Raw genomic sequence first — 42666 nt, 5'->3', positions numbered from 1 at the left:
TTACTGTCACCCCCGGACCCATTAAATATCCCTGCCCGCGCTTTGTTGCACCTAATACCGCCGCAATATCCCGCCCCTGAGACGGTTTTTCACACAGAAACAGTTTCATCGCTTATTTTTGCTTTACCGTACTTTTTAATGCAGGAGAAAAAACAGAACGTTTTTCGCCCCGCATAACCGCCTCATCCGGCAGCCCCAAACGGGTAATAGCTTCCCTGCCGACAGGGGTTTGGGAAAGGATATCGTCACGAGTAACAGCAAAACTACGGTACGGTTGGACAGCACCGTAGATTTGGCGTACCCAGTGTCCCCCTTTTTTTAAAAACCCGTCACATTGTTGACGGGAAATCAGCGCATAATGGTGCGCCTGCAAGGCTTTCATCACCAGTTGATCGTAACCCACTAATAGCCAAACACAGCGGTAACCTAAAGGCGTGCGACTGTAGACACCAATATTGAGCGGGGCGACAGAGGCAATCTCAGATAAATGGATCTGAGCAGGTACTCCCGAGAGTGTAGCCGCCAGTTCCGCTAACGCCGCCTGCATCTGGCCATGAGCAGAAGCGAGCTTAGTTTCCAGTGCCAACATCGCCATATCGGCATACGGATTATCTATCAGGGAATCCTGGCTGATCCGACCGGCTAGTGAGAAAAATCGCGGCATGCTAATAATCACCGGTTTATTCTTTTTGCTGCTTTCATCCCGGCGGCCATTCCACAGGCTAATAGCGTAATGAGTATGCAACTCAATGGTAAGTGAGGAATGCAGTGCGCCTGAGCGAACAGCATGTGTCTCTTTAGTTTCAGTCATGGTACATTCTCTCTGTGACATAAGGATATCGCTGAGATAGTTGCGTTATCAGGCTGTGACCACAATTCAAAACTCTTTTTTGCTCACCCCAAAAACCTGATTAACATCCCATAACCATAATGATTAGACTCTAATCACTGTATGTATTTTGGCCCATGATTAGACTCTAATCACGACCTAGATAAGTAGCCATTTTTGTGCCCGTCGTTCTGTCAGGCAATCCGATAACATGGGAAAGTCTGCTCAGCACAGTGTTCAACAACACAAAAAAGTATCCCATTGAAATTCATTCATATTTATTGACAGAACCATAATTTGAAAAATCGCTATTCCTTCACTGCATGACTGTTGCGGCATATTCATAGTGATATGGTGGATATCGTATCCGCTTATTTATTCTTCATAAAATTCTGCCGGATTTCAGCAATGACTTTTTTCATTACGGCAGGATTGGCCTTTCTTTGCACCTCTGGCAAAACAGGTCTGTCTTTCTGACGGCTGGCAGGCACAGGCTTTTTCATGCCGGGGTTTTCCCCCTGATTTGCTGTGCCGGGGCTTCTCAACTCCCCCTGTCTGGCACGTTTCATCAGTGTCAGTAGGTAACCCACCGGATTTTTTAACGAGCCATTTTCCAATGGAACTCGCAGGCTATCCAACACCAAATGCCTCTGATCAGACGGAAGTGCCTGGAGTTGTTCCGTCAGCATTCTGATGTCGTCATCAGAGAGCTGATTTCGTAACGCTACAGGCAACAAATGCTCAACAATCGGGTTGTCACCATCCGATGGGGCTACGTACGTATTTTTATTCACACTGTGTGTGAAATGACGTACGTAACCGTTCGGTTGCCGAACTCTGTCGTAACTCGTTGATTTTAGACTGAGTTCGGTTTCCGAATTCGGGTTATCATCTCCTGTTCCTGTACTGAATTCGGATCCCGAACCCGGTCTGTTCCGACCTTTTTGATTAGGTTCGGTTTCCGAACCCGGTAAACATGCAGCCTGTAGCGCCGCCATTTGCTGCGGCGTTTGTACCTGACCTAACCGATTTTCCAGTAAAGCAATTCGGGAACGGCGATGCCGCATCATCGGATCATCTTTAACTTCCATCAATATTGACCAGGCAGTCTGACTAATCACCCGGTTTTTGTGGCGACACGCCTCCCCCACCGTGTCCAGCCAGTTGGGATCAAGCGCTTCAGCATCATGAAATGTCAGAGGCTCATCATGCTGGGCGTAGATGTTTCCTTTCACACGCCCTTTTTCATCCCTGACTCGTTTGCACAAACTTAGCCAGCCGGTTATTCGCAACATCAACAATACCCGGCTGACGGTTTCCCGGGAGGCTTTACCGCTGTGTGGAGAGGCCAGTTGCAATTGCAGTTCATCATAGGTAGGGAAGATCGCTCCCGCATTTTGTTGTGCATACAGCCGTATCATTATCCAGGCCATCTTATCGAGAGGAGATAATCGGGTATCCAGAATTAACTGACGGGGAATAGCATCATGCACGTTCCCCAGATACAACAGCCCACTGCGCAACTGTCTTTTTTCATCACCCTCAGCTTGCGCTGCCAGTCGTGCATTCATTTGCTCCAACGTAAAAGCAATGAGGCTATCAGAGGACAAAGGAGCCTTCCGTGTGTTATTTCCAGATTTCATTGTTGTACCGCTCATGTGTCATCATTTCCCAATCTCGTCCTCCGTTACGACTTAACAACCGCCAAAACATGCCAATGTCAATTTTTAGGCAACGATGAGAAACTTTACCTTTGCCTTTCGCTCTGATCCGAGTGTAATTTTTGCTACCCTGTCGATAACGTTTCAATTGTTCTACCGCTTTCTTTCTATAGACGAGTGGTACAGAACAGGGGGCCAGCAACCCCTGAGTGATCTCTGTCTTTTTCACCTGTCTTGCCGTCCCTGACCAACTTCAGGTTTTACTGTGTTCTTTTCGTCTTCAATCCAGCCACGTACAGCATTCCAGACTGCCGTCAGTGACACTGCCAGTTGTTCAGCGGCCTGCATCATCACATCCAGTCCATCCGCACTATCCAGATCAGTGACATTCGCTTTCCACAGTCGCCAGACCTCAGCACTGTCTTTATCTGTCAGCATCAGGCATCGACCCTGGCGAGCTTCAATCCCTAACATACGACGACGGGAGCTGACTTCAACCGAAGTCAGCCCAAAGTAGTGCTGCATCAATTCAATTGAGCCGCCCAATACCAGTGCACGGTCAAGACGTTGCAGGCGTTTTTGTTCACGTCGGGCTTGTTGCAGCATTAACGCAAAATTTTCATGATGGATACGAAGCGTAAGGACTGACACCGGGCTATTCATCAGATAATGCAAGTCTTCCACAGTCAAACTGTGTAACATCCGCATTTCTTCGTCCATCAAACCCAGTGCTTCACAGCGACGGAGATAACCCGATTTCAACTCCATGACCAGTTGGGTTAACAAGGCATTGGCTACCTGGGATATCTGGCTCATAAGGCACCTCTCTCAATGCAATACGATACGTCTGAACAAAATCGGAACACATAAGATCTGGACTTACCCACCACGATGGCCTCCGGTAATACGTCTGACCTGTTCCCAATGCTCAGCATTTTCCTGACATCCAACACACAACTGGACCCCCGGCAAAATCTGCCGACGTTGCTCATCAATCCGATCACCACATCCTTCACAATATTTCAGTGACACCCTACCGGTATGCATCTCACGCCGTACAACAGCGATCTGTTCTTCCAGCCACATCGTAGTAACAGCCTGAGCCCTCGTGTCATCAATATCATCAGACATTGCAATTCCCCTCTGCTGAGACGACTGACAACTCACGTTGCAGTTCACGTAACCGGCGCAACACCCGAATAAGACGCATAAATTTCACTACCGCGACATCAGGCAATACTGGAGTGTCCTTGTCAGACCCGACAAACCAGGCTCCCAACATGCCTATACCTGTATCTGCCAATTCACCGTTATGGTCACTCTCCCCCGTCAACGACAACAGCACCTGTACAAAACGTGATGCCGTATGGGAATAAGCTAATCGATAACCCACTTCACAGGCCGTATCTTTAGCTTCCTCAAGCTCATCCGCTCCTCCCATCTCTTCGGCTAACTCGAATGCCAAACGAAACGCCATATCTTGTAAATGCTCAATATCATCTCGTACCGGTGAGATAGACCAGATATCACTCACTGGCTCCAGACCAGTTTGTGCAAAACTCAATCCATCATATGGCGTAGGCTCTGTTAATAATGAAGTTTGTGGTGGTGTTGGAAGACAGTGATTCAATTCACTTAAAGTAGAGGGAACTATCTGCGATAAAGGTGCTGATACTAAAGGCTCAATATCTTCCTTATCCTGTATTGTCGATAACTCACTGGATAAAGTTGGCCGAGTTTCATACACATCAAGCTGAACTTCAACTTTGGGCGGTTTGGGCGGTTTGGGCGGACAAGCTTCATATTCCTCAGTCTTTTTATCTTCCTGACATTCGATAACATCCCCATGCGACTCAGGTTCCACTGCCGAAACGCAGGCAGCGCTTTTAGTCACAAGAGGTACCGACTTTTCAGGCACTTCAGCGGCTTGTCTATCTGCATCGCGCAAATGTTCAGCAATAGGAGGGGGCTCACCAAATAACTGACGACGGTTTCGCTCTTTCGGATCGAGCTCCAATAACCAACGATCATAATTAAGGGCAGGATGTGGCAAAGCTTTTATTAATTCCCCAATCAATTCATCCCGTAACATGTCAAAAGAATAGAGTTCAGGATTATCAAAGCGCTGACATACCTCACCAAAAACTGAATCGAAGTCCTTCCCACACGATGCCTCCGAAGAAAAACTATTCCAGGTTTTTTGAGCATCAACTCGTAAAGACAATATGTTTACTGCTTGCGGACGCCCCATACCCGATATCAACACATTGGGCATATGAGGATATAAATATTGCACCGTGTTATGCATCTGACTGATGCTGGTTTGTGATATTGGAAACCCTTCTTGTTTTAATAAATCTGTCAATTCTCGTTGTGAGACCGGTCTTCCCAAACATTTCTCATGCATAGAACTTGCGTTAAAAACACCAAGCGCTTTCTCTATAAACGTTAAATCCCCCCGAACATCATTTTCTGCCAGATGCCCAATGACACACTGCAACCGACCAGGCCAGGGTTTAAACAAACAAGGGATTCGGAAAAAACGTTCCTCACCCGTTTCTTTCCATAATTCACATAGGATTTGGTAACGGGTATTGCCTCCATCACTGAAAATGTAAACATTTCCACTATCTTCCGGATCTCGCGTCACTTTCGGTACAGAATCCAGTCCTCTGGCACGAACAGAAGCTTTAATATCGTCAAAACGGGGATTACGGCTGAGGCGAGGGTTATCCGGGTTTGGCTGTAACTCATCCAACGTTAATACCATTGGCATTTCTGCCATAGGCAAAACAACAGTACTGGTTAGTGATTGTGGTGTTTTGCCACGTTGAAGTATTGCATCGCTTAGAGAGGTTTTATGCTTACTCATATATTTCCCCTTCCAGCACCAAGATCATAATACCTCTCTGTAAGATCACTAAACCGGGTACAGGTGCCATCAAACTGGATCTTGACTGTTCCAATCGATCCTTGGCGATGTTTACCAATAATGATTTCAGCTACCCCAATATCCGATGTATTGGCGTCATACACTTCATCCCGGTAAACAAACAAGATCAGATCAGCATCTTGCTCTAGCGCCCCCGATTCCCGTAAGTCACCGTTATTAGGACGTTTATCTGTACGCTGCTCTAGTTGACGATTAAGTTGTGAAAGCGCAAGTACTGGGCAACCCAATTCTTTACCCAGTGCTTTCAATCTACGGGAAATTTCTGCAATTTCCTGGGTTCGGTTTTCCTGCTCCGGGCTTCGGATAAGTTGCAGATAATCCACCATAATCAATGAAGGTCGACCGTATTTGCGCACATTTCTGCGGGCACGGGCGCGTAATAAAGCCGGGGTCTGATAACTGCTGTCATCAATTATCAGCCGATTTTCCCATTGAATTAGCGTCTCCATTGCTCTGCCAACCCGTGCCCAATCTTCATCATCCATTAATCCACTACGCAGGCGTTCAAGCGGAACCCGTTCTAACATGGACACCATACGCATCAATAATTGATCCATCGGCATTTCCAGACTAAAAATCTGAGCAACAGCATCAGGGGCACTCTCCAGTGCGCTTAGACAGAAAGCCAGTGCCAGTGCGGTTTTCCCCATAGAAGGCCGACCGGCCAGCAGGATAAGGTCGCCCGGCTGAAGACCACAGGTTTTTGTATCCAGTTCACTAAAACCTGTCGGCGTACCCGTTATCCCATTACCGCCATTGGCCTGCTCTAATTTTTCAATCAGCAAACCCAGCCCTTCTTTCAAGCTAATATCTTGGCGCACAGCTTTCTGCTCAGACAGCGTATATAAACGCTGCTCAGCCATTTCGGTAATGTCAGTAAAATCAGCACGAGGATGGCCAGCCTGAGCACTCATCTCATTTCCCAGCATTATCAACTGACGCAAGCGACTTTTCGCCTGAACAATTTCCGCATAAGCAACAATATTTGCAGTACTCGGTGTGTTTTTGCCAAGTTCGGCTAAATAGGCAAATCCCCCAACCTGTTTTAGTTGCGCCTTTTGCTCTAAAATTTCAGACAACGTTAGTACGTCAACAGGCAAATTGGCCGCAAACATAGTTGCAATAGCGCTATAAATCCGTCGATGAGCGGGCAGGAAAAAATCATCAGCATGTATCAGTGGTACGATTTCATCCCATCGATCATTATCCAGCATCAGCCCACCAAGAACGGCTTGTTCAGCATCGCAAGAATACGGTTGTTCAATACCATCCGGTAAAGGAAAAGGGTTACGCATTCTTCGCCCCCTTATTCACAATCAGTGCATCAAACTGTTCATGCCACTCAGGGAACAACTCACAGGCCAGACAGTACATTGTTTGTGCGGCAGCGGGGCTTTTACGGGTGGTTTTGTATTCAAGACGGTGAACGGGTTGGGCACGTACGTGACCCAGCTTATAAATATCCAGCAGATCAATGCGGGTTTTCAGCAGTTGGTATACTCTTCGCCCACCGAGAGAGGACGTATCGTAACGTTTATGCTCGATAATATGGGCCAGTTCATTCAACGTATCGCGGTCAAGATTAGTGCCTTCAATACCATTCGCCAATATCTGAATTAAAGGTAATCGAATACCATAATTTTCAAACGGTTGCAGTCGCGTCAACATACGCAACGATCCCCGCAGGAATTCACGGACATCCGGTAGAATGGGCTTAATCACACCCAATACAAATTCAGTGGCCGTCAGCACAACCAACTCGGCCATCACACCGGTAGCGCCCTTTGAATCAATGATGATAGCGTCATACTGGCTGAACAGAGGGTGCTGCAATATATTTCTCAAACGCAAACGTCCATCGGGAGCATGAAGCATAGCCGTAGGCAGGAGTTCATCAGGATCATTGGAAATGATGACATCCAGATTATTTATAACAGAACGGGAAATAATCTGGTCTTTCTGACCCAGGTCAGCAGTCTGCATAAGAAGTTCATACAAACCAGCTGGAGCTTCGTACTCAAGTGCAAAAATACTGCTCGAAGTGGGTTGAGAATAATCAGCGTCAAGAAGAAGGGTTTTGAATCCGGCATCAGCAAGAAAACCGGCTACATTGGCGGCATGTGTGGATTTACCTTCGCCACCTTTAGGAGAAATTACGGGAAGTATCTTCATTTTGCACACTCGAATTTAAGTAATTCGAAATATGAAAAGTACTAACCCAGTATCTTAATTACAAAATTCTAGTATTGATTACAAAACACCAACATCTCAGCAAGAGGATTGAAAATCCTCGTGTCGGTGGTTCGATTCCGCCTCCGGGCACCAGTTCAAACTCATTAGTTGAGAGATGATAAAACTCAACGAGCGTTCGATACCGGAACCTAAAAATGCATCGCGTGGCGTTATTCAATCATGCAATATTTCGGTGTTAATAAAAGGGGTTCAAAATCTAGGGTATCTGAGAAATCAGATGTTCCGTTTTCTTTCGTGCGCAATATTTACAAGTTCTATTGCAACTGTCAAGCCATCCAAACTAAAATCAATGAATTAATTAACACGATGTTGTACATTTGGTTGTGCAGCTTTCCTATCTGTCACTGTGGTAACAACATTAACCCCATTAATGACAGTAGCTGTTGCATGCTACTGCCCGGCAGTTTCTCTGGCATGAGAAGCTACACCAATACATTGATTATTCTCATCCATTAATGGGAACTTGTTATAAAAATAAGATCTAAATCATTTACTTTTCTTTACTGGGTAAATCCCTATGGCTGATATTCTCTGCATATGCTTTACAGGGCGGGATTCCACTTTGTATTTAATTTAATCAAAGATAAGTTGACTACGGAATTCCTCTGACCAAATGGCTCTTCGACGTTTAGCCGTCTGACTGTCTTTTATACTGGTATTCTGTTTAATCACGCTTAATGCAATTCGGTTAAAAAGCGCCATTTGTGCAGCCCCATTAGGATCTTTGAGTGAGATAGCATCTTCTCGAAAAGTGACATCTAATACCCAATGCAGCTCGTTTTCTACCGACCAGTGCCTTCTTATTGCTTTAGCCACGATTTCCGCCTCCAACGGTAGCGAGCTGACATACCAGCGTGAATCACGATGGGCAGGCTGGCCTTTTACGCTTCGTTCACTGACGACTTCAATAACACTTTGTATTGAAGGCCATTGCTGCCGAAGGACCTCCGGTAATACGGCACGAATTTGCATGACATGCCGAAATTCTGTCCGTCCATGACCGCTATTTTTCTGCGTAAATTCAACAAGCTCATCACTCTCATAATGCGAAGCAAAATACGATTTGACCCATTCATAGAGGGTCTTTTGATTGCCTTTGAGACCCACAATAAAATCACCGCCGCGCTGAGTCATTAACGCAAGGGTTTCTTTCTGGCAATGCAGGGCATCCATAGTGACAATCGCGCCATCAAGCGCCAGTAATTCAATCAATTGTCTGGCAACCGGACCTTCCTGACCCTTGCTTTCGGCTGCCTGATGGTATAGGGCTACACCGGATTCAACATCATAAGCACTGACCACATGCAGGGCTTCAAATAATGTCCCCTTACAGGTTCCTCTCAGGGTTTTTCCATCAATGGCAATAAGACTTTTTTCTGCCCTGACCCGACGCTGGTTGATCCAGGCATAAAAGGCTTCAACCAGTGCATCTTGCTCTATCATTTTGATAATATTAGCAATACAGTGACGATGAGGAATACCGTGAGTAAAATGCGTGTATTGTTTAAGCCACTCGCTCTGTAACTCACCAAATTCCTGAATCGATTTCCAGCCAGAAGCGCCGCATAATACAGCGGAGAAGGCTAAAAAAATCACATCCATTAATTCATGTTTTTTATTGATGTCAGAACGGGGGTCTTCTATCTTGCTGATAAAATTAAAAATACTCATTATTAGGATCGCTTTTTTATGGAAGAAAGAGAGCTTAACGTTTTAATGAGGGAAATGCCTATAAAAAGTCATATTCTGATTTTTATTTAACCAAAATAACCTTATTAAAAATGTGAGATCTCACCCTGCCAAACCAATGCCTGTTTCTTTGGACGCATCAGAATGGGCATCAAACCAGGTATCTTCGAACCATTCAGGATCAGACAGTGACTCTTTCAATCTTAGCGTTTTTTTCAAGCGCCGCTGAATAAGTTCTCACTGTCTTTTAATGGTTAATTCCCAACTTTGTACCCTGGTGAGTCGGCTGGAATTTCCATTTCAGAAGGTAAGACAGTAAAACCGCCATCCGGCTTGCCAGTTCGCGTTTTTCACTTTTGCCCAAGCTACCACGTCAGCCTCATAATGAGTTCCCATGAGAGCCTCCGATAGGTTAAGGAAATGTATTTAAAGACCCTATTGCCAGTGGATCAGAGAAAATCAAAACACCTCATGGTATATACAACCAAGAATATAATTAAATACATTTTTACCTAATATAAAAATGGAATTACTGGTTATTTTTAAAAGTTGCATTTATTGCGTTAAATCCGATTTTGATATAAAATATTTAATGCTTTGGTATTCTCTTTTTTAAATTATTATGATAGTTAACCTGTTATCGGAAGTCGTTTTTTTACTCGATGGATTTAATTAGTATAGAGTTTTAACCGTTGTTTTTATCCTTTTTAACACCTGATTTTTATTAAGTTTAATCATCATTGGATATCGTGTTTTATGTTTAACGAACGCGGATTATATTCGCTTTTTATCTTTTTTGATGCTGTTAAATAACTGGCGAGAAAGCGCTTTAATATCCGTTTATTCGGGTAATGTTATTTTACGTGCGATTTCTTTTCAACTTTGGATTAATGGTTAATGATTTTCGATTAAATGCCATTAATGGTTGTTTTTAAAAGTTGCATTTATTAGTCGAATCCGCCACTTACAAACACAAAAACAGCTCCATAATCGAGCTGTTTCTGCCTGCTATTTTTAATAGCCACTTGCCATCCAGCAGCATTAACGCTAACTGTATGATCAAGCTATCAACCCCAGTTTTCTTGAATATTTAAGTAATTCAGTCACCTTATGAACTTTGAGTTTTCGCATCATATTAAGGCGGTGAGTTTCTACTGTTTTAACACTAATACTTAATATCTCAGCAATATGGCGATTACCATTGCCTTCACTGATTAGCTGTAATATTTGACGCTCGCGCCGGGTAAGCAATGTGTTGTCATCATTTATTCCTTCCCCCAATAAGTGGATTGCTTCCTGATTCAGGTGAGGATCAATGTAACTCTTTTTGGCAGCAACGCTGGTAATCGCAGCAAGTAATATCTGCTGCGAACTGGTTTTCAACACATAAGCTAATGCCCCCGCACGCAGTACACGGCTGGCAGTCAGCTCATCGTCATGGGCCGTCAGGGCAAGTATGCGTAAATCCGGCCAGCGCTGGCAAAGTTGTGGAATAATATCTAATCCATTCAGCCCCGGAAGGCCAATATCAAGAATAACAATATCCGGTGCAAGATCCCGGCAGGCAGCATAAACAGACAGTCCATCATCAACCTGCGCGACAACCTGATAACGCGGATATGCAGCAAGAAGGTTCTTTATTCCATCTATGATCAGCTCATGATCATCCACCAGCAAAACTTTATAGCAAATCATATTAGGACCTCACGGAAAAGGTGCATTCTGCTCGTGTTCCTCAGCAGAGCACAGTGTTGCGTTAATCAATTTGCGTAGTTTCATCAGCTCATTTTTTTGCGGCAGCGAACCGTTATGTACCTGGTTTTCCATTTCAACAATCATACATAACAACGAATTAAGCCCTGCCTGCCCACTCACTCCCTTCATGGAATGTAAGAGCTTTTCTAATACCTCCTGTTGAGTCATATGTTGTTCAGCTTCATTGAGTAAAATTAATAATTCCCTGCGGACTTTTTCCTGCATACGCAACAAGTTTATGGACAATAACGGTTTGTCTGTTTCCTGTTGCACAGTCAGATGAATATCACGCCGTAACTGATATTCAGCAGTCATCTCCAGTATCTGAGCCAATTGATTAATGGTGACCGGCTTGGATATGTAATCATTCATCCCAGCCTGAGCGGCACGTTCCTTTTCTTCCGCAACGGTATTTGCTGTCAGCGCCACAATCATGCAATCAGGGTCCTGATTGTCAGGAGCAATACGCCAAAGCCGGGTCGTTTCCAGGCCATCACATTGTCCCGGCATCAATATATCCATTAGCACCAGGTCAAAACGGTAACGCTGCCCCAACAATAATGCTTCTGCACCATCCTGAGCATGTTGCACTTCCTGCCCTAATCGGGTCAGCATCATGCCAATGATATCCCGGTTGGTCACCGCATCATCAACCAGTAATACCCGCATACGCCAAGGCTGTAGCGGTACATTATCCTGAACCGGTGGCGGAGTACCGGACAACTGACGTTCTACAATATCCCGCAGGCGACCGGGTAAAAACAGTAAATCATTAGCGGACAGCTCACCAACGTGCTTTTCCGGTAAACAGGTGAGACCCCACGCTATCAGTTGATGATGTAAGACAAGCGGCGCATCTATCTCTCCCTGCAACAACTCCGGCTCAGTAAAATCCATCAGTGGTAACTGAAATACCACACTGGTGCCAAAACCAAGAGCACTGTTAAATTCCAGATTACCTCCCATCATTCTGGCCAGCGTAGCCGCAATAGCCAGCCCAAGCCCCGTTCCTTGAGCATGTTCCTGCACCTGATAAAAGGGATTAAATACCAAGGCGATATTTTCTCGCGCTACGCCACACCCACTGTCAGTTACAGCAAAAATCAACGTGTTATCCGAGCGGGTAACAGTCAGACAAATGCCACCATCATCGGTAAATTTGCAAGCATTTCCCAATAGATTCACCAGAATCTGCCTAACTCGGCTTGCATCAAGCACTAATACCTGTGGAACATCAGCAGCGACAAAGGTTTCTAACATCAAATTTTTATTGTGCGCCATTCCCTGTATCGTCGCCATTGACTGATCCAACAAGGGTAGCAACTGACTGGTGGCGTACTGTAATTCAACCTGCCCGGCTTCAATGCGCGAAAAATCAAGTAATTTATTGATAATAAATAATAAAGATAACGTACACTGGTGTGCTGTCTCTGCAAGTTGCAATTGTTCATTGCTCATCTCACTGGTTTTCAGCAATTCCAATGCACCCAGCGTTCCACTCAGCGGCGTTCTTAATTCATGGCTGATCGTCGTCAAATGGCTACTTTTACGTTTATTAGCCAACTCAGCTTGTTGTTTTGCTTCTGTTAATGCCTTGGTACGTTCTGCTACCTTGTTTTCCAGTGTGGAATATTGCTGATTCAGGGTATCAAGTAACGCATTGTAAGCCCTGGCTATTTGACCCAGTTCATCACGCCGGTTCTCCGGTAAACGAACATCCAACGCACGTGGCCCAGTCTTATCGATAATATTCACAAACTGCCATAACGGTTTAGCCAGATAATGGTGCAACATCCAGAATATGGTCAGCGTTATCATTAATAAAATAACCAGCGCAAAGGGAAGCTGAATAATCGCTTGATCGATGACTTCCTCAAATACACTTTTGGTAGGATAAAGCACCAATTGCTGCCAGCCAGGACCTCTAAGCTGGATACGTAATACCTGATAACCGGGAATATATTGCCAGCCATCATGCAACTTGACATCTTTCAGTAATGCTAAAATATGGTGTTCTGTATCCTGCGGTAATTTCCCTTTGAAAAACGGCAATAACTGCTGATTACTGTCCAGCCAGAGATCGATGTCATAATTAGTTACCGCTTGTCCATATGACAATAGATCATTGAACTTAATCGCATATCCGGTCAGCCGGCCTATTTTATCGCTCGCAGCAACAGAGATACTCCACCCACTGCCGGGAATATGCTCAGGCTGTCCCCAATAAATATTATCGTGGTTGGGGATCATGGGGAAATTCGCCAACTCAAGACATCGTTTGATAAAATAGTCATCTGAAATTTTTTCCGGGGGATAAATAGATATTCCCTGAGATCGCTTAAAAATAAAGCTGTCCAGATAATAAGCTTGTCCGGCAGCGCCATATGCCTGAATAAACCAGTTATCCTGGCTTATTTCGTGATCAGGCTGGCAAATACTGCCATTAATAGGAAGATATTTGCTATCAGTATTCGACGAAATATTTTTATTATTTTCATACTTTTCATAATAAGTGTCATAGCGCCTCGCCAGTTCCTGCGCATCTTTCTCTGCGCCCTCAAAGCGATGATTACTTAAATCTGCCCGTAAGATCGCAAGATGAGATAACTCATCCATCACATGTTGGTGTGCGTGTTTGAAAGAAAAAAATGCCGTCGCTACGACAGAAATCAGCCATATAAGAAACAACGTCAATGATAGAAACATCGTGAGTTTAATCACTAATGATGAGCGTGTTCTCATTTTATAATCTCCTTATTATTCAGAGATATTTTCTTGTAAAAAACCCAAATGACTCCACGCCTATCACGTTAATTAACAGCAGATTTAGAACCTGCCTCATTGGGCTATATTTTTTCCAGCACTCTATAATTTAAGAAAAACACACCAAAAGATAATAAATGCTTTACGGCAGATAACAATCAGATAAAATTTATCAGAATCTCGTAATCAAATTGTGACTAAAATCAATTTTACACCTCTTTAACATCAACAGAACCCAAACGAAAATCAATATTTGCCAACGAAACGTTTTTCTCATTACTGGCAACCGATTATGCAGAAACCGAGTTTTTCCTTTCCCACAAATAATGCTTATGTGGGAAGGGATGATCGCTTTTTACTCAGGTTTCCGGGTTAAACTACTTGGTAAATAGTTGGTATGAGAGTTATTTGTTATTCATCTTTCCATTCATCGCCACTGTCATCGTCATCGTCATGTACTACATGATTACCTAGCACTCTATTAGTTTGTTCAAAGATAGCTTTAGCTTCTGGACTTAGCCTATTCATTCTTCTTCTGCCTTCTTGTTCTTTATCTATGTCTTCACTCGATCTCGTTTTACGCGATTTTAATTTTCTTTCGAGCTCTGTCATAAGATCTTCTCCTCCTTGTGGCTCTCCTGTTCCCACTTGGGACCTTCCCGTACCCCCTTGAGGTCCTCCTGTTCCTCCTTGAAACCCTCCTTGAGGTAGAGGTGGCGGTGGCGGGCCTGCTGGTTGACGCTGTTCATGTTCCAACCTCTCTTGTTCCAAGTGTTCTCGTTCCAGCCGTTCCTGCTCCAACTGCTCTTGTTCCAAGCGCTCCCGTTCCAACCTCTCCTGCTCTAACTGTACTTGTTCCAAGCGCTCCCGTTCCAGCCGTTCCTGCTCCAACTGCTCTTGTTCCAAGCGTTCTCGTTCCAGCCGTTCCTGCTCCAACTGCTCTTGTTCCAAGCGCTCCCGTTCCAGCCTCTCCTGCTCTGAATATTCTTGTTCCAAACGCTCCTGCTCTAACTGCCCCTGTTCCAATTCCTGCTGCTCTTCCCTTTCCTCCAATAAAGGCGGCTCTTCATCACCTTCACCGGTCCTCATAACTAATTCAGATTCATCGTCTTCCACCAGCTCTATTGCAGGCGCAGACAACACAACCGGCTCATTAATCAATATGACCATCTCACTACTATTTGATATATTTTCCTGTTCATCATGTGCCATAGCCGAAATCGTAAGATGGTTACTTTGCTGGCTGCTATAACGGGGAAAATGTACTGCGTAACTATTATCCGACAATGGGACTATCCTGCCGCCCCGCGCGCGTAATACGCTGTCATCCCACTGGATATATTTCAGGCGGTATTTTCCGTTGAAAGAGAAATTAATCAGTTTCCTCTCGCCACCAAATCCACTGAGTATTGTTGGCAAATTCAGGCTCAGTTGCGATCTTTCCCGATGCTTCAACACAATATTGTTGTTACGTTCAACCAGACGGTGACGATTATCAGCCAAAGTGCGTCTTACCGGTGCCGTCGTCGGATCAATCTGTTGGGATAAAGGTACTCCAAGCTGATAATTGAAGGACAAGCCAACCTTTGTGTCATCCTTGCCACTATGACTAAAAGTTCTATCAACACCTAATGAAATCAATGGAATAGGCGTATAATCCAGCCCCACCGTCAGTACTCGCGGGTCCTTATAACGATTCTCATGATTAAACAGCGCAACATCATCACCGAAATATTGCTCAAATTTCAGTTTACCACTCAGTTGCGGGTAAGAGGGAAGCCAGCCCTGAGCGCGGATATCATAACCATTCGCCACCCGTTCAGCATAACCATTCAATGCAGAAGATGAGTGCCAGTCCGTCAGACCGAAATAACCGTTAGCAGCCAAATGCAGATAATCACGCCAATACTCCAAGCCGATCCCCAACCGCTGGTGAGCATTGCCCGAGATCTGAGCATCGTAAAAAGTGTTGTAACCTATAGCCCAGTCTCCTTGAAAATGACGTTGACCAACCCCCAAGTTAACTATACTGCGCCCATCAAAGCGGCGAGCACCTGCCTGACCAAACAGGATACGCTCATCTCCATCATATAATGGATAAAAAAGATCGATTGAACCACTGGTCAATTCACCATCAGATAAAGGTAAATTAGCACGCACTTCCCCGGCGGAATCCTTTTCTGTACCCAGTTTAGGAATATCGCCTCCTTGTTTTACATTTTCATCAGTCTGAGGCTGTAGCCACCTTTTTTTCCGTTTATGTTCGCTGCCAATGGTATTAAGATTTTCTTCTTGCACCACGGGTTCTTTTTTCTTATTGGGTTTATAGCAACTTGCCAATAGCAATGCTACGCTGATGGCAGATACATACCCTATTTTTTTATTCATGAGCGCTTTTATTTAAATATCATTATATTAGAAATAGATCCAGGCACTGCCATGCCACTAAACAGAGAAAGACAATGCCATTCCATCCACACATTAATTACCAATTTTATCTCCTACGACTGCTGAAATTCTTCCGAAATACAACTCTCATTGAAATCAGCCAAAACCCTTATTTTTAGAATGAAAAAATCAACATCATTAATATTCAAACATCCACAATCACTTTCTAAGTAAAATAAGGTCAACACCTTATTGGTTATATTTTTTCCTTTGCTAATCTATTTGACAGAAATAGCAACACGTTAATTAGATAGGTGATGATATGTTTGCAAACTGTCAACTTTTTGGTATGGATCTGGCATTTCCAGATGTCTGTATGACACCTTTACCTATCCCAGTGCCCGTTCCCTATCCCAATATGACTCTGGGTCTGATGGCGACACCTCACACTTATAAAGTGCTGTTTATGGGAATGCCTGCACATAATATGGCGACAGTGACTAACTCAAGCTTCGGCGATAATCTTGGCATCAATCTCGGTATTGTTTCCGGTACCGTCATGGGGCCTTCACGCCATTTAATCGGCTCATTTACCACTTTAATTAAAGGATTTCCTGCAACGCGCGTCACCAGCCTGAGTTTGCAAAACAGCACCAACATGATCGGTATGCGTTTAATTCCCAGCCAGCTTAAGGTACTCCTGCTGGGCCTGTGATGGAGGACTTTCTATGCTGTTTTTTCCTCACTATAAAAATTACTGTTTTTCCTCTTTTATTCTGTTGAGTATATTTCTGACTGTGAGTTGCTCTGCAAATAAAGTGGAAAAAACTATTCCCTACACCATTAAATTTCAAGCTCAAGGAAATATTAACAATAGCGCTCCTTTAAGATTAAATATATTTCTGTTAAATGATCCGGATAAATTTAATCAGGCAGACACCTCTGCTTTACAAAAAACGCCTAATTCAGCGCTGGACAATACTGTACTTTATCGAAAATCAATCTTCTTTATGCCAATAAAAGGAAAAAATGATATCAGCATTACGATTAATACGCCGTCAGCAGAAAAATATATTGCCATTTGGGCAGAATACCAAAATATTACCGATAAACAGTGGCGGCTTGTTATTCCTTTATCATCATTTCCAACCGTATCTTATTTATCGGTTTTAAATCCTTTTTCATCCTCTGAGACTTCTCAGTTGATTACCGTTACTTCACACGGATTACGGATGACATCTGAATCTGCCAAATGAATCACACATGCTCAGGAGACTACCCATGAAAAATGCACACAAAGTTCTCTGGATGGAAGGCATGTTTTTACGACCCCACCATTTTCAGCAAGCAGATGAATATGTGGATGCACGCCTGCGTCAATGGGGAGCCCTGCAACGAGCCTACAATTGGGGATTTTCATCATTAAAACTTGATGAGAGCCAACTTGCTTTGGGGAAAATCTCACTGCTGGCCGCCAGTGGTATTATGCCTGACGGCACAGCTTTTGGATTTACTGAAACTGACGAGGCGCCATCCGCGTTAACTATCAGCACTTCACTACGTTCGCAGATTATCACTCTGGCTATACCGGCATATCTGGCCGGGCGCGAATCCGTCAGTTTCGATGATGCGCCAGACTCTCTGGCACGTTATCAGGCATTTGAAAAGGAGGTTAGCGACGTTAACTCTTTGGCCCTTGGCAGTACCACCCTGCATTGCGGCAAATTACGCCTGCGCCTGCTACCAGAAAATGAACTCAACGGCGAATGGGTTGCTATGGGAGTACTGAGGGTTTTAGAAAAAAATCAGGATGGCACCGTCATGCTGGATACCGGATATATTCCACCGTTACTTAATTGTTGGGCAAATCCGTTGTTACAGAGCATGACTCACGATCTTTACGGTCTGTTACTGCAACGCAGCCGACAACTCAGCCGCCATCTGCAATGTAACAGCGCCAACACCTGTGATTTGTTACGGCTGGCGCTATTAAACCGCTTCAGTGCTCAACTTCAACACATCATGCATCTACCTCAACAGGCACCGGAAACGCTTTTTCTCATCTGGATCGGCTACGCACTGGAAATGAGCGCCTTTCAAGCACCCTATACACTGGAAGGAGAGCTACCCCGCTACAATCATCTGGATACTGGCGGTTGTTTCACCCGCCTCTGTACTTTACTGCAACGCAACTTGTCCATTGTGTTGGAAGAGCATGTTGTACCGCTGCCCCTAACCAAACGTCTGCCAGGATTAAGCGTAGCATCATTGCCGGAACAAATGAGCCTGGATGATTACCATTTTATTCTGGTTGTGAAGTCAGAGATGGCGCATGACACTTTTATGGCTCACTTTCCGGCCCAAATTAAAATCGCGTCAGCCGACTGTATACGCGATCTGGTGCGTTTGCAGTTGCCGGGTATCGCCTTACGCCACCAGGTACAGATCCCCAGACAACTTCCCTATCAGAATGGGTACTGCTACTTCAAATTGGAATTCGACGATAAAACTGAACAGTCGCTGGAGAAATCCAGGGTATTTGCTTTTTACGTCGCTGGTGAATTTCCTGGTCTGAAAATGGCATTTTGGGCACTCAAACACCTGCCTGATGATGAGGATATCAGTATATGAATCGTGACTATCGTAATGCTTTAGTGCAGGCGGCTCATCCTCTGTTAAACGCTATGCCACATATTCGTTATACAGCCAAGCCGGAAGACTCTGGTCAGTTACGTCAACAATTGATCGGAGAAATATATCGCTTTGAGAAACAGTGCCAACAAGCGGGATTCAGTTATGAAACTGTCCTCGGTGCCCGTTATTGTCTGTGTACTTCTCTGGACGAAGCGGTCGCATTGACCTCCTGGGGAGACAATAGCATATGGTCAGGTAATGGCTTGCTGATTACATTCCACAAAGAGAGCAGCGGCGGTGAAAAATTTTTCAAGTTACTGGATATGTTGCTGCAACAACCCAGTAAACATATCGATCTGCTCGAACTGTTCTACTTCTGTCTGCTTCTGGGATTTGGTGGGCGCTACCGCCTGATTGACAACGGCCTCGCTCAACTGGAAACCCTGATCCAGCGTTTGGCAATACGCCTGCGTCAGGTAAGAGGGGAATATCCTGCCGCATTGAGCGCGCTTCCTCCTCTCGCAATCAATACCCATCAACCATCACGGTTATCCCGTTTTTTGGTGTTTTTCACGCTATCTGGCACATTGATGACCAGTCTGCTCTACATCGGTCTGAACACCCGGCTTAATCAGCAGACAGAACCCGTGTTGGCATCCATATACAATTTGCCACTACCAGAAGCCACCATACCAGCTGAAAGCTTTTCTGTTGCTCATCTACGGCAAGTACTGCAACCCGCGATAGAACAGCAGGACATCACCATCAGCCAAAACGCGGATCATGTCAGTGTTACCCTACAAGGGGGAGACTTGTTTGCTTCTGCATCAGCAACACTCAATCCGCGTTATCAGGCACCTCTCCAGGCTCTTGCCAAACAACTGAACCTGACTACCGGAAAGATCATCGTACGCGGACACAGTGACAACTTGCCAATTCATACACATGCCTATTCCTCCAACTATGCCCTGTCACTGGCGCGAGCGGAAACCGTAGCACAGCCGTTACGCACCGGCTTACTCCAACCACAACGGCTAAAGGTTGAAAGTGCCGGCGCAGAAGCCCCTTTAGTCCCCAACACCAATGCCAAAAACCGAGCCTTGAATCGTCGTATTGAAATTATTTTCAGCACCACGCCAGATAATTCAGATCAGTAGGCAGGAGAGAAAGAAAATGTTGAAAGCATTTATCGCCATCATCACCAATCGCCTATTTTGGGGGGCTCTCATTGTTGCCGCATTGTGTCTGCTCATCTGGATCATGGGGCCATTTATTGCCATCGGTGATCTGCATCCACTGATGACGGAAACACAACGCCAAATCGCCATCACCGCGCTCATTTCGCTGTGGTTGTTACTACGGCTGTTACCTTTTCTTTATCAAGTTTGGGTAAATGGCCGTTTGCGCCGCCGCTTACATCATGTCAGTAATGTCGTCACACCAACAACCCGTAGTGCTGCCCAGTCCCTGACAGACAGCTTTAAACAGGCAGCAATCCTGATTAAACGCGGGCTGCGTCTGAATGGTGAACGGTTAACCACACGTCTGGGCAAACTCTATCTCTATCATCTGCCCTGGTATCTGGTTCTGGGTACCCAAGGATGCGGCAAAGACAAAGCCTTGCTAAACTCAGGATTAGATTTCTACCATACAACCTATCCCAGTCAGTTTGCTTTTCCTGAAACCAGTGCCGAATCACACTGCTCATGGTATTTCACGTTTCAGGGCGTCATCCTTAGCCCCGCCGGAGAATACCTTAAAGAAGGTAATCCCCTGTGGCAGATTTTATTGAAACTGTTAAAACGTTATCGTCCACGTCAGCCAATCAACGCCGTTATTCTGGCGATCAGTGTGCAGGATCTACTGCAACAGGATAATGACGCGCAATACCATCAAGCTCTACTGCTGCGTAAGCGACTGATGGACCTGCGTTTGCAACTGAAAATTGATTTTCCCATCTATGTGATGATCACCAAAACCGATCTCCTGCCAGGATTCAGTAGCTATTTCAGCCATTTTTACGGCGAAGAGCTGGATCAGGTCTGGGGCTTTACCTTCCCCTGGCAGCAGGAACTGCATTCCCATACTGATTTACAACAGATGCTGGATGAACAGTACAACCACCTGCAACAGCGTCTGGATGCCGCACTGGCGGATACCTTATTAACTCAGCAGGATATCACTCAGCGGGAACAAAGCTTCGCCTTCCCGCAGGCATTTGCAACCCTGCGTCCGGTGCTAATGCGTTATTTGAGTATTATTTTCGCCACCTCTGGCTTTGATCGGCCGTGGTTGCCACACGGTCTCTATTTCACCAGCGCCAATCAAAAACAGGGGGAATCATGGCACAACAACGGCGTTATGCAGAATAATCTGTTTGACTACAGTTATGCGCTCTCCTCTGTAAGCAACAGCGATAGCAATGTAACCAGCCGCACTGCCCGCAGTTACTTCCTAAGAGAGTTATTTCAAAAAGTCATTTTGGCTGAAAGCGGGCTGGCCGGTATCAACCGCATGTATGCATTACGCCAACGCTTTGCCCTGTTAATAGGGTGTAGTTTATTACTCTCTTTAATGGCCGGGATCTGCGTACTGTTACTGACCAGTTATCACAATAATAACGGCTATCTGGCACAAATTACGGCTAGGCTCCCAGTGCTGGAACGGCAGGGACAGGCACTGAGCCAGCCATCAACCCGTGATCTGCCCCACTTGATCCAATATTTGACACAATTACAGTCACTCACCGCAAATCACCAAATTGATTCAGACAGCCCCCACTGGTTTATGGCATGGGGTTGTATCGGGGCCCTCAACTGAACAGCACGAGCTATCCGGTTTATCAGCATGCGTTAAAGAATTTATTGCTGCCGCTGGTGACACAGCAAGTCGAGAGTATTTTGCGCCAGCAAACCGATGGCGATAGCAACGAATCAACCTACGAGGCGCTGAAAGCCTACCAGATGCTATTTCAGCCACAACATTATGACGGCAAATTCCTTACTGCCTGGCTGATGCTGAACCTGTCTCATATCCCCGGTAGTGAAAAATTGGATGAAACACAGCGCAAAGCACTCCAAGGGCATCTTTATCAACTACTGAATCAGAATCAGCCTGCCTGGTCTCAGGGCAAAGATCAGCAACTGATACAGGAAGCGATAAAAAATATCATGCGCTCCACATTTTCCCTGCGGGTTTATACCAGCATCAAAAAAAGACTGCTCAATAACGGACGTTTTAAATCCGTCAATCTGATTGATTTGGCCGGTTCTCAGGCTGAATTGGTGTTAAAACGAAAAAGTGCCCTGCCGGATACCGCAGCAATCCCCGGCTTCTTTACACCAGACGGATACTGGCACGGCCTGATTGCACAAGTAGATGATACGGTAAAAGCACTGCATGACACTGATCGCTGGGTCCTCAATATACCGTCACAGGTACAGGAAAAACCGGATGCGGCTTACCAGGTGCGCCAGCTTTATATCAGTGATTTCATGTTAGAATGGGATACATTTCTCAATGATATCGCCCTCATTCCAGCCAATAACCTGAACCAGCGTATTAATAATGTCCGTATTCTCTCCGGCGCTCATTCCCCTCTGCGCAATCTGCTGATCAATACCAGTCATGTTGTCGCACTCTCTCCACCGGAAGATAACGGCAAACTCGCACAACTGGGCCAGCAATTGAATGACGAAGCAACCCGTAAACTGCAAAACCTGTTTCCGGCTGTCAGCCCTCCCCCTGCACTGCCTTCACCAGAACAGATTGTCAGAAACCACTACCGCGACCTGCTCGATCTGGCTCGTCCACAGGGCGATCACAGCGATACTATCGCCTTTGACGATCTATTCAAAAAACTGGGTGATCTGTATCGCTATCTCACCGCTTTACAGGAAAATGGCGAAAGCACCGCCGCCTCCGACACCATACTGACACAATTACAGGCTGACGCAGGCCGTCTGCCTGAGCCGTTCCGCAGCATGATCATGGATATGACGCAGGGTGCAAAAGGCGATACACAACAACAGGCTGTTTCACGCATACACCAACTCGCCGGGGCACAACTCAGTGACTTCTGCCGTGAAGCCATTGCCGGACGTTATCCACTGTCCCACTACAGCAAACGTGATATTACACCTGATGATATGGCGCATATGTTTGCGCCGAATCAAGGGTTGATGGATCGCTTTTTTAATCAATATCTGGCGGATAAAGTCAATACTCAGGGTGATGAATGGCGCTTTTTCCCCTGGGCACTGGGCAGTACCAAACAGCAAGATCAATCACTGTTGAAAACATTCCGGCAGGCGCAATTTATCCGTGATGCATTCTTTAGTACGGCCTCTTCACAGCCTTCATTCTCTCTTACCTTGCAACCGCTGCAAATGGATAACGATATTCTTACCTTGTCGTTAACCCTTAACGATCAACGTGTCAGCTACAGCCACGGTCCCCTGACACCCTGGTATTTCACCTGGCACAGCAGTAACAACACCGGTACAGCCAAACTCACCATGCTGCTGGCGAATGGCAAAACCAAATCACTGGAAACCTCAGGGCCCTGGGCATTAAACAGGCTGATCGACGCCGGAAAGTGGGTTCGGGAAGACAGCATACATTACCGGATCACCTTCAATCTGGCAGGACATCAAGCCACATTGATACTCACCCCCGATAGCATACACAACCCGTTTGTCATACCGGAATTTACCTGTATCAAACCCTAAGGAGAACCTTAAATGGATATCGCACCTTTACTTAACCCGGTCAGCCAGGAACATCCTTGCGGCGAAGATCTGGAGTACAGCGCTGAATTCATCCACCTGATTCAACTTGCTCAAGGGAAAGCGGAGCAGCAATTTGGCGACTTTATCATTCCGACACAGGAACCTGACTGGCTCCAGATAGAGAAAAACGCACTGGCTCTGCTCACCCGCAGCAAAGATCTGCACATTATTATCTTGCTGATACAAGCCTGGTGCCGCCAACACGGTCTGGCAGGATATGCACAAGGCTTGATGCTATTGGAACAAATAGTCGCACATTATTGGGAAACATTGTGGCCGGCCACAGAGCTGGATGGTGAACCCGATCCGCTGATGCGTATCAACGCGTTACAGGGATTAGGAGATGGTTTCGCACTGGCTAAACAAGTGCGCCTTTGCGAATTTGCCCGCCTGAATGGGATCACTCTCACAATGGCAGATGTGATGAAATGCCTGGATGGCAACAATACGGAGGAGAGCCCGTTTCCCAGAGGGATCGATCGGTTGATCGCTGAATTACAGCAAAGTGACGCACCGGTCACGAAGCTGATCCCACAAATCACAAACACCCTTCATTGTTTGTTTAACACACTACGTGGTCATCTTGGTGATAGCGGACTACCGGATATGCGCCGTCAGATGGCGACGCTTCATCGTCTGACGCAGCTTCTCACTCCCCAATCCGACACGGTTCAAACGACGGAGGATAGCGGGCATTCACTGCCGGACAAAGGCAACAATGTGCACCAACCAAAGGCCTCCAACGGTTGGCAAACATCCGGTATCCAGAATCGTGAACAAGCTCAACAGGCGCTGGAAGCCGTGCGACAGTACTTTCTATTACATGAATCCAGTCATCCGGCACCATTGATGATTGAGCGGATACAAAACCTGATTAGCCAGGATTTTATGAGCATTATGCGCAACCTTGCACCAGAGGCCACCGCTCAGCTTGAACATTTTTTTGGCCGAAAAAATCACACATAACGAAGGTGGAGAACACCACAGAATGAAGGTAATACACCGGAAAAACGGTTGTTATTCCGTCAATTATCCATAACCACTGATTTTACCGATGGAGAATATTATGTCAGGATCAAACAGCGGGCAAAAATTCATCGCCCGTAACCGTGCTCCACGAGTACAAATTGAATACGATGTCGAACTATACGGTGATGAACGTAAGGTTCAACTGCCTTTTGTCATGGGAGTTATGTCGGATTTAGCCGGAAAATCTGCCGATCAACTTCCTCCACTGAGTCAGCGAAAATTCCTCGACATTGATGTTGATAATTTCGATGACCGCATGAAATCACTGCGCCCAAGTGTCGCCTTTCCGGTGGACAATACCCTGAGCGGTGAAGGTAAGATCCAGGTCGCCCTCACGTTCAACACGATGGATGATTTTCTGCCGGATGCGATAGCACGCCAGGTAGAACCCCTTAATCAACTCCTGGAAGCACGTACTCAACTCGCCAACCTGCTGTCCTATATGGATGGCAAAAGCGGGGCCGAAGAGCTGATCGCTTCCATCCTGCAAAATCCTGAATTGCTGAAATCGCTCAGTACCGCACCGCTGAATGATGCGGAATCCACTGATCCCGTCGCAGAACAAGATCAAGGAGGCACTAATGAGCCAATCTGAAATCAATGTTGCCAGTGAAACTCAAACTCAGGCTACCAGTTACAATCAAGGTGAACTCAGTGCTCTGCTCAGGAAAGAGTTTCGCCCTAAAACAGATCAGGCACGTCTCGCCGTGGAAAACGCGGTGAAAACCTTGGCACATCAGGCTTTGGAAAACAGCCTGACCTTATCAAGCGATACTTTCAGCACCATTCAGGCGCTGATTGCCGCCATTGACAACAAACTCTCTCAGCAGATCAATGAAATACTCCATCATCCTGATTTTCAAGCTCTAGAGGGCGCATGGCGTGGTCTGCTCTATCTGGTGAGCAATACCGAAACCAGCGAAATGCTGAAAATACGGATTATGAGCGTCGAAAAGAAAGAATTAGGGCGCACACTGAAACGCTATAAAGGAACGGCTTGGGATCAGAGCCCGGTTTTCAAACGGATTTATGAAGAAGAGTATGGTCAATTCGGTGGAGAGCCACTCGGCTGCCTAGTGGGTGATTACTATTTCGACCACAATCCGCAAGATGTCGAAATGTTGGGAGAAATGGCCCGTATCGCCGCTGCCGCCCACTGCCCTTTTATCAGCAGCGCCTCGCCTGGAGTTATGCAGATGGAAACCTGGCAGGAATTGGCAAATCCGCGCGATCTGAGCAAAATCTTTCTCAATACCGAATACGCCTCCTGGCGCAGCCTGCGTGAATCAGAAGATGCCCGTTACATTGGTTTAGTGATGCCACGTTTTCTAGCTCGCTTACCTTACGGTATCAGCACCAATCCGGTTGAAGGATTCGATTTTGAAGAAAAAACCGCAGGAGCCACGCACAGTAATTATGTGTGGAGCAACGCAGCCTATGCGATGGCGGTGAATATTAACCGTTCCTTTAAAGAATATGGTTGGTGCGCATCTATCCGGGGCGTCGAATCAGGCGGAGCGGTAGATAAACTGATATGTCACACCTTCCCGACGGATGATGGCGGTTTAGATATCAAATGTCCGACAGAAATTGCCATCAGTGACCGCCGTGAAGCGGAATTAGCAAAAAACGGCTTTATCCCGTTGGTTTACCGCAAAAACTCTGATTTTGCCGCGTTTATCGGCGCTCAATCACTGCAAAAACCGGCGGAGTATATGGATGCTGATGCCACAGCAAACGCTAATCTGGCTGCCCGCTTACCTTACTTGTTTGCCTGCTGCCGATTTGCGCATTACCTGAAATGTATCGTGCGTGACAAAGTGGGTTCATTCCAGAGCCGCGATGATATTGAACGTTGGCTGAATAAATGGATCATCAACTATGTTGATGGCGATCCCGCCAACTCCTCACAACAGACCAAAGCGCGCAAACCGCTGGCGTCTGCCGAAGTACAAGTCAACGAACAGGAAGATAATCCCGGCTACTATCAGGCCAAATTTTTCCTGCGTCCCCATTATCAACTGGAGGGATTGACGGTTTCCCTGCGGTTGGTATCAAAACTGCCCTCCTTAAAACAGAGTGGTGGTTAATTCTGCAACTCACTGAGTAAATAAGGAATACGATTATGAACAACAGCATCTATTTGGATATCAAAGATATCTCCGGTGAATGCAAAGACAGCAATCACCCCAACGGCATTGATGTGCATACCTTTGAATGGAAACTGTCACAGCCGGTGGAAACCGGTAGCGGCGGCGGTGGAGGAAGTGGGCGTGCTAAAGTTCATTCTCTGGTGGTCTATGCCCGTATGGATAAAGCAATGCCAACGTTAATGCAGAAATTAGCGCAGGGTGCTCATCTTCCTGAAGTGAAATTAACCATGCGCAAAGCCGGAGGCGAGCAACAGGAGTTCACCACAATTACGCTGGGAAGTGCATTACTTGACAGCATCGAACTGGTTGACTTTAACCGCGATATTCCGCACCTGACAGAAGGTTCGGCTGCCATTATGCCCGGCACTATCGGTGTGAAATACAGCTTCTCACCGAATATTGCCAAAGTAGTTTATAAGGAACAGGATAATGAAGGAAAAAATGGCGCTGAGGTGGAATTTAATTGGGATACACAAAAGAACATCAGTAAATAATAAAACATTCACTGACAACTAAGTCAGTAAAAAAATAACCTCCCGCCCGGAATACGATATGTTCGTGTCCGTTAGGATACTGCATACTTTTTTGTGGCGGAAGGTTAAGTGATGACTCAAGATAATAAGCGACGTTGTTATGAAAATAACCTTTATCAATATTCCATCAGATAAGGGGATAGAAAATAGTAGTCATATTTTCTATCATCCGGGTGGAACTATCGGTACCAGCGAAAATAATCATTTTGTGTTGCCAGATCCGAATGGTTGTATTTCGGCATTACAAGCCAGTGTACATATTTCTACCCAGGGTGCCTGCACTATTACTAATATTGGAACTGCTTTCATGATGATTAACACTATTCCATTAGCACGTGGAGAAACCACCTCTCTGCAAGAAAATAATAAGCTCCAGATTGGTGACTACCACCTGACCGTGAATGAAATAGAGACAGCAAAAGATCATTCTGTCGAACAGGAAATGACAACCGATTTTTCCGGAGCACTATGGGACGAGTTAAATGAAACAGTGCCCACAGAAAAAAGTTCAGAAGCGCGCTATCAACTTTCTCCGGCAGATTTTATGTTGCCGAAACAAGGGACAGAACCCACGCTATCTCTTGATCAGCTCGCTGTACGCTCCATCGATCCAATACAACTTTTTACGGCCCAACGTCATAGTGTCGACAGCCATCCCCTGTTTCAACAGCCCCCTCGCCTTTCTGTCACACCGCTACAGTTGTGGGAAGAGCAAGTAAAACAACTTGATCCATTATGTTTATTCCAGAAAGATCCACCAACAGCGACAGCCAACGACATGACTGCACCACAGACATATCAAATACCAGACGGGCATGAGCAGGCAATGAAAGAAGCGCTTTTTTATTGTCTTAACACCATCATCAATCGCTTTAACCCATCCTATGATGAAAATAGTGTCCCTGCGGCATACTTCTGGCACATGAATGGCACGCAACACCGTAAGGCAAAGTTATGGGATAACTTTACTGATCGCTATCAGCAAACCGCCGAAGAGATACGTCAACAATCGCCAACGTTATTCAACGCTTTTTTCCTTAGCGTTTACCAGCAGAAGCTGAATGCTGCTTTCGACAGCAGCGATGATTGATAAAACGGGCGATAATTTTGTTCCATTAATGATGCCACTATCATCAGTCAGCCTCCGAGAAATATCGTCCTTGAGGTATTCGGTATCTACACAATAGAGATACGGCCAGACTCACAAGTGTTTCGGAGAGAACAGTGATCTGAGTTAGTGAAGAATGCGAAGCACGGAGATCGGTGAAAAGTGGCAAAAGGGTTGAAAATATAAGCTATAACTTATGAGGGTTGGATTTTGTGGACAGTGGTTTTAACCTCAAGGTTTCACGCTTTACGCATACAGTATTCAGGTCGTCCGGTACGCGCATTTTTTGCTTTCGATCCCAAACGACAAGCCATCGTACTGTGTGCCGGTGACAAAAGTAACGACAAACGGTTTTACAATACGATGATCCGCATTGCGGATGAAGAACTTACCGCACATTTAGCCGCGATGAAAGCAGGCGTTTCACGTGAGACGCTATATCGAACACTGTCACCTAAAGGCAATCCAACGCTGAAAACTTTGCGCAATGTCGTTGCAGCAACAGGATTCCAGTTCTCTCATATTGCTGTAATGATTTAATCTGACCAGATGAAGGGGCTGAAGCTTAATAGCACGGAAGTGTACAATTGGTCTTCAAACCTCTCCATCATAGCAGAAGCTAGCTCATCCAAAGCGATACACGGAATATACGGATGTCATAGTGACTTGCTCCCGCAGCTAAATCTCAATGATGACATAATATTTTCTCACGACTGTAGTGAATAAAGGCAACTTAGTTAACCGTTACGCTTAGCTATCTCAGCAAAAATGGCACTGAAATACCGCATTCTCCCAAATCACGTCCAATTGTGAATAATGCTGGTTCTCCATCGTTGCGGTAAGTAACCTGCGACTTATCTGCGGCAACAAAATATTCGTAATGATCGAATCGATCCTGCGAGCACCGGATTCCTGTTCCATACAACAAGCCATAATCTGTTGCGTCACACTGTGGTCAAATTGTGCCTCAATTCCATAATTTTCCCACAGACGTTGTACTATCCGCGCCAATTGCAGTTGCACAATATTTTCCAGTACTTCGTTACTCAGTGATAAAAAAGGAATGATCGTCAGACGGCCAAGCAAAGCAGCGGGAAACGTCTGTAACAGCGGTTGACGTAACTGTTGCGTCAACGTTTCCACATCCGGCAAGCCATCCTGCCGGGTACAGACCTTGATAACTTCCTGACTGCCAACATTCGAGGTCAATATGATCAGCGTATTACGGAAATCAATGCGACGGCCTTCACCGTCTTCCATCCAGCCTTTATCGAATACCTGAAAAAACAGTTCATGCACATCAGGATGTGCTTTTTCCACCTCATCAAGCAACACTAGACTATACGGACGTCGTCGAACCGCCTCCGTTAACACACCACCTTCACCATAACCGACATATCCCGGCGGTGCCCCTTTCAAGGTTGATACGCTGTGTGGCTCCTGAAACTCACTCATATTGATGGTAATCAGGTTCTGCTCACCACCATACAGGCTTTCAGCCAACGCCAGCGCCGTTTCGGTCTTCCCTACTCCAGAGGGGCCACATAGCAAAAATACCCCCACAGGTTTATTGGGATCACCCAGATGTGCACGCGCTGTACGTACCCGTTCACTGATAGTGCTTAACGCGTGTTGCTGACCAATCACTCGCTGTCCGAGGCTGTGTTCCAAATTCTGGACAACATTGATCTCATTCTTCACCATCCGGCCAAGGGGAATACCGGTCCAATCCGCCACCACTGCGGCAACGCTGTGTGCGTCCACCGCAACCGTAATTAATGGCTGCTCTCCCTGCAATAAACTTAACTGTTGCCGGCAATCCTGTAATTTTGTCTGCCAGACCAAACGCTGTGGATCATCCTCAAGTCTTTCATCACCAGAAATCAGTTGCTGGCGTAAGCCGATAATCTGTTGAGCCAGCGTCATTTCATCCTGCCAACGCTGCGCCATTTGCTGCTCTTCTGCCTGCAATTCATGGCGCTGACCGTCAAGCTGTGCCAAGCGGGCACGATGATCACCACCCAGTTGCTGCTCACGGCAGACAATCTCATATTCAATCTGGAGTGCAGCAAGCTGGCGGCGATAATCTTCCAATACCGCCGGCAGACTGTGCTGACTGACAGCCACTCGTGCGCAAGTGGTGTCAAGCAGCGCGATGGCCTTATCAGGCAACTGGCGAGCCGGGATATAGCGATGGGAGAGCGAGACCGCGGCTTCCAGCGCCTCATCCAGTAATAATACGCCATGATGCTGTTCCAACTTCGCGGATAGACTACGTATCATCTGTAAAGCCTGCGCTTCGTCCGGCTGTTCAACCTGCAACACCTGAAAACGTCGCGTTAATGCCGAATCTTTTTCAATATGTTTTTTGTATTCCGCCCAGGTGGTCGCACCAATGGTGCGTAACTGCCCACGCGCCAGTGCCGGTTTCAACAAGTTAGCCGCATCACCAACCCCTTGCGCCCCTCCGGTGCCAATCAGCATATGAATCTCATCAATAAACAGAATAATAGGAACCGGGCTTTGCTGAACTTCATTAATCACCGCCTGTAAACGTGCCTCAAATTCTCCCTTCATTCCGGCACCCGCCTCCAAACGGCCAATATCCAATGACCAAAGCTGAACATGGCACAATGACGGCGGCAAATCACCTGATGCAATGCGTAGCGCCAATCCTTCCACCAGCGCCGTTTTACCTACCCCCGCCTCACCGGTAATCAGCGGGTTGTTCTGCCTGCGACGCAGCAAAATATCAACCAGTTGGCGGATCTCTTTATCCCGCCCGACAACCGGATCAATTCGCCCGGCACGCGCCAGTGCTGTCATATCCTGCGCATAACATTGCAGCGAACTCTCTGACGCTGGTTGACAGTTTTCACTCTCTGCCATTGTTTTCTGAGAGCTGTTTTCCATACTGTCATGCAGGATGCGGTTCAAATCCTGTGCCAAACTTTCTGCGTTAATACAGGAAAACTGAGCAGAAATAGCCAGCAGATGCTGACGCAGATTAAAAGTGGTTAACAATGCCAGCAATAGATGCGCCCCACGAATCTCGTCTGCCGCAAAAGTGACTGAACTACACACCCAAGCCCGTTCTACTGCCTCATCAATATGAGTAGAGAGATCAGAAATCGCGCTGGCTCCGCGCGGCAATGCATCCAGAGAGCGAACGATATCCTGTGCCACCTGCTGCTCATCCAGTGCAAAGTGGCCTATGATTTGTTGCAAATCACCCGCTTTCTGCTGCATAAGTTGATGCAGCCAGTGCGCCAATTCAACATAAGGATTGCCCCGCAGTTTACAAAATACACTGGCGCTCTCCAGGGCACTAAACAATGGCGGATTAAGTTTATTAAACAGTGACTGGCGATTGATATCTGACATAGAACCCTCGTCCATATTGTCCATATTGATAGAAAAGAAAACAGGTGCAGTCTGTTATGACTACTCAGCGTTATCCGGACGGAAACAGAGATCACTGCGATCGTGATGGGGGATGTTAAGTCCTAACCAACAGCTCTGCCCCAGCGGCTGATGGCCTCCTAGTGAACATCCCTGATAATGCTGATGATCCAGCGTGATTCTGAGCTTCCAGGTATATTCAAGGCCGACATAACCCCGAACCCAGTCACACAATTGCCGGAAATCATCACAATTGGATGTGGTAAACCGTGAAGCCGGCAAGAAACGCTGATATGCCGACCAAGAGAGTGGGCCAAGCTCCAGACAAAATGCATATTGCACATCAGCCACAGCAATACCGAGACGGGCAGTATTCCCTAACCGGGCACCACCATGACCGTTATGCAGCCGCAACTGTTCATCACGGTCAATCGCCAGCCAGTGAAACTGATTTTCATGTAACGTCACCGGCAAACCAAAGTGGTAACGCAGCAAGCACAGCAAACCGTCTTTATTACGCGGATAGCGGCTCAGGTGCCCGGCCATATAGTGATGTGTCCGCTCCTGACGGAGACGGTAGCCCGGAACATGTCCCATACCGATCAGACTGGCAAAAAAGTGATCGAAACGGCGGTTATCGTTACGGTCAAAGGAGAGACAAGGCTGGGCATCCGCCCACGCCCGCCAGAATAGCGTTATCAAACGATGCTGAAACAGATTGAAAAAGGCACTCAGCGCATAATCTTTATGTTGCTTCTGACGTTGCCAGGCAAATTCAGTGACATGTAAAGGCAGGGGGCCATTCGGGCCAAACAGACCAAAGTTATTGATATTAATCTGATAGCGGATGCCATCTGGGTCAGGCACGATAGCCGCAATTTCTGCCGGCGCAAAGCATAATGCCGGCTGTTGCCCCAGACGCAATGGTTCATAGCGCGGTAAAGGTGCACGCCCCAATGGATAAGGGGCACCTGACTGTGCATCAATACGCCGCAACAACTGAAACAGATCGAAATCCCACGGCGCTTTTTCTCTTGCTGTCCAAAAATGATCATCAAGTGCAGATGAAACGCTATGCGCTTTCTCCCCGACCAGTACTATCTGATTGTCGGCATGTATGGCAAATATCTTCATAACAGTGCCCTCACGCCATTACGTCCCGACCAGAACCCGATCGTTCCCCGCTGCACACTGGACAGCGTCGTTTCCGCAAAACTGTTCACGGTCACCAAACGGCTAAACAGGTGCGCCAGCACACTCCCCATTAACCAAGGAGATCGACCAGAAAATGCCTGCTCGTCTACCTCCAACTGCACACTAATTCCACGTCGAAACAGTGGCGTACCGGTCATATGACGATGTTGCGCTTGCAATCGACAACACCGGATACCACTAATCTGCTGTGCAATAACCGCATCCGCCTGACTGGCATGAAAACGTAATAGCCGCCGTAATTCCGTTTCACCCTGTTCAGTGGCGCAATCCTGCAAACTAAAGTAATTAAGCTGTAACTGATTGATCAACTGCCAGCAAACCCGGCTCTCTGCCAGAGCCGGGCGGGGTTCACTGGGACCTTTGCGCAACCGCACAGCGGAGACGGGAACCGAATCCTGCATCACCAGGCTCTCCTGTGCCTGTCGTTGCAGTAATAGCGGCAGATCACGATTGGTACACAGAACTTCCGCACTGAGGTATTTCAAATCACTGCGCCAGGGCGGATGATGCTCATCCGCCAGAGAGAGATAAACTTCACTGCCAAGATAATCAGAACGCATACCATAGCGGTTCATATTCTGTGGCAGCAAACGTGATTCACGGCGGATAGAAAAATACCCCGCATTAACCAATGCGTCATCATGCTGCGTGTGATAAAGGGGATGAAAAATATAGCGCTCGTCACCGTCATGCTGGCTACCAATACCGCGTAATGCTGTGACGGAAAAAACCTCATAATCAAGCGGACGCATGTTATCAACCACCACATGGTATTCATGTTGCTGCTCATTGATCGTCATCGGTTCGGCTGCACGTGGAAAAAGATTGATGGCAGGGGTACAATGCAAAGCCAGATGGCTGACATCCACCACCTTTTCCAATTGTGGCGAACGCACATCCAACAAGATCTGAATTTCCAAGCACTGCCGCTTGCCTGCCTGTACCAGCAGTGACTGTAAACCACTGATGCTGAAAAACTGGAAACGGGCCGGAAAAGCAAAGTATTCCTGTAACAAGCGATACGCTTCGACATTGCGCAAATCAACCGGCAATAATGCCTGCTCCGGGGCAAAGCCCTCATGACATAATGCCTGTGGCGGTAGCAATAACCGTTGCACCGAACTGCCGGGAATATGGCACAACACCCCCTGACAGTGCGCCATCAGTAATTCCAGCAGTTGTAAGGCTGGAACATCACCGCCACTGAGGTAGAACATCAGCTCATCACATTGCAATTCGCCCAGTGACACATTATCAAAACACGATAGTTGAATACGCAAAGCACCCTGCACCTCAGCACCGCCAAATGCAGAAAGAGGGATATCCGCAGGCACACCGCCCAATTCCACCAGGGATAAACGCAACGGCTGCAAACTCACATCCTGCGCGGTACGGTAACGGCAACTGAGCCCCTGCTTTTTCAGTGCCGGACTTTCCATCAGTGAACCACGAGGCACCAGAAAACCTTTGCTCAGATCCCCTTTCGTGGGATCGGGCTGTAATTCCACAATTGCCATTGAAGGCAAACCCGCAAGATAGTTAGGATAAAGCGCTTCCAGTAACTGAGCGGAGAAACGCGGAAACTCAGCATCCATCTTGAGTTGAATACGCGAAGTCAGAAAAGCGACGCCCTCCAGCAAACGCTCAACGTAAGGATCGGTCACTTCATTACCCTGCATTCCTAATCGCCCGGCCACACCAGGATAATGGCGGGCAAACTCATCCCCCATTTCACGCAACCATGCCAACTCACGGTTGTAATACTCCAGTAGTTTTTCATGCATGATTTATCCTCCATCCACCAGCTCAAAACGCCCGTTTTCCAGATCAACATGGCTGCTGAAAGTGAATGCCAATGGGCGGGAAGAACCCCGCAAATGCCCCCGGATTTCAAAGCAGAGAATATTGTGAGCATCCAGTTCCTGATTACCCTGTATACCCGTGATAGTTAATTCCTGCGGCATAATGCGCGGTTCAAAATAAATAATGGCTTCACGTATCGTGTGTTCAATACTTTCCCAGCTCACCTGAGAAACAAACTTTCCTGCCAGTGCCCGGATACCGAAATTCAAAGTACTGGTACTAACATGCGGCCATGATGAGAGATCGGCTCCAGAGGAATAATGGTCGCAGTTAAATAATGCCTGCAAATTATGCAGTACCGACAGACGATACTGCCGAGCGCAGCTGCCATACGATGCCTCTTCCCGGCCATTGTTGTTTTCTGTCAGACGTTCAAGCAACATAGGAAAGGTTTGATAACCGGTATATATCGCCGAAGCTCTGCGTTCTCCGGTGTTTTTCTCTGATATTCTGCTCATCGTTCAGCCTATATGAATCTGTTCAGAGTCCACTTTTGTCACCGCCTGCGAGGTAATAATGGTATTACGTGCATGCAAACGAACATAATCACGAGCCTGACAATCCAGTTGTCCAACACGCACATGTTCTGTCTGTTCGACCTTACGCAATACACGCTGACTGATTTGCACCACGGTTTTCCATAATGCTTCCACGCGCCGGCCAAGCAAACAGGCCACATTGACCCACGCCGTCAACTCATCACCGCTGTAACGCATATGGGTGATATGACAATCACTCTGTTGCGCTGTGATCTGTACAGATTGACTATCAATACTGATCTGTTCAGCGCTATGGAGCATCAGCTCTCCTTGCGGAGCAATATGTAAATCTCCCGGAACACTGAGCGTCACCGGCTGCTGTTCATCAGCGCGGCTTAACACCGCCAGCACCCATAGCCGCTGGCTATCGTCACCACAAATCAGTACCTCATCACCGATTTGTGGTATGAGCAAACAACTTATGGCAACACTGCATTGCCAGCCACGCTGCTGATACTCCACGATCACATCCCCTGTTGGCAATGTATTGACGATCTGCCCCGCAGCCTGTTGAGGAAGATTAATCTCTAATGGGAACGATTTTTGTATTGCGTTCATAAGCTAACCTCATAATTAATAGCGCTAACTGCGCGCACTCCACGTCTCTGCCGCAAACAGTGCGTCATCTCGTTCCAAAATGCCCTGACGATCGGAAAATTGGCTGCCCTGCTGGCAAGCCCGGTGCATCAACGTGCGCTTAAAACGCGCCTGACGCAGATCAGCATTACTGATATCCGCCCAACTGAAATCGGCATAGCTCAAATCGCAGGCGGCAAGAGAACAGCCATCCGCTTGCGCATAACGCCACTGGCTTTGTACTAACGTGCTATGGGAGAAATCAGCCTGATGCAGACGGGCAGCAATAAACTGTCCATGATTGATTTTTGCCTGCCGGCACTGTGCTTCACGTAAATCACTTTCAATAAATAACGCGCCTTCTGCCTGTACCTCGTCCAAACAGGCACCGCGCAATGATGCGCCTTTAAAACAGCTTTGCGTCAGTATCGCCTGCCGGAAATCGGCGTGGTCCAGCTGGTTATCGGTAAACTGGCAAGCCAAAAAGGTCAGCCCCTGAAACTGACCTTCGCGCAGATCGCAATGTGCAAACACCACCCGTTCAAAATAACTGCCTGTAAAGGTGATCTTGCGCAGATCCATGCCGAATAGAGTCAAACTCTGGCAACGGCAGTTATGCATAACACCATTGTGAATATCACTGTCACACAGTATGACTTTATCAAGAGTACTATCGATAAAACGCACCCGATTAAGCCGGGAAGCAATAAAATAGGTACAGCCAAGAACGGCGTTTTGCAAAGAGAGCTGTTCCAACTGGCAATTATTAAATACGCAGTTATCCAGATGAACGAGATCAAAACAGGCTTGTGACAAGGTACATTGCTGAAACGAACACCCTTTCAGCGTCATTCCCTGAAAAGAGGCATATGATAACTGGCATTGCTGAAACACAGTTTCATCAAGCCGACAACAACTGAGATCAACGCTGTCAAAGACAACATTGACAAACACCATACCGGCAAGATCCCGTCCTGCCAGCAAATCACTCGTCAGGCATGTATCTTGAATAATTTCCCCTTGCGCAATCAGCGCACTCAACTGTTCCGACGTTAAAGTTTTCATATTAATTTCCCGCTGGCACAAGGCAAGGTTTTGCACTGATCAAACAGAGCACCTTGTAACTGAGTATTCACATCAACACTGGATTGAGAAATATCGGCACGAAACAGATTGGCACGACGCAAATCCGCTCCGGCTAAATGAGACTTTTGCAGTAATGCCCCCATCAGATTGGCGTCTTGCAAATGACTATTGGTCAGCCGGGTACGAATGAACAGAGAATGACTGCCATTGACGGCACGCATTTGGGCAAAACTGAGATCCGCTTCGCTAAAATCACAGTTTTGCAATATGGCCTCTGAAAAATCAGCCGCTTCAAGAACGATGAGTCGGAAGTTACAACTGGTCAGCCGCGCATGCTGGAACAGACCAGCACGAATATGAGTCTTACCGGTAAACACACAACTTTCTAAATGTGCATGCTGGTACTGGGCATGATCCAGTACGCTGTCCAGAAAAGTACAACTCTCCATCACGGCATGGTTGAAACGTACCGCAGTAAAACCGCCATTGATGACGGTCATGCGTGTCAAATGCGCATAACTGAAATCCAACTCTTCCGGCACCAGATCCATAAACAGGCAGTTTTCCAGTCGTGCCTGAGAGAAGTGACAATGATGCAGCGTACACTGCCGCAACAAAATATCACTCAGAGCAGCCTGGGAAAAATCACACATGACCAGTTCGGTCTGCTCCAGCGACACACCACCAAGGCATGCTCCGGTAAAATAACTGTTGTGACACCGTGCTCCAATCAGGGAAGCATTATCCAGACAAGCGGCCTTTAACGAAGTATTGTTCAATGAAGCATAAGCCAACATAGCTTCACTCAGATCGGCTTCATCCAGACAACAATTATCCAGATTGGCATTTTCTAACAGAGTACGCTGTAAATTGGCCTGACGAAGATCCAAACCAGAAAGATCCGCACCCGTCAGATCCATGCCACTCAGATCCCGTTTTGTTGCCATGCAAGTGATCACATGACGACGTAACACTTCCGCCTGTTCACCTTGTAACCTGGCTGCCGGCGAGCGCGTATCCGCTGATAGTCGATACATCTGATGTAAACTGCGGTGCGTGCGTTTCAACGCCTCTGGTGTCTGGGACTCCGGCGTTTTTTGTGACTGCTTGTACAACAGATCCAGCATACGGTAGTAACTTGCCGGGCCAGCCGGGGGAGTACTGGCACGTTCAGCCGCCACATACGCAGTATTTTTTTGCTGAACCCGCTGCTGTATACGCTCTGCCTGCCGTTCCAGGCTGGCAACCAGATTGGGTAATTGATCGGCAGTCAGCGCTTTTCCCTCTTTCTGCGGCAACCCGGCAAGCAGTTGATTGATATCCTGCTCTTGCCCCTGACTTCTCGCCTGATGCTGTCGGCGCAAATAGGTTTCACGCCTTGTCATGGTCTCCGCCAACGCACTGGGCGTAACCTGTACGTCATTATCTATCCAGGGCGCAATCAGGCTTTCATCCATCAGATCCTGCTCCCGCAGAGTAAAAAGAGCGCCCTTCTCTTTTTCTGCCCGTTGCGCCATCACCTGCTGATAATGGGTAATCGGACGCTCTGTCTGTGCCAACTCCATCGCCACCAGCATTTGATGTACATCCACAGCATCATCTTCATTAATCGGACAAGCACCGTGCCAGATGAGCACCATCCGTTCCAAATGAGGCATAAACCATACCGTGGTGGCACGTAAATGGATCTCCTCAAGGCGCATTTCTTCACCGCGCTGGCGGGTAATAAAACAGCGTGCTTGCCAGCACGGTAACGTTCCCTGTTGTACCGCCTGAGTTGGATGCATATTCCAAATACGCCAGATGGCACCCGATGGTAAAGCAGGTTTCCCATCCCACCATTGATCCTGCCCGGCCATATTGAAGAGATGCCAGTCGGTATCACGGGCAAAACCGGGGAATTCATGTGCCAGCCACTGCTTATCGTATTTTTTCCCCATTAAACGACTACGTTGCGGCCAGCTAAAATCCAATGGTGCGAAACTGGCGGGCTGAACACGCTGATGCACTGAATGCAGAAGCTGATCGGGATGTTCAACGTTAGGTAATGGATGCCACAATATCCCGTCACGGGCAATAGGTTCATCTCCCTTACCTAATGGATTTTCCGCAATACGGCTACCGCCGAACGCATTTTTCCAATCAAGGTGCATCTTCTCGAACGGTTGGGGCGATGAAGGATGCCCGTTCTGCCAGTAGCGATCACCAAACACCAGCAAACTTTTTTCTTTATCAGCAACCTGAATTCTCGCCATGCAAGCCTCTTTTTGCTGCTGATGATTGGTCCAGGCGTAACCGGTAGCAAAGAATTCTGCACAGGGTTTAGGAATCGAGAGATCCAGCACCCCACCGGTACTTTGTAACTCCTGCGCAACCAATTGCCACAACTCCGGTTCCGGCCTGATTTGTGGTGAATCACTCATATCCATCAGCGCCATCACAGCCACCCCCAGATAGTTTTGCTGCTGCCAGCGCCACGGGCGGTGCAAGACACCCAACCGCAGAGGTTTCATGATTTTCATCATCGGTTCTCCTGTCTTGGTACGTCAGATAAAAATACTTAAACCGCTGAGACTCAGATTCAGTGCCACGGCATTGATATTTATCTGGCCCATACTGAGGCTAAGAGTACTGGTTGACATATGCAGCGTGGTATTACCGATGTTCAGCATGTTATTCGACATCACCACGCCTTCATTTTTCATGGCAATGGAAGAGTTGGTATAGTTGAGCATATTGACACTTTCTGTCGTGCCACAGACGGTCAAGGTATTGCCGGCATGGGTTTCTATGTGGCCCTCAATTTTATGCACCATATCTTTGGTTTCGATGCACACCTCACCACCACAGTTAAGATGAGCATCGGCATCGGCCTGAATTTTCAGGTTATCTTTAACATGCTCTTGCCAACTACCCTCAATACTCCGTGTTACCGCTCCCTTAATTTCTACTTTTTGATCCTTATCCACGCGCTGCTGATCAACGCCATTGATCTCAACACTGACCCCCTTCTTGTAAACCACTGAGGTCGGGATCTTCTGCTGTTGCTGCTGTTCCGATGCTTTCTGATCCGCTACTTCCTCAGACGTCAATCCTTGCAATGTCGTCAACTTCTTTTGCGCCTGATTATCGGCATCGCTGCTTTCTTTGTTGAGATACAGGCTGTCGCCATAGATTATTTGCTTACCGGCATCAAACAAAATATTGCCCCGCGCATGATGGCTGATGTTTTCTCCGGCATGTTGGCTGATACTCTGGCTGGCCTGCGTCTCTGATTTACCGTGGATACGTTCATACCTGCCACCGGCAATAAAATCTGCACGCCCACCGGCAGCGATAATGGCAGTTTTTCCCAACCGGAAAGTTTGCATATCCGGCATCATTTTCAAGGTATTACACACACCATGATGTTTGAGATGAGTTTCGCCTTTTATCTCCTGAGCTAAGACACCATCGACCGTGATATTTTTATCGTGCTCAACGGAGATATTCATGTCGCGCTCAGCGTGCATGGTGAATGATTCACGTCCCGGCGCATCTTCGAGAAACAGAAAACTGGCATTTTCTACCCCGCCTTTCTTGCTACGGCTCATAAACCCCATCCGAGTCGCGTCATCAGGTAGCTGCCAAGGCGGCATACACTCCTCGTTATAAACCCGTCCGGTCACTAACGGGCGGTCCGGATCACCGTTAATAAAATCAACCACCACCTCTTCACCGATCCGGGGGATCTGCAAGCTGCCATATTTCCAACCGGCCCAACTGCTGGAAACACGCACCCAGCAGGAACTTCGATCATCCGGCTGACCATATCTATCCCAGCGGAATTTCAATTTGACGCGACCATACTTATCGGTCCAGATGCTTTCTCCCGCCGGACCAGCAACTTCCGCCGTTTGGGGGCCACAGGTTTTCGGCCAGGGCGTTATTCGCTGCGGACGCCAGACAATATCAGCCGGTATCGCGTGGAATGCAGCCCGGAACGGCCCTTTGTCCTGAGGAGTCCTATTCAATTCGTCATACAGAGTGCAGTCATACAACTCATATTCCGCATGAGTCACCAAAAAAGACGGTGTATCAGGTGGACAAGGGTTATTTTGCAAGGTAAAAGTGCATCCCGGAGCCAATCCACATGCCGTCGTATTGCCGTACATCTGTTGCTGCTGCGCTTCAAACGCTTGTTGGCGGATTTGCGCATAAAACTGACCGTGCTGATTGTCGATATAACGTCCCGGCCATTCGAAAACATCCGCCTTATTAACCGCAAACGAGGCTGGATTGCTGCACACTTCCAATAAATGCGCCCGTGGTTTGCGAAAATCGTAATCATCTAGCGTATAAACCCGCGGCGTAATTTCCTGTGCTGTACTCCAGCACATAATACCTTCCTGATGATCAACAACGCCGGGCTGTGCAGCTAAATAGGGAATATGAGCATAGTCATCGTTAAATGGCCGATGTGCATTTGGAGAATCCGCCAGAATTAACGTATGCTCCTTTTCATGATGACTGAAATAATAGTAGATGCCTTCGTGTTCCATTAATCGACTGATAAAATCAAAAGCACTCTCCTGATATTGGACACAATACTCCCATTGACGATAATGGCTGCTGAGACGGTTTTCTATATTGATATGATATTCTGCCAGTAGAACGGCAATAATATCCGGCACACTCTGTCCCTGCCAAATACGACAATCACGGTTTTGGGTCAAATACCATAAGGAAGGATGCAAAGTGAAAATATATAATTTATCGTTTTCTTCCTGTAAATGATGTCCAATATAGTCAATACGTGTAATATCACCATGCAGGAAGCGGGAACCACCCTGTGCCAGCGGGATCTCCAGAGCCATACTCTTACCCAATAATGACTTCATATCGAGATCATTACGTGTACAGAGAAACTCTACTTTAAACTGATACAGCTGCGACAATGATTCACTGCCAGTTAATTTTCTGAAATACAATCTGTCGCCATCAGAAGTATTAAGCGGTATATGCGCAATAACGCGGACATCTGTACGATAATCGGATGTATGACTCGCCATAATCTTCTCCCATAAAACAGGCCCGTATCACTGTCACGGAGCGACACCAGCGCTGACATTCTCAGACGATTATAAGCTTTACCCATCCAGGCAGAACATCAGGTAATAACATGAATATTACGGTTATATCCCGGTTATTTATTGCTTTCTTATGTATTAACCCGGCAGGAAAATACATCGACTAAGCTGCATACTTGATAAACCTCGAATTGAAATAACTGATGACGCGTTTTGGTTGGCGTTGTAACTTGCGCATACAAGAACGAGTTCGTTTTTTGATCTCTTCGACACTACGCATTGCTGGCCTGCTGTGTATCATCCCTTTGACATCACAGTTCAGATATTCATCTGGATTCAGTTCCGGTGAATAAGCCGGAAGATAAAACACCTCCAGAC

General features: G+C 46.8%; 32 protein-coding genes and 1 pseudogene. 11 read left to right on the top strand and 22 right to left on the bottom strand.

Annotated elements, in window-relative coordinates:
- Nucleotides 1-112: 112 nt before the first annotated feature.
- The 13 genes from ACGF7G_RS16990 to ACGF7G_RS16930 form a co-directional block, all read right to left on the bottom strand.
- Nucleotides 113-811 (bottom strand): PFL_4669 family integrating conjugative element protein, encoded by a 699-nt coding sequence (locus tag ACGF7G_RS16990; RefSeq protein ID WP_387467011.1) that lies wholly within the window; start codon nt 809-811, stop codon nt 113-115.
- Between the two features lie 389 nt (nt 812-1200).
- Nucleotides 1201-2487, bottom strand: a complete 1287-nt coding sequence (locus ACGF7G_RS16985) for an STY4528 family pathogenicity island replication protein (RefSeq protein WP_387467010.1) — start codon at nt 2485-2487, stop codon at nt 1201-1203.
- Nucleotides 2456-2719, bottom strand: coding sequence for a hypothetical protein (locus tag ACGF7G_RS16980; RefSeq protein ID WP_041379952.1), 264 nt, complete (start codon nt 2717-2719; stop codon nt 2456-2458). The genes ACGF7G_RS16985 and ACGF7G_RS16980 overlap by 32 nt, the downstream gene beginning before the upstream one ends.
- Nucleotides 2716-3306 (bottom strand): DUF2857 domain-containing protein, encoded by a 591-nt coding sequence (locus tag ACGF7G_RS16975; RefSeq protein WP_036768642.1) that lies wholly within the window; start codon nt 3304-3306, stop codon nt 2716-2718. Before ACGF7G_RS16975 ends, ACGF7G_RS16980 begins: the two co-directional genes overlap by 4 nt.
- Before the next feature lie 63 nt (nt 3307-3369).
- The gene (locus tag ACGF7G_RS16970; protein ID WP_036768640.1) at nt 3370-3621 is read right to left on the bottom strand and encodes a TraR/DksA C4-type zinc finger protein; all 252 of its coding nucleotides are present in this window, start codon (nt 3619-3621) and stop codon (nt 3370-3372) included.
- On the bottom strand, nt 3614-5362 hold the full coding sequence (locus tag ACGF7G_RS16965; protein WP_387467007.1) for a ParB family protein: 1749 nt from the start codon (nt 5360-5362) through the stop codon (nt 3614-3616). Before ACGF7G_RS16965 ends, ACGF7G_RS16970 begins: the two co-directional genes overlap by 8 nt.
- On the bottom strand, nt 5359-6738 hold the full coding sequence (dnaB-PI, locus tag ACGF7G_RS16960) for an SPI-7-type island replicative DNA helicase (RefSeq protein WP_387467006.1): 1380 nt from the start codon (nt 6736-6738) through the stop codon (nt 5359-5361). The genes ACGF7G_RS16965 and dnaB-PI overlap by 4 nt, the downstream gene beginning before the upstream one ends.
- Nucleotides 6731-7615 (bottom strand): ParA family protein, encoded by an 885-nt coding sequence (locus tag ACGF7G_RS16955; protein WP_387467005.1) that lies wholly within the window; start codon nt 7613-7615, stop codon nt 6731-6733. Before ACGF7G_RS16955 ends, dnaB-PI begins: the two co-directional genes overlap by 8 nt.
- Nucleotides 7616-8269: 654 nt before the next feature.
- A complete protein-coding gene (locus ACGF7G_RS16950; protein WP_387467003.1) occupies nt 8270-9367 on the bottom strand; it encodes an ISAs1 family transposase in 1098 nt (365 codons plus the stop codon).
- A 265-nt stretch (nt 9368-9632) separates the two neighbouring features.
- Nucleotides 9633-9713, bottom strand: a complete 81-nt coding sequence (locus ACGF7G_RS16945; RefSeq protein WP_387467012.1) for a hypothetical protein — start codon at nt 9711-9713, stop codon at nt 9633-9635.
- A 731-nt stretch (nt 9714-10444) separates the two neighbouring features.
- On the bottom strand, nt 10445-11080 hold the full coding sequence (locus ACGF7G_RS16940) for a two component system response regulator (protein ID WP_133813262.1): 636 nt from the start codon (nt 11078-11080) through the stop codon (nt 10445-10447).
- 9 nt (nt 11081-11089) lie between these two features.
- Nucleotides 11090-13882 (bottom strand): two component system sensor kinase, encoded by a 2793-nt coding sequence (locus tag ACGF7G_RS16935; protein WP_387467001.1) that lies wholly within the window; start codon nt 13880-13882, stop codon nt 11090-11092.
- 432 nt (nt 13883-14314) lie between these two features.
- On the bottom strand, nt 14315-16291 hold the full coding sequence (locus ACGF7G_RS16930; protein WP_387467000.1) for an inverse autotransporter beta domain-containing protein: 1977 nt from the start codon (nt 16289-16291) through the stop codon (nt 14315-14317).
- Nucleotides 16292-16613: 322 nt separating this feature from the next.
- On the opposite strand from ACGF7G_RS16930, the gene ACGF7G_RS16925 reads away from it, so the two are divergent.
- The 11 genes and pseudogenes from ACGF7G_RS16925 to ACGF7G_RS16875 all read left to right on the top strand — a co-directional run bounded on the left by ACGF7G_RS16925 (nt 16614) and on the right by ACGF7G_RS16875 (nt 29078).
- A complete protein-coding gene (locus ACGF7G_RS16925) occupies nt 16614-17006 on the top strand; it encodes a DUF4150 domain-containing protein (RefSeq protein WP_133813259.1) in 393 nt (130 codons plus the stop codon).
- Between the two features lie 13 nt (nt 17007-17019).
- Nucleotides 17020-17547 (top strand): type VI secretion system lipoprotein TssJ, encoded by a 528-nt coding sequence (gene tssJ, locus ACGF7G_RS16920; protein ID WP_133813258.1) that lies wholly within the window; start codon nt 17020-17022, stop codon nt 17545-17547.
- A gap of 25 nt (nt 17548-17572) precedes the next feature.
- Nucleotides 17573-18922, top strand: coding sequence for a type VI secretion system baseplate subunit TssK (gene tssK / locus ACGF7G_RS16915; RefSeq protein ID WP_387466997.1), 1350 nt, complete (start codon nt 17573-17575; stop codon nt 18920-18922).
- Nucleotides 18919-20082, top strand: coding sequence for a type IVB secretion system protein IcmH/DotU (gene icmH / locus ACGF7G_RS16910; protein WP_133813256.1), 1164 nt, complete (start codon nt 18919-18921; stop codon nt 20080-20082). The genes tssK and icmH overlap by 4 nt, the downstream gene beginning before the upstream one ends.
- A gap of 16 nt (nt 20083-20098) precedes the next feature.
- Nucleotides 20099-23655: pseudogene (tssM, locus tag ACGF7G_RS16905) on the top strand (type VI secretion system membrane subunit TssM).
- A gap of 12 nt (nt 23656-23667) precedes the next feature.
- Nucleotides 23668-24681 carry a type VI secretion system protein TssA gene (gene tssA, locus ACGF7G_RS16900; protein WP_387466994.1) on the top strand — a complete coding sequence of 338 codons (1014 nt, stop codon included), beginning with the start codon at nt 23668-23670 and terminating at the stop codon, nt 24679-24681.
- Between the two features lie 100 nt (nt 24682-24781).
- Entirely contained in the window at nt 24782-25339 is a 558-nt protein-coding gene (gene tssB, locus ACGF7G_RS16895) for a type VI secretion system contractile sheath small subunit (RefSeq protein ID WP_387466992.1), read from the top strand.
- Nucleotides 25326-26834 carry a type VI secretion system contractile sheath large subunit gene (gene tssC, locus ACGF7G_RS16890; protein ID WP_387466990.1) on the top strand — a complete coding sequence of 503 codons (1509 nt, stop codon included), beginning with the start codon at nt 25326-25328 and terminating at the stop codon, nt 26832-26834. The genes tssB and tssC overlap by 14 nt, the downstream gene beginning before the upstream one ends.
- 35 nt (nt 26835-26869) lie before the next feature.
- Nucleotides 26870-27391 carry a type VI secretion system tube protein Hcp gene (locus tag ACGF7G_RS16885; protein ID WP_133813251.1) on the top strand — a complete coding sequence of 174 codons (522 nt, stop codon included), beginning with the start codon at nt 26870-26872 and terminating at the stop codon, nt 27389-27391.
- Between the two features lie 139 nt (nt 27392-27530).
- Nucleotides 27531-28520 (top strand): type VI secretion system-associated FHA domain protein, encoded by a 990-nt coding sequence (locus ACGF7G_RS16880; protein WP_133813250.1) that lies wholly within the window; start codon nt 27531-27533, stop codon nt 28518-28520.
- Nucleotides 28521-28748: 228 nt separating this feature from the next.
- Nucleotides 28749-29078, top strand: a complete 330-nt coding sequence (locus ACGF7G_RS16875) for a type II toxin-antitoxin system RelE/ParE family toxin (protein WP_207627259.1) — start codon at nt 28749-28751, stop codon at nt 29076-29078.
- 219 nt (nt 29079-29297) lie between these two features.
- Here the strand turns inward: ACGF7G_RS16875 and tssH are convergent, their stop codons facing one another.
- The 9 genes from tssH to ACGF7G_RS16830 all read right to left on the bottom strand — a co-directional run.
- On the bottom strand, nt 29298-31922 hold the full coding sequence (gene tssH, locus ACGF7G_RS16870; RefSeq protein ID WP_387466987.1) for a type VI secretion system ATPase TssH: 2625 nt from the start codon (nt 31920-31922) through the stop codon (nt 29298-29300).
- 60 nt (nt 31923-31982) lie between these two features.
- Nucleotides 31983-33074 carry a type VI secretion system baseplate subunit TssG gene (tssG, locus tag ACGF7G_RS16865; RefSeq protein WP_387466985.1) on the bottom strand — a complete coding sequence of 364 codons (1092 nt, stop codon included), beginning with the start codon at nt 33072-33074 and terminating at the stop codon, nt 31983-31985.
- A complete protein-coding gene (tssF, locus tag ACGF7G_RS16860) occupies nt 33071-34939 on the bottom strand; it encodes a type VI secretion system baseplate subunit TssF (RefSeq protein WP_387466983.1) in 1869 nt (622 codons plus the stop codon). Before tssF ends, tssG begins: the two co-directional genes overlap by 4 nt.
- Before the next feature lie 3 nt (nt 34940-34942).
- Complete coding sequence (gene tssE, locus ACGF7G_RS16855; protein WP_387466981.1) at nt 34943-35476, bottom strand: type VI secretion system baseplate subunit TssE; 534 nt, start codon at nt 35474-35476, stop codon at nt 34943-34945.
- 3 nt (nt 35477-35479) lie between these two features.
- The gene (locus ACGF7G_RS16850; RefSeq protein WP_133813245.1) at nt 35480-36115 is read right to left on the bottom strand and encodes a DUF3540 domain-containing protein; all 636 of its coding nucleotides are present in this window, start codon (nt 36113-36115) and stop codon (nt 35480-35482) included.
- A 24-nt stretch (nt 36116-36139) separates the two neighbouring features.
- On the bottom strand, nt 36140-37198 hold the full coding sequence (locus ACGF7G_RS16845) for a pentapeptide repeat-containing protein (RefSeq protein WP_387466979.1): 1059 nt from the start codon (nt 37196-37198) through the stop codon (nt 36140-36142).
- Nucleotides 37195-39744, bottom strand: a complete 2550-nt coding sequence (locus ACGF7G_RS16840) for a DUF2169 domain-containing protein (RefSeq protein WP_387466977.1) — start codon at nt 39742-39744, stop codon at nt 37195-37197. Before ACGF7G_RS16840 ends, ACGF7G_RS16845 begins: the two co-directional genes overlap by 4 nt.
- A 21-nt stretch (nt 39745-39765) precedes the next feature.
- A complete protein-coding gene (locus ACGF7G_RS16835) occupies nt 39766-42270 on the bottom strand; it encodes a type VI secretion system Vgr family protein (RefSeq protein WP_387466975.1) in 2505 nt (834 codons plus the stop codon).
- A gap of 181 nt (nt 42271-42451) precedes the next feature.
- Nucleotides 42452-42666, bottom strand: a 215-nt coding sequence (locus ACGF7G_RS16830; RefSeq protein WP_387466973.1) for a transposase, incomplete at its 5' end; no start/stop codon positions are given.

This window comes from Photorhabdus sp. RM323S, from assembly GCF_042879375.1.
Lineage (GTDB): Bacteria > Pseudomonadota > Gammaproteobacteria > Enterobacterales > Enterobacteriaceae > Photorhabdus > Photorhabdus tasmaniensis.
This window is presented reverse-complemented; position numbering and strand designations above follow the sequence as displayed.

Coding starts and splice junctions, on each gene's coding strand:
- ACGF7G_RS16835 (WP_387466975.1), bottom strand. CDS start 42,270: ATGGCGAGTCATACATCCGATTATCGTACAGATGTCCGCGTTATTGCG.
- tssH (WP_387466987.1), bottom strand. CDS start 31,922: ATGTCAGATATCAATCGCCAGTCACTGTTTAATAAACTTAATCCGCCA.
- tssG (WP_387466985.1), bottom strand. CDS start 33,074: ATGAAGATATTTGCCATACATGCCGACAATCAGATAGTACTGGTCGGG.
- tssE (WP_387466981.1), bottom strand. CDS start 35,476: ATGAGCAGAATATCAGAGAAAAACACCGGAGAACGCAGAGCTTCGGCG.
- ACGF7G_RS16880 (WP_133813250.1), top strand. CDS start 27,531: ATGAAAATAACCTTTATCAATATTCCATCAGATAAGGGGATAGAAAAT.
- ACGF7G_RS16950 (WP_387467003.1), bottom strand. CDS start 9,367: ATGAGTATTTTTAATTTTATCAGCAAGATAGAAGACCCCCGTTCTGAC.
- ACGF7G_RS16985 (WP_387467010.1), bottom strand. CDS start 2,487: ATGAGCGGTACAACAATGAAATCTGGAAATAACACACGGAAGGCTCCT.
- ACGF7G_RS16975 (WP_036768642.1), bottom strand. CDS start 3,306: ATGAGCCAGATATCCCAGGTAGCCAATGCCTTGTTAACCCAACTGGTC.
- tssJ (WP_133813258.1), top strand. CDS start 17,020: ATGCTGTTTTTTCCTCACTATAAAAATTACTGTTTTTCCTCTTTTATT.
- ACGF7G_RS16935 (WP_387467001.1), bottom strand. CDS start 13,882: ATGAGAACACGCTCATCATTAGTGATTAAACTCACGATGTTTCTATCA.
- tssC (WP_387466990.1), top strand. CDS start 25,326: ATGAGCCAATCTGAAATCAATGTTGCCAGTGAAACTCAAACTCAGGCT.
- ACGF7G_RS16845 (WP_387466979.1), bottom strand. CDS start 37,198: ATGAAAACTTTAACGTCGGAACAGTTGAGTGCGCTGATTGCGCAAGGG.
- ACGF7G_RS16885 (WP_133813251.1), top strand. CDS start 26,870: ATGAACAACAGCATCTATTTGGATATCAAAGATATCTCCGGTGAATGC.
- ACGF7G_RS16925 (WP_133813259.1), top strand. CDS start 16,614: ATGTTTGCAAACTGTCAACTTTTTGGTATGGATCTGGCATTTCCAGAT.
- ACGF7G_RS16955 (WP_387467005.1), bottom strand. CDS start 7,615: ATGAAGATACTTCCCGTAATTTCTCCTAAAGGTGGCGAAGGTAAATCC.
- ACGF7G_RS16965 (WP_387467007.1), bottom strand. CDS start 5,362: ATGAGTAAGCATAAAACCTCTCTAAGCGATGCAATACTTCAACGTGGC.
- ACGF7G_RS16970 (WP_036768640.1), bottom strand. CDS start 3,621: ATGTCTGATGATATTGATGACACGAGGGCTCAGGCTGTTACTACGATG.
- dnaB-PI (WP_387467006.1), bottom strand. CDS start 6,738: ATGCGTAACCCTTTTCCTTTACCGGATGGTATTGAACAACCGTATTCT.
- ACGF7G_RS16945 (WP_387467012.1), bottom strand. CDS start 9,713: ATGGCGGTTTTACTGTCTTACCTTCTGAAATGGAAATTCCAGCCGACT.
- tssA (WP_387466994.1), top strand. CDS start 23,668: ATGGATATCGCACCTTTACTTAACCCGGTCAGCCAGGAACATCCTTGC.
- tssB (WP_387466992.1), top strand. CDS start 24,782: ATGTCAGGATCAAACAGCGGGCAAAAATTCATCGCCCGTAACCGTGCT.
- ACGF7G_RS16940 (WP_133813262.1), bottom strand. CDS start 11,080: ATGATTTGCTATAAAGTTTTGCTGGTGGATGATCATGAGCTGATCATA.
- tssF (WP_387466983.1), bottom strand. CDS start 34,939: ATGCATGAAAAACTACTGGAGTATTACAACCGTGAGTTGGCATGGTTG.
- ACGF7G_RS16990 (WP_387467011.1), bottom strand. CDS start 811: ATGACTGAAACTAAAGAGACACATGCTGTTCGCTCAGGCGCACTGCAT.
- ACGF7G_RS16930 (WP_387467000.1), bottom strand. CDS start 16,291: ATGAATAAAAAAATAGGGTATGTATCTGCCATCAGCGTAGCATTGCTA.
- ACGF7G_RS16850 (WP_133813245.1), bottom strand. CDS start 36,115: ATGAACGCAATACAAAAATCGTTCCCATTAGAGATTAATCTTCCTCAA.
- ACGF7G_RS16840 (WP_387466977.1), bottom strand. CDS start 39,744: ATGATGAAAATCATGAAACCTCTGCGGTTGGGTGTCTTGCACCGCCCG.
- icmH (WP_133813256.1), top strand. CDS start 18,919: ATGAATCGTGACTATCGTAATGCTTTAGTGCAGGCGGCTCATCCTCTG.
- tssK (WP_387466997.1), top strand. CDS start 17,573: ATGAAAAATGCACACAAAGTTCTCTGGATGGAAGGCATGTTTTTACGA.